We start from the raw sequence: 55,233 nt of genomic DNA, 5'->3' as shown, positions 1-55,233 counted from the left end.
AAGTACCTGGAGCTTGCTGTGCGCGCGCTGCATACCGCGTTTGAGCTAGACGCTCCGGCCCGACAGGGCGAGTGATGTAGTGCCAGGAAGGCGCGGTCTACCGCGCCTTTCCTTTTTTTGTAGGGCGCATGGTCTTTTGTGTGCGCTCGACAATACTTAGGTCGTTAGGGCTATGACTCTCGAGTCGTAGGTCGAACGCCTTTTTTTTGCAGACTGTTGTTCCTGAAATGAAATGCGTGAGGAGAAAGGTATGCTGATTCTGACTCGTCGGTGCGCAGAAAGCCTGATTATCGGTGATGGCGAAATCACCGTGACCGTGCTCGGCGTCAAAGGCAATCAAGTACGTATCGGGGTTAATGCTCCGAAAGAGGTAGCGGTCCACCGCGAGGAAATCTACCTGCGGATCAAGAAAGAGAAGGACGAAGAACCAAGCCTTTAATTTTTATCGTTTTTTATGTTTGCAAACGGGGAGGAACGTGGTTAATATACGCCCCGTGTTGCGGAGAGCTGGCCGAGTGGCCGAAGGCGCTCCCCTGCTAAGGGAGTACACCTCAAAAGGGTGTCGGGGGTTCGAATCCCCCGTTCTCCGCCATTATTTGCTTAGTACGTTGCAATCTGGTTTTTTCGGTAAGTTGTTGAAAATTAACGAAAAAATAGCTTTACATAGAGATTGAACGGCCTATAATGCGCGGCAACAAATGCACTCGTAGCTCAGCTGGATAGAGTACTCGGCTACGAACCGAGCGGTCACAGGTTCGAATCCTGTCGAGTGCACCATTTAAGAGTTAGTTGCAGTAATGCGGTTAACTTGGCTTCAACCAGTTGTGATCTGGTCTAAAAACACAATCTGCACTCGTAGCTCAGCTGGATAGAGTACTCGGCTACGAACCGAGCGGTCACAGGTTCGAATCCTGTCGAGTGCACCATACAAACAAAAAGCCCGCCTAGTGCGGGCTTTTTGCCGTCTGGGGTTTGTGTCGGACTTTATCTTTTTCTCCTTCCTTGTGTGTTTTCCCTTCGCGCCGTGGCGTCGCAGTTCTAAGATGCAGCCAATACTCAGCTTTGGCTCGCAAGCGCTTGTTCTTTCCAGTTTTTTGACATTTAAGATGGTCGGTCGGTGTATCATTGCGCCCGTCAGCCCCGCCGGGGCTTGTGGAATACCTCCATGGACTTACCCAGTAGTTACTCAGTACCCCGCTTTACCAATCATGAATTGACTGATTGATCCTTCCGGCGTGCCCCGCTGCTGGGAGTGGAGTTCGCCTATGACCGAAGTAGAAGTAAAGAAAACACAAGAAAGCCTGCAAGATCGCTTGGCTCAAGTCATTGAGCTGTTGCAGCGCCAGCGCGTGGTCGAAGACCTTACGCATCGCCAGGAAGGTCCAAACCACGACCGCGTCGAAAACCTGGTTCACCGGCAAAACCTCGTCGAATTGCAGCGCAAGCTCGATGATCTGCACTCCGCCGACGTTGCCTACATTCTCGAAGCCTTGCCGCTCGATGATCGACTGACCCTCTGGCAGTTGGTCAAGGCCGACCGCGACGGCGACATCCTGCTCGAAGTATCCGATTCTGTTCGTGAAACCCTGATCGCCGACATGGACGATCACGAGCTCCTGGCTGCGGCCAGGGAAATGGACGCCGACGAACTGGCTGACCTGGCCCCTGAGCTGCCCCGTGATGTTGTCCATGAGCTGATGGAGGCACTCGACGGCCAACAGCGTGAGCGCGTGCGCTCCGCGTTGTCCTATGACGAGGACCAGGTCGGCGCGCTGATGGACTTCGAGATGGTCACCATCCGAGAGGATGTCAGCCTTGAAGTGGTGTTGCGTTACCTGCGTCGTTTGAAAGAGCTGCCGAGTCATACCGACAAACTGTTCGTGGTTGACTACGAAGGCATTCTCAAGGGCGTGCTGCCGATCAAGCGGCTGCTGGTCAATGATCCTGAAAAAAGGGTTGCTGACCTGATGGCCAGCGATACCGTCAGTTTTCATCCGGACGAAGACGCCTACGACGCGGCGCAGGCTTTTGAGCGCTACGACTTGATCTCGGCGCCCGTGGTCGACAAGAACGGCAAGCTGATCGGCCGTCTGACCATCGACGAAATCGTCGACCTTATTCGTGAAGAGAGTGAAACCGAAGTCCTCAACATGGCGGGTTTGCGTGAAGAGGAAGATATTTTTGCGTCGGTCTGGCGTTCGCTGCATAACCGCTGGGCCTGGCTGGCGGTGAACCTGATCACGGCATTTATAGCCTCTCGTGTGATTGGGCTTTTTGAGGGGTCTATCGAAAAACTGGTGGCTTTGGCTGCGTTGATGCCGATTGTGGCAGGTATTGGCGGTAACTCCGGTAATCAGACCATTACTATGATCGTGCGCGCCATGGCGCTGGATCAGGTGAGTACCGCCAACTCTTCGCGCCTGCTGCGCAAGGAGCTGGCAGTGGGTCTGATCAACGGCCTGGTGTGGGGTGGTGTGATTGGTCTGGTGGCTTACTTGCTCTATGGCAGCTGGTCGCTGGGGGTGGTGATGACCGCCGCTATGACGCTCAACTTGCTCCTGGCAGCGCTAATGGGTGTGCTGATCCCCATGACCCTGGCGCGCCTCGGCCGAGATCCAGCCATGGGCGCCAGCGTGATGATCACCGCCATGACCGACAGTGGCGGCTTCTTTATCTTCCTGGGTCTGGCGACGATCTTCCTGCTCTGATCCCTTCCGACGGCGGGGGCAAATTTGCCCCCCAGCCTCGCATTACCTTTCTAAATTCCAGGCAAAAAAAAGCCAGCACATGGCTGGCCTCGGCTTTCAGTTGCAGATCAATTGGCTTCTGCGGCCGCCTCTACGTCGTGCGCGATAAGCGAGACGAGGGCATTTTGCTGGCGATGGGAGAGCTGACGAAAACGCTGCAGCAGTTCGCGTTCATGCAGTGACAGCTCAGGACTATCTAGGCGCATGCTCAACTCGTCACCTAGCGCACCTTCCTGAATAAGGCTCTGTTCCAGGCGCGCGATGATTTCGGAGTTCATGCTGCGGTGATGATTGCGAGCCACCTCGGCAATGCGTTCCCGCATTCCGTCTGGCAGACGTACGACGAACTTGTCAGCCGTACGGCTGGAATAAATTGCCTGTTTCAATGGGCGCATATATTTAACCGGTTAGTTCAGGGGAGCGGTTTTTGGAATTGGCCGCAAGCGATGAGAGTTAAGACAAGACTCACGACCAAAGTTCAACCCGAATTGCAAAGAGGCCGCATCATGCCTCAGATTTGCCAGTTCCTTGGCGTCAATTCTGTGACAAATATTGAACTGCCTAAAGGCTTTATGCCAGCACTGATTTGCATTTTTGCGGACTGGTTGGAAAACTTTTCTGCGAGAGGGGCGCTTGACGATCTTCCCGTAGAACGGGCCGCAACGGGGCATTCGGGCGGCACATCGTATAGCAAAGTGGCCTTTTGCCCCTGCGTTTAAGACTAGTGGCAATTTGCCGATTTACTAGGGCGAGGCGACATAAGGTAGGACGAGGGGGGAGGGGTCAGCGCAAAACCGGGTCGAATTTGATGCGGCGACCCATAACAAGGGTCAGCAGTAGAATGCAGGCGCAGACACCGCTCGCAATCAGTGCGTTGAGTTGAGTGTCCTGGGACTCGGCACCCAAGCCGTAGATGCCAGTGACAGTGGTCAGGCACAGAAAAAGCCAGGCAGTTTTGGTCATGAGCGGTTACCTTAAAAAACCCAGTGTTCGGAGGCCGGGGCGGCCTGAGTGCCTTGAGTCAAGCGTACCGGGGATTGCGCGTTCGGCGTCATGACTGCCAGCTGCGGGCGTTGTTGCAAGTGGTGCGGAACAGCCTGGCTGATCTGTGCTGGGTCATTATCGCCCGCCGACTGAAAATGGAATGTGACCAGCGTAGCCAGAGCGATGGCGTTAAGGGTTAACAAAAGGGCACTGTTCATGATCATGTTCTCCGCTTAACGCCGTGGCTGAAGGGGTGGTATGGGAGAAGTATTGCAGGTGTCGTGCCAATCTATTAATTCAATAAAATCAATGGTTTAGGTCTTGATAAAGATGTCAAAGGCTTGCAATTTGCAATGCTGGCATTTTGGGGGAGTGCATTTTGCACGATTAGCCTGAGTGCCCGTATTTGCGGGTCGAAACCGCGACCTCCGGGGCGCGGATCCTCCTACACTCAAAAAGCCCACGGACGACATGACAAAACCTAACTCGGCCGTTAACATGCACGCCGTCCGTCGCAATGCCCTTGGCCCGACGGCTGTCATTTGTCCCAGTAGCTCAATTGGATAGAGCATCCCCCTCCTAAGGGGAAGGTTGGCCGTTCGAACCGGCCCTGGGACACCAGTTCCAAAGCCCCGCACAGACTATTCTGGGCGGGGCTTTTTTGTGCGTGCTCGGTCTTTTCAAACAACAATCGAACCTTGCCGCCGATCAATGTTCACAGCAGGTGCTGTCGGGTATTTTTCGCGATGGTGTACCTCTTACGACGCCCCGTGTCGTCTGAGCTGTTCAAGCAAATTAATCCCCGGAAACAGCTCATACCGCCTGTCCGGAACCGGCCACCCAGGACTATCATGCCGATAGCCCTGTCTCTCACTGCAAGGAGCCGCTCGGAACGCCGATGCGTCAGATCTGGAAATCTTTTCGAGCCCTTTATTTCGCGTCCTTGATGATGCTGATCGGCTCTGGCCTGCTCAGTACCTACCTGGCCTTGCGTCTGGCGGCCGACCATGTCGACAGCCTATGGGTGGGTGCGCTGATGGCGGCCAACTACTTTGGCCTGGTTTTGGGCGGCAAGATCGGGCACCGCTTGATTGCGAGAGTCGGGCACATCCGTGCCTATGCCACCTGCGCCGGTATCGTCGGCGCGGCGGTGCTGGGCCATGGCCTGATCGACTGGTTGCCGGCCTGGATCGTGCTGCGGATGATCGTCGGCCTCGGAATGATGTGCCAGTACATGGTCATCGAGAGCTGGCTCAATGAGCAGGCGGATGCCAAGCAGAGGGGCGTGGTATTCAGCGGCTATATGATCGCGTCCTACCTTGGGCTGGTGCTGGGTCAATTGATCCTGGTCATGCATCCCCAGCTTGGCCTTGAGTTGCTGATGCTGGTGGCGCTGTGCTTTGCCCTGTGCCTGGTGCCGGTGGCCATGACTCGACGTATTCACCCGGCGGCCTTACACCCCGCGCCGATGGAGCCGCGTTTCTTTATCAAGCGCGTGCCCCAGTCGCTGAGTACAGTGTTGGGTGCGGGGTTGATTGTCGGTTCGTTTTACGGTTTGGCGCCGCTTTATGCGTCCCAGCAGGGGCTCACGACGGAGCAAGTCGGCCTGTTCATGGGTAGCTGCATTTTTGCCGGGCTGCTGGTGCAGTGGCCTCTGGGCTGGTTGTCGGATCGTTATGATAGGGCGCTGTTGATTCGTTGTTTTGCCTTGTGCCTGGCGGTAGCGGCCTTGCCGCTGGCGATCATGACTCAGGTGCCGCTGGAAGTGCTGTTTGTCGCGGGCTTCCTGTGTTCGCTGGTGCAGTTCTGTCTGTACCCGCTGGCGGTGGCGTTTTCCAATGACCATGTGGAAGGCGACCGTCGAGTATCGCTGACTGCCATGCTGCTGGTGACTTATGGCGTTGGTGCGAGTATCGGGCCGTTGCTGGCAGGCGTGATCATGAAGATGTTCGGCAGCCAAATGCTGTATGCCTTCTTCAGCCTGTGTGCGTTGATCCTGGTATGGCGCATCCGGCCGAAGGCGGTGACCAATTTGCATCAGGTGGAGGATGCCCCCCTGCATCACGTGGCGATGCCCGACAGCATGTCGAGTTCGCCGCTGGTGGCCGCGCTTGATCCACGGGTCGATGAGCAAGTGGTGCAGGAGCAGATGCAGAATGTCCCTGATCCTGAGCCTGAGCCGGAAACTGATCCCCAGCCGCCAGTAGATGAGCCAGCCTTTGTCGGGCCGCCGGAACCTCTGGGGCCGGAAGAGCATCCGCATGACTTGAGCAGGGCGCGCCCCTGAAAGTAAAAACGGGCAGATCCCCAAAGGATCTGCCCGTTTTTTTTACCGCGATCTTTAATGATTAAAAATCGTCGTCCTTGTCGAAGCGCCGCGCTTCTCGCTGCAGTTGATACACAAAACGTTCGACTTGGCGCTGCACCAGGCCACTCATATTGTGGAAGCGCACGCCGGCAAAGGTGGTGTTTATCTTCTCTTCGAAGTGCAGGTAACGCAGCTCGACCGAAGTGGTCATGCTGCCAAACGGCAGGGCGGCGATAAAGCGGTCGTAGACCTGGCCCAGTTGCAAGCGTTCGGAGATGTCGCCTTCAAAGCGCAGTTTGCAGCCGGTGGCGGAGATATCGAGCAATTTGCCGTTGACCGGCGCCTTGAGTTTTTCGCCGCCGAGCTCGATGTTCACCAGTTGTGCCAGCTTCAGCGCGGCGCGAAATGCATTGCGGCGTTGATGGTAGACCACCTCGTCCGGCAGGCTGCCGGTGTAGATACGGTGGCCATCTTTTTCGCTGATTTTGAGGTTGCCGGTGCTTTCCCAGGCGACGCGCACGCCGTCGTGGAAGCCTTCGATACGGAAGGGTTCGCCGTTTTCGAGGTGGCGTTCGCCATCACGGGGGATCATTTCGTCCAGCGCCAGCGTGCTGCTGTCACGGTTAACGTCCACCAGATAGCTCTGGAAGCGCTGGCTGCGCTCATGGAAGGTGATGATCAGCGGGTCATGGCTGTCTTGCAGCATCCGCAAGGTGCCTGCGATTTCCAGAGGCGTGGTGAGCACCTTGGGTGGCTGCGGCGCATCTTCCGCATTAAGGGCGTTGAACACGGTTCTTCCATCTCCAGACAAAATACGACTACACGCAAGAACCGGCATTTTGCCAGCATGTGGCGCGCCTTGGATAGGGCGCACAGTAAACTGGCGTCAGGCTTGGCTGCGGGTGCTTGGCTTGACCAGGCGCGAGGTTGATCCCTGGGCGTTATACAGTGCCGGCGGCTCTCCGCCGTGGAGTATGCGCAACTGGTTGGCAGTCGTGGCTTGCTGAAGCTGGATCGACTGACCGTTAAGCAGGTTGGCTTCCTGGCACTGGGCGAGCAATTGGTTGAGTTCTTTGCTCTGGCTCAGGAGCTGATCGCCGACCGAGGAGTGGCTGGCCAGTTGCGCCAAGCCGTCGTGGTCTGCCGGCAGGCCAAGGCTGATCAGGATCTGGCTGCGTTTTTTGCCGTGCTGTTCCAAGAGGACAATCAGCGACTGTTTGCGCGCCAGAATTTCTTCCAGCAACGGCATATCCCGGCCGTAAAGGGCCAGTGATTCCTCTCTTAGCAGCTCCAGCAATTGTTGCGTCGGCGCTAGATCATCAATGATCAGTTGCAGCAAATGTTCGTCGTGATGCATGGCTGGCCTTGGGTTTTAAGCGTCCAAAAGCCCTGCGCAGGCCTTTGCCTAGCGCTCGGCTTCGAAATTAAGCAGCTTGCTGGCTACACGGTTGCTGTCGACTTTATAGCTGCCATCGGCGATTGCCTGTTTCAATTCGGCCACACGGGCTTTATTGACCACGGGTTGATCGCGCAGCGAGTCAGTGACCTTCTGCAACTGTTGAGCCTCATTGCTCAGGTGTACGGATTCCCCGCTCTGGCTGGCCTGTTCTGCCTTGACGGGCAGCGCCGGGGCCTTGGCTTCTACGCTGTCCTTGGTGCTGGTGGTGCGCGTAGTGCCTGACGTCGTCGGGGCGTTATTCAAACGGCTGAAATCGATGACCATGATAAAAAAACCTCTGGGTATTTGGACGCTTGCCATGTTTTCGGCCATACCCGGACAAACTTTAGGCGCGAATGACAATAAATCTCCGCACGGGACTTCTCGTGCACAGTGTAGGAAAACCCAGCGTCCTGTACCAGTAATCTATAAAGCGACCTCGACTTGCCCTGGGGCTGTCACCCGCGCCTTGATCACGCGGTTGGAGTTGAGGTTCTTGACTCGAATCTGTTCGCTCATGCCGCCGTTGGACAGTGCTTCGCCAGGCATTTTCACATTCAATCCCCCGCTGCTCGCGGAAATCACCACCTGATCGCCCTTGCGAATGACCTCGGCCTGTTCCAGATGCACCAGCGTAATCACCTGATCGGTGACCACTGGTCGGGTCAATTTCTGCCCGATGGCCTGGTCCACTGATGTGAGATAGCCCTGGTTGATCAGGCTGATGTCGCGTTCACGCAGCACAACGTCTTCAAAACCAATGATGCCGGTGCGTTTCAGCGGTCGGGCCACCACCACTACATCGCGGAATAGCTTGACCTGTGCCGGCACAAACACCGTCCAGGGCGAGGCGCCATCGCAGCGCACCCGCACCGTCACGCGGCCGATAGGCTGAGCAGGGCTTTCCAGGGTCGCTGTCAATTCCTTGTCGCACATAGGCATGCGCAGGCGCGGGTCCAACTGGTTGACCTGGATTTCATAACGCCCCGGTGTCTGGGTGGTCGCCAGATAATCTTCTACAGTGAACTCAAGAAAGCCCTGAGTGACGCCGATAAGTAGATCAGGCAAGGTGACGTTATCTGCGCGGGCCGTGGCGCCGAGGCAGAAAGCAAGCAATGCCACCGAGGCGCAGAGCAATCTGCGGTACTGTGGGAATCGAAGGCGTCGGGAAACTGTCGTTTTAATATCCATGGCCAATAAATAGCAAAGCTCGTGCCGTTTAGTGTTGGGTGCGCGTCGCACCTTCAAGGTTTTAGCGTAGGAGTCTGGGCATGGCAGGAGTAATGGATTCAGTAAACCAGCGCACACAGCTGGTAGGGCAGAATCGCCTGGAGTTGTTGCTTTTTCGCCTGGATGGCAAACAGCTGTACGGCATCAATGTGTTCAAGGTGCGGGAAGTGCTGCAATGTCCCAAGCTGACGATCATGCCCAAGTCCAGCCCTGTGGTGTGTGGCGTAGCCAACATCCGTGGCGCGACCATCCCGATTCTTGACCTGGCCCTGGCCACCGGTTCGGCTGGCCTGCAGGACCGCGAGAGCCCGTTCGTAATCATCACCGAGTACAACACCAAGACCCAGGGTTTCCTGGTTCGCTCGGTGGAGCGCATCGTCAACATGAACTGGGAAGAGATTCATCCGCCGCCCAAGGGCACTGGCCGCGACCACTACCTCACGGCGGTGACGCGGGTCGATAATCAGTTGGTGGAAATCATCGACGTGGAGAAGATCCTCGCCGAAGTTGCGCCGACCTCGGAATCGATTTCCGTGGGCGTGGTGGATGCCGAAACGGCGCATAAGGCGGTCTCGCTGCGTGTGCTCACGGTGGATGACTCCTCGGTGGCACGCAAGCAGGTGACCCGTTGCCTGCAAACCGTCGGCGTGGAAGTGGTGGCGCTTAATGATGGTCGCCAGGCGCTGGATTACCTGCGCAAGCTGGTGGATGAAGGCAAGAAACCGGAAGAAGAATTCTTGATGATGATCTCCGACATCGAGATGCCGGAAATGGACGGCTACACCCTCACGGCTGAGATACGCAGCGATCCACGCATGCAAAAATTGCATATCATCCTGCATACTTCGTTGTCGGGCGTATTCAATCAGGCGATGGTCAAGAAGGTCGGTGCCGATGACTTCCTGGCCAAATTCCGTCCTGATGACCTGGCATCCCGGGTAGTCGACCGGATCAAGGCAGCAGATCACAGCTAAGGGCTTGTTGCCCTGGCGGTCTTACGATTTTAGAGGCGGTATCAGTGTCTACGGGTAATTTGGATTTTGAACAGTTCCGGGTCTTCCTGGAAAAAGCCTGTGGCATATTGCTCGGTGAAAACAAGCAATACCTGGTATCCAGCCGTCTTAACAAACTGATGGAGCAGCAGGGCATCAAGTCCCTGGGCGAGTTGGTTCAACGGATCCAGGGGCAGCCGCGCAGTGGTCTCAAAGAAATGGTGGTCGATGCCATGACCACCAACGAAACCCTTTGGTTTCGTGATACGTACCCCTTTGAAGTGCTCAAGAGCAAAGTGCTGCCGGAGGCTATCAAGGCCAGCCCGGGCCAGCGTCTGCGCATCTGGTCGGCAGCCTGCTCCTCGGGGCAGGAACCGTACTCTATCTCGATGTCCATTGATGAGTTCGAGCGGACAAACATGGGTCAGTTGAAGGCCGGGGCACAAATTGTTGCCACTGACCTGTCCGGCACCATGCTCACTAATTGCAAGACCGGCGAGTACGACAGCCTGGCTCTGGGACGTGGGTTGTCCCAGGAACGCCTGCAACGTTACTTCGACCCGAAAGGGGCGGGGCGTTGGGCGATCAAGGCGCCAATCAAGAGCCGCGTTGAGTTCCGCTCGTTCAACCTGCTTGATAGCTACGCCAGCCTCGGCAAGTTCGACATGGTGTTTTGCCGCAACGTGCTGATCTACTTTTCGGCCGAAGTGAAGAAAGACATCCTCTTGCGCATCCACGGCACCCTCAAGCGTGGCGGTTACTTGTTCCTCGGTGCTTCCGAGGCGCTCAATGGCCTGCCGGATCATTTCCAGATGGTGCAGTGCAGCCCTGGGATCATCTACCAGGCCAAGTAATAAAGCGTACGCGGTCAAGAATGTGGGAGGGGGCTTGCCCCCGATAACGGTGGTTCAGTTGATGCATCTATCACTGATACACCGCTATCGGGGGCAAGCCCCCTCCCACATTTTTTTTGTGCGGCAATCCTCAGGATAGCGGCAAGCCGGATTGCCGCTTTACTGGCGCTACGCGGAGACCCGTTGCCGCTTTTCTGGCATTGCCGCCGGCAATATTCCCGTAAACCCTTGATTCATGGGCTTTTCAGAAACTGGCATGCGCTTTGCTACAACCCAGTTAACGAACAGCAGGTCAGCCTAAAGGTTTCCGCCATGAGCATCAGCTTCGATAAAGCGCTCGGTATCCACGAAAAAGCCCTGGGCTTCCGCGCCCAGCGTGCTGAAGTCCTGGCCAACAACATTGCCAACGCCGATACCCCGAACTACAAGGCTCGGGACCTGGACTTCTCCGCCGTGCTTGCCGCACAGCAGGACAAGGCCAAGAACGGCACCTTCGCCTTGAACATGACCAACAACCGTCATATCGAAGCACAAGGCCTGAGCAGTGGTGACGAGTCGCTGCTGTATCGCACGCCGATGCAGCCGTCGATCGACCAGAACACCGTCGACGCCCAGCTGGAGCAATCGGCCTACGCCGAGAACTCGGTGAACTTCCAAGCCAGCTTTACGCTGCTCAACAGCAAATTCAAAGGGCTGATGTCGGCCCTTCGTGGAGAGTAAGCCATGTCCCTGTCCAGTGTTTTCAATATTGCCGGTAGTGGCATGAGCGCCCAGACCACGCGTCTCAACACCGTCGCCAGTAACATCGCCAACGCCGAGACTGTGTCTTCGAGCATTGACCAGACCTACCGTGCGCGTCACCCGGTCTTCGCCACCATGTTCCAGGGCGGCCAGAACGGCGGCAGCGATTCGTTGTTCCAGGAGCAGGGCGCAGCAGGCTCTGGCGTGCAGGTGCTCGGCGTGGTCGAAGACCAGAGCAACCTCGAAGCCCGCTATGAGCCGAACCACCCGGCTGCGAACGAAAAAGGCTACGTGTACTACCCGAACGTCAACGTGGTCGAGGAAATGGCCGACATGATTTCCGCCAGCCGATCGTTCCAGACCAATGCGGAAATGATGAACACCGCCAAAACCATGATGCAGAAGGTCCTGACCCTGGGTCAGTGATAAGGGGCGCCAAATAATGGCCATCGTTGATACGTCTACTAATTCGGCAGTCCAGGACCTTTTCAATTCCAAGGTCAGCACTGCAACAAACAATGTCGCGAGTACGGCTGCTGCTGCTACCGGCAATCAGTCGTTGGGTAAAGATGCATTCCTGCAGCTGCTCGTCACCCAGCTGAAAAACCAGGACCCGCTGTCGCCTCAGGACAACGGTGCATTTGTGGCCCAACTGGCCCAGTTCAGCAGCCTGGAAGGCATCAACACCCTCAACGACTCGGTGAATGCAATCTCCAGCAACTTCAGCTCCTCCCAGGCGCTGCAGGCTTCGTCGCTGGTTGGGCGTTCGATCATCACCCAGACCGACAAGGCCCTGGTGGATACGAGCAAGAGCATGAACGGTTCGGTAGCTGTGACTGCAGCCACCGGCAACGTCGCCATCAAGATCACAGACAAAGATGGCAACTTGGTGCGCACCATTGATATGGGTGCCCAGAGCGCCGGCACTGCGAGCTTCATCTGGGATGGCAAGAACGATGCGGGTGAGGTGGCTCCAGCGGGCACCTACACCTTCGCGGCCACGACCAAGAATGACGCGGGCGATTCAGTGGCCCTGGCCACTTCGTTGCCGGCAACGGTGACCAGCGTGACTTTGAGCAAGACCGGTGGCGAGATGCTGCTGAACCTTGCGGGTGGCATGGGCAGCGTCAAGCTGTCGCAAATTCAGACTATCGGTACATAGAGCCGGCTAACTACGGCAGAGGGAGAGAAACATGTCTTTTAATATCGGCCTTAGCGGCCTCTATGCGGCCAACAAACAATTGGACGTGACTGGCAACAACATCGCCAACGTCGCGACCACTGGCTTCAAGTCGTCCCGTGCGGAATTCGCCGACATCTACGCCGCGTCCAAATTGGGCACCGGCCAGAACAGCATCGGCAATGGTGTGAACCTGGCGGCGGTGTCCCAGCAGTTCACCCAAGGTGACGTCAACAACAGCGGCGGCGTGCTGGACATGGCGATCCAGGGCGGTGGCTTCTTCGTGCAGAAGGGCAGCGACGGTTCGCTGGAATACACCCGTAGTGGTGCGTTCCGTGCCGACAAAGACGGCTATATCACCAACAACACCGGCACCTCGCGCCTGCAAGGCTACGCAGCGGATGAAGACGGCAAGATCATCAAGGGTGGCTTGACCGACCTGCAACTGAACTTGTCTTACCTGCCGCCGAAGGCGTCCACCAAAGTGGATTCCACCAGTAACCTGAACTCGTCGGAGCCGGTGATCAATCAGACCGACAAGCCGTTCAACCCAAGCGACACCACCACCTTTACCACTCAGTACAGCACCACCTTGTACGACTCCCAAGGCAACTCGCACGCCATGGTGCAGTACATGGTGAAAACCGACGCCAACGAATGGAATGCCTACACGTTGATCGATGGTCGTAACCTGGATGGTTCCAAGCCGACAACGACCGGCACCACTGCACCTGTGCCATCGACCATCACTTTTGATGGTGCCGGTAAGCTTAAAGATGTTGTTACCGGTGGCGTGAGCAGCAAGACATTGACGCTCACTGGCTGGGTTCCAGGATCGGTGACCGATGGCAATTGGACGCCAAACGAAGCGACCGCCGGGCCAATTGCCGTGAATATGGGCAATATCACCCAGTACAACTCTGCCAGCTACCGCAACCCACCGACTACCGACGGCTACGCCACCGGCCAGATCACCGGCCTGAAAATCGACGGCAACGGCGTCATGTTCGCCACGTTCAGCAATCAGCAGAGCAAGGCCATTGGCCAGATCTCCCTGGCCAGCTTCAACAACGAACAGGGCCTGCAGCCTGCGGGCAGTACCGCTTGGAGAGAGACCTTCTCCTCGGGCCAGCCGGGTTACGACACCCCGCAATCCGGGACCCTGGGTTCGATTGTGGCCAACTCCCTGGAGAACTCCAACGTCAACCTGACCAACGAGCTGGTAGACCTGATCAAGGCCCAGAGCAACTATCAGGCGAACGCCAAGACCATCTCCACCCAGAGCACCATCATGCAGACCATCATTCAGATGACCTGATGCGGTAATGCTCCACAAGAAGCCCCTCGTGAGAGGGGCTTTTTTGTGGATGTAAGAAAAGTGTGTTTGAAACGGTCCCCACGCGTGAGAGCGATCAAACCGCAGGCAAAAGAAAACCCCCGACCAGCCCAGAGGGTTGATCGGGGGTTTCGAGTAAGCGCTGTTGGGCGCTTACCTGCTCAGCTTATTGGCAAGCTTCGCAATCCGGCTCATCAATCGCGCAGGCCTTTGGCACGGGTGCCGGACCGGCTGGAGCCGCGAGTACCGAGTCATCACCATGGTTGCCGCTGGATACAGCGTTCAGCTTACCGGTGTTGATGGTCGACTTCTCGGTGCTGGTTGCGGCCAGGGCACGGAGGTAGTAAGTGGTTTTCAGGCCACGGTACCAAGCCATGCGGTAGGTCACGTCCAGCTTCTTGCCCGAAGCGCCAGCGATGTACAGGTTCAGGGACTGAGCCTGGTCGATCCACTTCTGACGACGGCTGGCGGCGTCAACGATCCACTTGGTGTCCACTTCGAAGGCGGTCGCATAGAGCTCTTTGAGTTCTTGCGGGATGCGCTCGATCTGCTGCACGGAACCGTCGTAGTACTTCAGGTCGTTGATCATGACCGAGTCCCACAGGTCGCGAGCCTTGAGGTCGCGAACCAGGTACGGGTTGATCACGGTGAATTCGCCCGACAGGTTCGATTTCACATACAGGTTCTGGTAGGTCGGTTCGATCGACTGGGACACGCCGGTGATGTTGGCGATGGTCGCGGTCGGTGCGATGGCCATGATGTTGGAGTTACGAATACCTTTTTGCACGCGGGCACGTACCGGCGCCCAGTCCAGGGATTCTTCCAGGTCAACATCAATGTACTTCTGGCCACGTTGCTCGATCAGGATCTGTTGCGAGTCCAGCGGCAGGATGCCTTTGGACCACAGCGAACCCTGGAACGTCTCGTAGGCACCGCGCTCGTCGGCCAGGTCGCAGGAAGCCTGGATCGCGTAGTAGCTGACCGCTTCCATGGACTTGTCGGCGAACTCGACCGCTGCATCCGAACCGTAAGGGATGTGCTGCAGGTACAGCGCGTCCTGGAAGCCCATGATGCCCAGGCCAACCGGGCGGTGCTTGAAGTTGGAGTTCTGCGCCTGTGGCACCGAGTAGTAGTTGATGTCGATTACGTTATCGAGCATGCGAACTGCGGTGTTGACGGTGCGCTCCAGCTTGGCAGTGTCCAGCTTGCCGTTGACGATGTGGTTCGGCAGATTGATCGAACCCAGGTTGCAAACGGCGATCTCGTCCTTGTTGGTGTTCAAGGTGATCTCGGTGCACAGGTTCGAGCTGTGAACCACGCCCACGTGCTGCTGCGGGCTGCGCAGGTTGCATGGGTCCTTGAAGGTCAGCCATGGGTGGCCGGTTTCGAACAGCATGGACAGCATCTTGCGCCACAGGTCTTTGGCCTGGATGGTCTTGAACAGCTTGATCTTGCCTGGGTACTGGGACAGGGCTTCGTAATACTCGTAGCGTTCTTCGAAAGCCTTGCCGGTCAGGTCGTGCAGGTCCGGCACTTCGGATGGCGAGAACAGGGTCCACGGGCCGTCATCGAAGACACGCTTCATGAACAGGTCAGGGATCCAGTTGGCGGTGTTCATGTCGTGGGTACGACGACGATCATCACCTGTGTTCTTGCGCAGCTCGATGAACTCTTCAATGTCCATGTGCCAGGTTTCCAGGTAGGCACACACAGCGCCTTTGCGCTTGCCGCCCTGGTTGACCGCTACCGCGGTGTCGTTCACGACTTTCAGGAACGGTACGACGCCCTGGGACTTGCCGTTGGTGCCCTTGATGTACGAACCCAAGGCCCGCACCGGAGTCCAGTCGTTGCCCAGGCCGCCTGCGAATTTGGACAACATGGCGTTGTCGTGGATCGCGTGGTAGATACCCGACAGGTCATCCGGCACGGTGGTCAGGTAGCAGCTCGACAGCTGTGGACGCAGGGTGCCGGCGTTGAACAGCGTCGGGGTCGACGACATGTAGTCGAAGGACGACAGCAGGTTGTAGAACTCGATCGCACGGTCTTCTTTGTGCTTCTCTTCAATCGCCAGGCCCATGGCCACGCGCATGAAGAACACTTGCGGCAGTTCGAAGCGGATACCGTCCTTGTGGATGAAGTAACGGTCGTACAGGGTTTGCAGGCCCAGGTAAGTGAACTGCTGGTCGCGCTCGTGATTGATCGCCTTGCCGAGTTTTTCCAGGTCGAAAGTGGCCAGGATTGGGTTCAGCAATTCGAACTCGATACCCTTGGCGACGTAGGCAGGCAGGGCCTTGGCATACAGGTCGGCCATTTCGTGGTGGGTGGCGCTGTCGGCCACGCCCAGGAAGCCCAGGCCTTCGGCACGCAGGGTGTCCATCAGCAGGCGCGCGGTCACGAACGAGTAGTTCGGCTCGCGTTCAACCAAGGTACGGGCGGTCATCACCAGGGCGGTGTTGACGTCGGTCAGGGCCACGCCGTCGTACAGGTTCTTCAGGGTTTCGCGCTGGATCAGGTCACCGTCGACTTCTTCCAGGCCTTCGCAGGCCTCGGTGATGATGGTGTTCAGGCGGCCCAGGTCCAGCGGTGCAAACGTACCGTCGGCCAGGGTGATGCGGATCGACGGGTGAGCTTGTACGGCGGCTTCTTCGGCCGGGGAGCGCACGGCGCGCTCTTTGGAGCGGGCGTCACGGTAGATCACGTAGTCGCGCGCAACTTTTTGCTCGCCGGCACGCATCAGGGCCAGTTCGACCTGGTCCTGGATTTCTTCGATGTGGATAGTGCCGCCCGACGGCATACGACGTTTGAAGGTCGCGGTGACTTGTTCGGTCAGGCGGGCAACGGTGTCGTGGATGCGCGACGAAGCGGCAGCGGTGCCGCCTTCAACTGCAAGAAACGCTTTGGTGATGGCGACGGTGATTTTGTCATCGGTGTAAGGAACGACAGTGCCGTTACGCTTGATCACGCGCAGTTGCCCTGGTGCAGTGGCGGACAGATCCATATTCGAATCTGCTGCCAGCGGCACGGAGCCCTGCGGGTTCTCGCGAGTTGTGTCGGTTTGCATGGGGGGTTGTCTCCACATTCTATATTTATTTGGGCACCATCACGGTGCCCACCGTTCCGTCCTGAAGCACTTACAGCAGGCGTTGGCCTGGCATAACAACTTCGGGACAGGAGGAAGGGGGGCTGTTCGCGCCGCTTCCATGCCGAAGTCTTCGGTTCGGGGCTTTAATGCCCTTGGCCGTATTCCTGGTGGGTGACAGTTGCCAGGTTCAAGCACTGCAACACCCGTACCGTTTTCTGCTATTGGAGCTTGAAAACGGCTGCCATCCGCTTGAGCGGTTTGGGCTTTCAAAAAATGCTTGGGTTCGACCAAACAGGAGCAAGAAAGGGCTTGAGTTTCTTGTCTGACTTGTGTTGGGTCTTTTTGCTCAAAACCCTACATGTAGGGTTTTTTTAGCGCCGAGGTACAAGATAATGCGTTTTGGGGGGCTTAGCAACGCACGACCTGTGGATAACGCTGTGGGTAAAATGTGTATGAAACGTGGAACGCCCGTGTAGGCCGCAGTACTGCTGGATTCGGCCGTTTGTCACCGAATATTCCAATATAAAAACAGCCGGTTGGATTTTTGAGGGCGCGAACCCTACCACAAAAAAACGCGATCACCGAATGGATTTACCGGCTTGTGTTCCAGGGTTGGGGCATGGCTACAATCGGCCTTCAATAGAGGCAGTATTGTGCTTCCCGTACATGACAATAATTAGAATCGAGGTAGCGCATGGAGCAAGAAGCCTGGCAAATCCTGATCGTCGAGGACGACGAGCGATTGGCCGAATTGACCCGTGAGTACCTGGAAAGCAACGGCCTGCGTGTTTCGGTTGAAGGCGATGGCGCCCAGGCCGCAGCGCGTATCATCGCCGAGCAACCAGACCTGGTGATCCTCGACCTGATGCTGCCCGGCGAAGATGGCCTGAGCATCTGCCGCAAGGTGCGCGAGCGCTACGAGGGTGTGATCCTCATGCTCACCGCGCGCACTGATGACATGGACCAGGTGCTGGGCCTGGACATGGGCGCCGACGACTACGTATGCAAACCCGTGCGCCCCCGGCTGTTGCTGGCGCGTATCCAGGCGCTGCTGCGGCGCAGTGAGCCCGCCGAATCCGCAACGGTAGAAAACCAGCGCCGCCTGGAATTCGGCCCGTTGGTGGTAGATAACGCCCTGCGCGAAGCCTGGCTGCACGACGGCAGTATCGAACTGACCAGCGCTGAATTTGACCTGCTGTGGCTGCTGGTGGCGAATGCCGGGCGCATCCTGTCCCGCGAAGAAATCTTTATCGCCCTGCGCGGTATCGGCTATGACGGCCAAGACCGGTCCATCGATGTACGCATCTCACGAATTCGCCCGAAAATCGGCGACGATCCGATCCATCCGCGTCTGATCAAGACCATTCGTAGCAAAGGCTACTTATTCGTCCCTGAAGCCGCCGCCGATATGTCGCTGTGAACTCGATCTTCCTGCGTATCTACGGCGGCATGTGCGCGGCGCTGATCCTGGTGGCGCTGTTGGGCGTACTGGCCTTGCACCTGCTTAACGAGGTGCGCAGCGGCCAATACCGCGAGCGCCTCGCCCATGGCACCTTTGCCTTGATGGGCGACAACCTGCAACCCATGAGCGCTATCGAACGCCAACGTGCCTTGGCGGTGTGGGAGCGCTTGCTGGGGATCCCCCTGGAACTGCGCAGCCTCACCGACGCGCAGTTGGACCTCAGCCAGCGCAACAGCCTGCAACGCGGCCAGGTTTTGGTGCAGCAGACCGGCCCTCACGCCGCCCGTGTTCTGCGCCTGGTCAGCGATAAAGAGCAATGGGTGCTGACGGGCGAGGTGCAGCAGATCAGCGAACAACTGGCCCGTGCGACCATTTACCTGCTGGCTGACGAATTGGTGCGCTTCCCCGTGGCCGAGCAGCCACAAAGGTTGGCGGATATAAAAGAAGCCAAGGGCTTTGGGTTCGAAATGCACCTGATGACCCTCGACCAGGCCGATATGGACGACGACCAGCGCCGCCGCGTGTCGGAGGGCGATACGGTAATGGCCCTGGGCAAGGGTGGCGACTCGATCCGCGTGTTCTCTGGCATCGTCGGTACGCCCTGGGTGCTGGAACTCGGTCCGCTGTATCAAATGAACCCGTACCCGGTGCAGTGGCTGGTCCTGATTGCTTTGATTGGCCTGACCTTGATCGGCTTGATCGTCTATCTGCTGGTGCGTCAGCTTGAGCGCCGGCTGCGTGGCCTGGAGGCGGCCGCGACACGCATTGCCAAGGGCAATCTGGAAGTACGCGTGCCGGCCCGGGGAGCGGACTCGGTGGGTCGCCTCGCCGCGGCCTTCAATGGCATGGCCGAGCACTTGCAGCAATTGCTGGCGATCCAGCGCGAACTGGTACGTGCGGTGTCCCACGAACTGCGCACGCCGGTAGCGCGCCTGCGCTTCGGATTGGAGATGATCGGCGACGCTGCTACCCCAGAGGCCCGGCGCAAGTACCTGGAAGGCATGGACAGCGATATCCAGGACCTCGATGGCCTGGTGGATGAAATGCTCACCTACGCAAGGCTGGAGCAGGGCGCACCCGAGCTGAGTTTTCAGCGAGTGGACCTTGATGCGTTGCTTGATCAGGTGATTGGCGAATTATCGCCACTGCGCCCACAGGTGACTGTGGCGCGGGGTATCTGCTTGTCATCGGCCCACTGGGATAACGCCTGGGTCGACGCCGAACCCCGCTATTTACACCGTGCCCTGCAAAATCTGGTGAGCAATGCCATGCGCCACGCGCAGAGCCAAGTGCTGATCAGTTATCAGGTGGGTCAGGTGCGCTGTCGAATCGATGTAGAGGACGATGGCCCCGGTGTGCCGGAAAACGCCTGGGAGCGTATTTTTACGCCCTTCCTACGACTCGACGACAGCCGCACCCGAGCGTCCGGGGGCCATGGCCTGGGCTTGTCGATTGTACGGCGGATCATCTATTGGCACGGCGGGCGCGCATTGATCAGCAAGAGCAACAACCTGGGTGGGGCGTGTTTCAGTTTGAGTTGGCCGAGGGGGCAGGATAAACCCTGACCTATCAGGCGCTGATGCACACCAGGCTCAAGAGCTGCCCATCATTCACCGCAAACTGCCCAACCAACTCCTTGCCATGGCACCACTCATCCGACAAGTCAGTCAGCAACCGCAGCTTTATATGCCCGGCCTCGGTCCACTCCACCACCTCGGCATGCTCAAAATAGAAGCGCTTGTGCACAATCGGGTAAAGCGCCTTGAACAGGCTCTCTTTGACCGAAAACGTCAGCGTCACCAGCAGGGCAATCTGCTCTCGCGCCACACCGCCCATACGCTGCAGTTCGTCGGCTGTCAGAATTTCCCCGGCCAGACGCTCTGCGCGCTCCAGCGTGAGTACATTTTCCAGGTCCATCCCCAACCCGCGCCATTGCGCCTTGTACCCGACAATCGCCGCGGCATGCCCGGTGCTGTGTGTGATCGAGCCACTGATGTGCGCGGGCCAGACCGGTGCACGGTCTTCGCCGATAGCCGGGATGCAGTCAAGCTGATCGAGGTGTCGCAGAGCGGCGCGGGCGCACAGGCGACCGGCCAGAAACTCGGCTTGGCGCTTGGCCACTGAGCGCTGGATGCTCGCCGGTGCCGGCACTGCGCAGCGTTGGAAATCACCGGCTGCCAACAATGCCGGGTCGAAGTGAGTGCCGAGAAACACTGTTCCCGGTAATGGTTCGGGCAGTGGCCAATGGGCGTCGAGTGGTGTGCAGCAAGCGGGCAGAAGATTCATGGGCGGTATTTTGCCGAGTTGAGGCGCCAGAGGATAGCCCGCTGCGGCGCACCGCCTGTTCAGGGGGAGTTCAGGGGCTTTTGCGTAGGCTGACCTCAACAGCCAAACGCGTATGAGGTAACACCATGACTGCGATCAAAAAGCTGATGTTGGCGTTGACCATGCTCAGTGCCACCGCAGGGGTCCAGGCCTCTGATGGTGACTTTGCCGCATTCGGCCGCGAGAAAACCAAGAAAACCAGCACCTTGATTCAACGTGTCAGTTTCGAAGACGCGAGCAGTCAGCCTACGCCTTGGGGCCAGTCCCTGGGCCTTGCTACCCCACAGCCAGCCTACCGCACCGGTTACGCGCATCTGAGTGGCCAGTTCAATGGCATTAAACTGCGCCCGCAAGACCTGCAGGGCCGCTATGATGTCCCCCTGTCGGACAGTTGATTTGCTTTGGAGAGCCTTATGAAATTGCTGGTGGTGGAAGATGAGGCGCTGCTGCGTCATCACCTGTTTACCCGCCTGACCGACAGCGGCCACGTGGTCGAAGCTGTGGCCAACGCCGAAGAGGCGCTTTACCAGGTCGGTCAATTCAACCATGACCTGGCGATTATCGACCTGGGCCTGCCCGGCATGGGCGGCCTGGACCTGATCCGCCAACTGCGCAGCCAGGCCAAAACGTTTCCGATCCTAATCCTCACCGCGCGCGGCAACTGGCAGGACAAGGTCGAAGGCCTGGCCGCCGGTGCTGACGACTACGTCGTCAAACCATTCCAGTTCGAAGAGTTGGAGGCGCGCATGAACGCCTTGCTGCGCCGCTCCAGCGGGTTCACCCAATCGACTATCGTTGCCGGGCCCTTGCTGCTGGACCTCAACCGCAAGCAAGCGTCCCTCGACGAACAGCCACTGGCGCTGACCGCCTACGAATACCGCATCCTTGAATACCTGATGCGCCATCACCAGCAAGTTGTCGCCAAAGACCGCTTGATGGAACAGCTTTACCCCGACGACGACGAGCGCGATCCAAACGTCATTGAAGTCTTGGTCGGCCGCCTGCGCCGCAAGCTGGAAGGCCCCACAGGGTTCAAACCGATCGACACCGTGCGTGGCCTGGGCTACCTGTTCAATGAGCGCTGCCGTTGATCCGCTCGTTACGTGTGCGTTTGATGCTGGCGGCAGCGACCCTGGCCGTGTTGTTCATGCTGGGCTTGTTGCCGGCCATGCAGGGCGCTTTCAGTCTGGCGTTGCAGGACTCCATCGAACAGCGCCTGGCGTCGGACGTGACGACGCTGATCTCCGCCGCGCGGGTCGAAAACAACCGCCTGCTGATGCCTGCGCAGTTGCCGGACGAACGTTTCAACCTGACCGATAGCCGTCTGCTCGGCTATATCTACGACCGCGAAGGCCACTTGGTGTGGCGCTCGCGGGCTACCCGGGAAGAAAACATCAACTACAAGCCGCGCTATGACGGGCGAGGCAATGAATTCGCGAGGATTCGCGAAGCGGACGGCCAGGAGTTCTTCGTCTATGACGTGGAGGTCAAGCTGCTCGGCGGCAAGAGCGCGGCGTTCAGTATCGTCGCCCTGCAACCGGTGCGCGAATACCAACTGACCCTCGAAGGCCTGCGCGAAAACCTCTACTTGGGCTTCGGCGCGGCGTTGCTGGTGCTGCTGACGTTGCTGTGGCTGGGCCTGACCTGGGGCCTCCAAGCCCTGCGGCGGCTGAGTCAGGAGCTTGACCAGATCGAAGGCGGCACCCGCGAAAGCCTGTCCGAACAACACCCACGTGAATTGCTGCGCCTTACCGGCTCCCTCAACCGCTTGCTGCACAGTGAGCGTGAACAACGTACGCGATACCGCGACTCCCTCGATGACTTGGCTCACAGCCTGAAAACCCCGCTCGCCGTGTTGCAAGGCGTGAGTGAAGACATGGCCAAGCGCCCGGAAGACCGCGATCAGGCCTGGGTGCTGCAATCGCAGATCGAACGCATGAGCCAGCAGATCAGCTACCAGTTGCAGCGCGCCAGTTTGCGCAAAAGCGGCCTGGTGCGCCATCAAGTGCGCCTGGAACCGGTGCTGCAAAGCCTGTGCGATACCTTGGGCAAGGTCTACCGCGACAAGGGCGTCAGGGTGTCCTTTGAACTGCCGCACGCCTGCGATGTGCCGATCGAGAAGGGCGCCTTGCTCGAATTGCTCGGCAACCTGCTGGAAAACGCCTATCGGCTGTGCCTGAGTGAAGTGCGCGTTAGTCTGGTCGAGAACCTCGAAGGCATTGAGTTGTGCATAGAAGATGACGGACCAGGCGTGCCGCCAGATCAGCGCGCGCGGATTTTGCAACGGGGCGAGCGGCTGGACCGCCAGCATCCGGGGCAGGGGATTGGGTTGGCGGTGGTCAAGGACATCATAGAAAGCTACGGCGCGCGACTGACGCTTGGGGATTCACCACTGGGTGGCGCGGCGTTCAAGATCCACTTTCCATCTGTGTGATCTTCACTGGCTGGGCTGGCCCTATCGGCAAGCCCTCTCCCGCATTTTGAATTTATTCAAGCATCAAACTTTGTAAAGGCAGTCAAAGGTGGGAGGGGGCTTGCCCCCGATGAGGCCCTCACACACAACGCCTCTCTAACTCTCCCGTGCGCGATAGGCCCCCGGCGTTAACCCTGTCCACTTCTTGAACGCCCGATGAAATGCCGACGGTTCGGAAAATCCCAACTGCTCGGCAATCTCCTGCAACGACAAATCCGCCCGTCCCAGATGGTAGATGGCGATGTCCCGCCGCAACTCATCTTTGAGCGCCTGAAAGCTGGTGCCTTCTTCGCGCAAATGCCTGCGAAGGGTTTGTGGGCTGATGTGCAAGTGCTGAGCGACGGCTTCCAGATCCGGCCACGGCGTGCGATCGCGGCTCAGTAGGCGTCGCAACTGACTGCTCAAGCTATCGCCTTCATCCGGGCGTGACAGCAGGTCAGCGGGAGAGCGCTCCAGAAAGTGCTTGAGGGTGCGCTCATCCTGCAGCAGCGGCATGTTCAGGTAGCGGGCAGGGAACACCAGGCTACTGTTCGGCGAACCGAACACCCGGTCGCAGGGGAACAGCAGGTCATATTCGCTGGAGTGGGCCGGCATCGGGTAGCTGAACGTGGCCTGGTGCAGTCGGATGCGCTGGCCGATCAGCCAACTGCCCAGGCGGTGCCAGATCACCAGCAGGCATTCGCTGAGGAAGTGATCCGGGTCCCACAGTTGGGAGTCATCCAGGCTCAGGCGGGCCATTTCGCCTTCCCGTGTGAGCTGCCAACGCGGGCCTTGTGGGAATAGGCTATAAAATAATAAGCCGCGTTCCAGGGCTTTCTCCAGCGTGCGGCAGTGGATCAACGCATGGCACATCATGGCGAAAGTGCCACGTTTGCTCGGACCGTCGGCAAAGCCCAGGTATTCGTCGTCCAACGCCAGCCAAAGCATCTGGAGCAACCGGGTAAATTGCTCCGGCGCAATGCGGGCGCGAGGTTCAGTCAACTGCTCGGGGGTGATGCCCAACTGTTGCAGCAGGCCCGAATAATCGTAACCGGCCCGACGCGCTCCGCCCAGGGCGGCCCGTGCGTAGTGACTGGCGATGGTGCGTTCACGCATGCGGGGCCCTCGTCCATGGAATGGCGGATGGTAGTCAGCACCTGGCAAGGCGACAAGGCGGATATCCGCCAAATTGTAGGACGCGATTGGGTGCGGTGGCGGAAATTCGCCAACCGATTTGGCGCCTGGCGAGGCGTCTGAAAACGATCAGCCCTGATGCCTAAAGGCCTTTAGGGCTTTTGAGCAAAGTGGCACGGCGTTTGCGATAAGGATTACAGCGCAGGCCTGGACCTACAGGCTTCGCAAACAACAAATCCCTCCAGTGCAGGAGGGTTCGCAATTCAAGTGTCGTGGGCAATGGCGGATATTTGCCACACGGGACGATTGAGGAATTTTGCAATGACGACTCGTCAGCCAATCTACAAATCCCTGTATTTCCAGGTGATCGTTGCAATCGTTATCGGTATTTTGCTCGGTCACTTCTACCCGCAAACCGGTGTGGCCCTTAAGCCACTGGGTGACGGGTTTATCAAACTGATCAAAATGGTCATCGCCCCGATCATCTTCTGCACCGTTGTCAGCGGCATCGCTGGCATGCAAAGCATGAAATCGGTCGGCAAAACCGGCGGCTACGCGCTGCTGTACTTCGAAATCGTTTCCACCGTCGCCCTGCTGATCGGCCTGATCGTGGTGAACGTTGTGCAACCGGGCGCCGGCATGCACATCGACGTAGCGACCCTGGACGCTTCCAAAGTCGCTGCCTATGTGACTGCTGGCGCAGACCAGAGCATCGTTGGCTTCCTGCTTAACGTCATCCCGAACACCATCGTCGGCGCCTTCGCCAACGGCGATATCCTGCAAGTGCTGATGTTCTCGGTGATCTTCGGTTTTGCCCTGCATCGCCTGGGTGCCTACGGCAAGCCGGTGCTGGACTTCATCGATCGCTTCGCCCACGTGATGTTCAACATCATCAACATGATCATGAAGCTCGCGCCACTTGGTGCCCTGGGCGCCATGGCGTTCACCATCGGTGCCTACGGTGTAGGTTCCCTGGTGCAGTTGGGCCAACTGATGATCTGCTTCTACATCACTTGCCTGTTGTTCGTGCTGGTGGTGCTGGGCGGTATCTGCCGCGCTCACGGTTTCAGCGTCATCAAGCTGATCCGCTACATCCGTGAAGAGCTGCTGATCGTATTGGGTACTTCCTCCTCCGAGTCCGCACTGCCACGCATGCTGATCAAGATGGAGCGTCTGGGTGCCAAGAAATCCGTAGTAGGTCTGGTAATCCCGACTGGCTACTCCTTCAACCTTGACGGTACTTCGATCTACCTGACCATGGCTGCCGTGTTCATCGCTCAAGCGACTGACACCCACATGGACATCACCCACCAGATCACTCTGCTGCTGGTGCTGCTGCTGTCCTCCAAAGGCGCTGCTGGCGTGACCGGTAGTGGCTTCATCGTTTTGGCTGCAACCTTGTCGGCTGTAGGCCACCTGCCGGTTGCTGGCTTGGCGCTGATCCTGGGTATCGACCGCTTCATGTCCGAAGCCCGCGCACTGACCAACCTGGTCGGTAACGCCGTTGCCACCATCGTTGTGGCTAAGTGGGTCAAGGAACTGGACACCGACAAGCTGCAAAGCGAGCTGGCGTCTGGCGGTACCGGTATCTCCGAAACCCGCGAAATCGATGACCTGGGCGTGGCCGAAGGCCCTGCACCTGTCGTCAAGTAAGCCGCTGAAGGCGTGAGCCCACGCTAGCAGCTATACGCAAACGCCCCGACTGGTTCGGGGCGTTTGCGTTTCTGCTCGGCCACTTTTGAATCGCTTTGCTTTACAGTAAATGAATACTTCATCAACAACGCTGGCGGGAGACTGAATGGACAGTGTGGATTTGAATGTCCTGCGCAGCGTGCTGGAATGGCGCCGCGCTGGACAGCGAGTGGTGTTGTACAGCGTGGTCCAGACTTGGGGCAGTGCACCGCGTCCGCCGGGGGCAATGCTAGCCCTGCGGGGCGACGGCGTGGTGATTGGCTCGGTTTCCGGTGGTTGCATCGAGGATGACTTGATCGCGCGGTTGCAGGACGGCCGCTTGCCTCATGACGGCCCGCCGGTGCAGATGGTGACCTACGGCGTTACACGCGACGAAGCTGCGCGTTTTGGGTTGCCGTGCGGCGGCACGCTGCGCTTGACCGAGGAGAGGGTGGATGACTGGGGCTGGGTAGAGAAGTTACTGGCGCGCTGCGAGGATCATCAGATTGTTGCTCGGGAGCTAAACCTTGCTACCGGCGAAGTGACCCTGAGCGGCGCGAGCAAGACTGATGTGGTGAGTTTCGACGGTGAATGCTTGCGCGCCATCTATGGACCACGCTGGCGCCTGCTGCTGATCGGCGCCGGGCAACTGTCGCGCTATGTGGCGGAAATGGCGCGTTTGCTGGATTTCGAAGTGCTGATCTGCGACCCGCGCGAAGAGTTCGTGTATGGCTGGGAAGAGCAACATGGCCGCTTTGTGCCGGGTATGCCTGATGAGGCAGTGTTGAATATCCAGACCGACGAACGCACGGCGATTGTCTGCCTCACACACGACCCGCGCCTGGATGACATGGCGTTGCTGACGGCGTTGAATTCCAATGCCTTCTATATCGGCGCGTTAGGTTCAAGGGTCAATACCCAGAAGCGCCGTGAAAACCTCGCCGCACTGGGTTTGTCGGCGGAGGCGATTGCCCGCTTACATGGGCCGATTGGTTTGCATATCGGCAGCCATACGCCGGCGGAAATCGCGCTGTCGCTGATGGCGGAAATTGTCGCAATCAAGAACGGCGTGGCGCCTATGCAGAAAAAGCCTTTGCCGGTGGTAGCTGAGTGACCGTGACGGCGATTGTGCTGGCGGCAGGGCAGGGCAGCCGCTTCCGCGCAGAAGCTGGGGCCGACCAGGATAAATTGCTGGCGCTCTGTGTAGGTCGCGATGGCGTGACGCGACCGGTGATCGAGCAGGTGCTGTTGAATCTGCCGGAAGACGTAGTGGAGCGCTGGGTGGTGACCTCGCCAGATCGTTCGGAGGTCATTCGGTTGGCGAAGGTGTATGGCTGCAAGGTCTTGCTGCTGCAGTCGGCTGGCATGGGCGACAGTATTGCCGCAGCTGTCGCGGCCAGTGCTTCGGCGCAGGGTTGGCTGGTGGTACTGGGGGATATGCCGTTTATTCAAGCGTCGACGATCGAGCGCGTGATAGACGGCCTGGATAGCATCAATGTGCCGGTACATGCCGGTCAGTATGGCCACCCGGTTGCCTTTGCCCGTGCATTTGGGCCCGCCTTGATGGCGCTGAGTGGCGATCGTGGTGCCAAAGCGTTATTTGTACAGGCTGTTTTGAAGGAGGTGCGGGTGGAGGATCCCGGTGTGTTGTGGGATGTGGATGTGCCCGCGTTGTTGCATTACCGCTGACCGGCAGACAAAAAAAAGCCCCGCCTGGTCACTCAGGCGGGGCTTTTTAGTGGCTGATGGAATCAGACGAGGGGTTTAGGCTCGTGCTCTTCTTCCAGGGCCTTGTGCTCTACCACGGCTTCAGCAACCGGAGCAGGCGCTTCGACAGCTTCGACTACAGCCGGAGCGGCGGCAGCAGCAGCAGCGGCGGCTGCCTCAGCTTCCTTGCGGCGACGACGCACTTCACGTGGATCGTTCGGCGCACGGCCGTTTTCGCTCAAGGCGCTGGCAGGAGCAGCTTCAACCACGGGTGCTTCAACTTCAGCAACAACCGGGGCTTCAACAGCCACTGGTGCAGGCTCGGCAACCACGACTTCAACCACCGGCGCTGGCGCTTCTTCTACAACAGGCGCTGGCGCGGGAGCTTCAACCGGGGCGGCAGGTTCGGCAGTCCATTGGAAGGCGGTCTGTTCTTCGCGAACTTCACGCACCGCTGGGGCAGCCTCTTCGACAGCCGGAGCTTCAACTACGGCTTCAACCACTGGCTGAGGTTCAACAACCGGCGCAGGTTCAATGGCGACCGCTTCGGTTTCTGGCTGGGCGTCGCGAACCGGGGCTACTTCCACTTCCGGAACCACTGGGGCTTCGATCGGGGTAGTTGCCTCAACAGCGGGGGCCTCAACGACCGGTGCTTCAACCGCTGGGGTCTCGGCAACTGGTGTTTCTACAGCAGCGGTTTCTTCAACGGCTGCAGTAGCGCGTTCAGCTTGCTCGTGAGCCTGGGCTTCAGCAGGAGCGCTGATGACCGAGCTGGCAACGGCAGCAGTAACGGCCAGGCCGGCAGCCAGTTCGGCACCCGTCGGTTCGTTAGCTTCGTTGGTTGCGCCCTCAGCGTTCTCGCCGGTCTCTTCCGAGCCTTCGATTACGTTGCCGTTGGCATCACGCTGGCGCTCGCGACGGTTGCTGCGACGACGCTGACCACGGGAGCGGCGGCGAGGGCGATCGCCTTCGGCGTTGTCCTGACCATCTTCCTGCAGTTGCTCTTCGCCGGTCAGTACTTCTTCCTCTTCGCTGGCGGAAGCAGCTTGCTCGGCGCGTGGTTGACGCTCTTCACGCGGAGGGCGCGGCTGGCGCTCTTCACGGGGGGCGCGTTCTTCACGCGGCTGGCGGGCCGGGCGCTCTTCGGTAGTCGCAGCAGCGGCAGCAGCAACGGCTGGCGCAGCGTCCAGCGGCTCACGCAGTTCACGTACGCGTTCCTCACGCTCGCCACGTGGCTTGCGATCTTCACGCGGAGCACGTGGGGTGCGAGGTGCGCGCTCTTCACGCGGTGCGCGTTCTTCACGGGCTACGGCTGGTGTTTCTTCACGGGCTTCACGAGGCGCACGCTCTTCACGTGGCGCGCGTTCTTCACGCGGTGCACGTTCTTCGCGCGGCTTGCGCTCTTCGTCACGGCGACCGTTGCGGTTGCGGCTCTGCTGACGGCCGTTGCGACGTTCTTCGTTACGTGCCGGGCGCTCGGAGGCTGGTTTTTCAACTACAACCGGGGCCACAGGCTCTTCTTTGGTAGCGAACAGGCTGACCAGCGATTTCACCAGGCCTTTGAACAGGCTCGGCTCAGGCATGGCGGCTGGTGCAGCAACTGGTGCGGCAGCTTCAACCGGCACTGGTGCGTTGGCACGGGCTGGCGCGGTTTTCACGGCAGCTTCCTGGCGAACCAGAGTGCGGGTCGCGGCGGCTGGCTGGACTTCTTCCACTTCGGCAGCGGCAGCAGCGATTTCGTAGCTGGACTGGCCGCTGTGGGCTTCCGGGCTGTCGTCACGCAGGCGCTGTACTTCGAAGTGCGGCGTTTCGAGGTGATCGTTCGGCAGGATGACGATACGGGCACGGGTGCGCAGTTCAATCTTGGTGATCGAGTTGCGTTTTTCGTTCAGCAGGAAAGCGGCGACCGGGATCGGCACTTGCGCGCGGACTTCGGCGGTGCGGTCTTTCAGGGCTTCTTCTTCGATCAGGCGCAGGATCGCCAGGGACAGCGATTCAACGTCACGGATGATGCCGGTGCCGTTGCAACGCGGGCAGACGATGCCGCTGCTCTCGCCCAGGGATGGACGCAGGCGCTGACGGGACATTTCCAGCAGGCCGAAGCGCGAGATGCGGCCGACTTGCACGCGGGCACGGTCAGCTTCCAGGCATTCGCGGACTTTCTCTTCCACGGCGCGCTGGTTCTTGGCTGGGGTCATGTCGATGAAGTCGATCACGATCAGGCCGCCGATGTCACGCAGGCGCAGTTGGCGGGCGATTTCTTCAGCCGCTTCCAGGTTGGTCTGCAGGGCGGTTTCTTCGATGTCGCTACCCTTCGTGGCGCGCGCCGAGTTGATGTCGATGGACACCAGTGCTTCGGTCGGGTCGATCACGATGGAGCCACCGGAAGGCAGTTCTACGACGCGCTGGAAAGCGGTCTCGATCTGGCTTTCGATCTGGAAGCGGTTGAACAGCGGAACGCTGTCTTCGTACAGCTTGATCTTGCTGGCGTACTGCGGCATCACCTGGCGGATGAAGGTCAGGGCTTCGTCCTGGGCTTCAACGCTGTCGATCAGCACTTCGCCGATGTCCTGGCGCAGGTAGTCGCGGATGGCGCGGATGATCACGTTGCTTTCCTGATAGATCAGGAACGGCGCGGAACGATCCAGGGACGCTTCTTTGATAGCGGTCCACAGTTGCAGCAGGTAGTCGAGGTCCCACTGCATTTCTTCGCTGCTGCGGCCCAGGCCGGCAGTGCGCACGATCAGACCCATGTCGGCCGGTGCGATCAGGCCGTTCAGCGCTTCACGCAGTTCGTTGCGTTCTTCGCCTTCGATGCGGCGGGAAATGCCGCCGGCACGTGGGTTGTTCGGCATCAGCACCAGGTAACGGCCGGCCAAGGAGATGAAGGTGGTCAGGGCGGCGCCCTTGTTGCCACGTTCTTCTTTTTCGACCTGGACGATGACTTCCTGGCCTTCGCTCAGGACGTCCTTGATGTTCACGCGGCCTTCGGGGGCTTTCTTGAAGTATTCGCGGGAGATTTCTTTGAGGGGCAGGAAGCCGTGGCGCTCGGAGCCGAAATCGACAAAGGCAGCCTCAAGGCTTGGTTCGATGCGAGTAATACGGCCTTTATAGATGTTGGCCTTCTTTTGCTCGCGTGCACCGGATTCGATGTCCAGGTCGTAGAGGCGTTGGCCATCTACCAGTGCAACACGCAACTCTTCGGGTTGAGTTGCGTTAATCAGCATTCTTTTCATGTTGTACCGTCGGTTTCCGGGCTGCCGGAAACGGCGTTCGGCACACACGACTTCTCACGGTCGGTGTCAGGTGCGTCAAGAGTGGTTGGCCACTCCAGTGTCCAGCAAAATCGGCCAATTGGGCCGGTATCGCGACGGACGCGTCCTGCTTGTTAGCGGTGGTGACAAAGGCACCACTTCAACAAAAGCTAAGGTCAGGAGGAGGAATCAACCGGCGACTGTGGACGAGATGAAGCGTCTAAATATAAGCCTAGTGCTACACGGTCCGACGGTTGTGCATCTCCACCCTACACGTATCCCTGATAATTCGGGTGCTGCCGCGCGCAGAATCCGCAGCGGGTTGGCATTTACCGTGTACTCCAATGGGGAGTTCACGCTCATGGCTAAACAAGACTGAATGTGGGCGACTGCGCTCTCACTCAGCTCTTAACAGGCGTTGTTTCCGAAGCATTCGCCGTGGTCTGGCACAAGACTGACTGCACTTTGTGAACTGGCCGTAAATATCGGCGCAGAATGCGAGTATTCACTCTGCTTTCTGCACTCGCTTCAGGCCTCATGTCACCTGCGCTTGTTACAATCTCGAACCTTCCAGGGTGGCGAAAGCCCCGTAGGACGGCCTCGCGTCCTGATGAATTGCGATGGTCAGGGCCGGCAGCTTGCCGCAAGTCCTCTGTCCAGGCCGCTTTTGGCGGCGTTCGCGACTATAGCAGCAATGATTAAGTGCTTCAATTCCATAAAAAATTGTTATCATCGCCGCCATGACGACTACCGCCCCCCAGACCCCCAGCGTCCAGCTGCTTGAGGTCTCGCCGGAATATGCCGGCCAACGCATCGACAACTTTCTCCTGGCCAGGCTCAAAGGCGTGCCCAAGACCTTGATTTACCGCATCTTGCGTAAAGGCGAGGTGCGCGTGAACAAGGGGCGTATCAAGCCCGAGTACAAGCTGCAGGCGGGCGATATCGTCCGTGTGCCGCCAGTGCGCGTGCCTGAGCGGGACGAGCCTGTTCCCCTCGCTCAAGGGCTGCTGCAGCGCCTTGAGGCGTCGATTGTCTTTGAAGACAACAAACTAATCGTGATCAACAAGCCCTGTGGCATTGCTGTGCATGGTGGCAGCGGCCTAACGTTTGGGGTGATCGAAGCCTTTCGCCAGTTGCGCCCGGATGCCAAGGAGCTGGAACTGGTCCATCGCCTGGATCGCGATACTTCCGGCCTGTTGATGATCGCCAAGAAGCGCAGCATGTTGCGGCACCTGCACACCGCCCTGCGGGGTGATGGCGTGGACAAGCGCTACATGGCGTTGGTGCGTGGCAACTGGGCCAGCTCAATCAAAAGCGTTCGCGCGCCGCTTCAGAAGAGCAATCTGCGCTCCGGCGAGCGCATGGTCGAAGTGGACGAGGAGGGTAAAGAAGCCCTGACCCTGTTCAAGGTGCTGCGCCGCTTCGGTGACTTCGCCACCCTGGTCGAGGCCAAACCGGTCACTGGGCGTACCCACCAGATTCGCGTGCATACCTTGCATGCGGGCCATTGCATTGCCGGTGATACCAAGTACGGCGACGAAGACTTTTCCAAGGAGATTAGAGACTTGGGCGGTAAACGCCTGTTTCTCCATGCCTACATGCTGACTGTGCCGCTGCCTGATGGTGGCGAGCTGAAGTTGCAGGCGCCTGTCGATGAGATGTGGGCCAAGACCGTGGAGCGTTTGAGTGTCGCACCTTGATTACAAGTTGCTGATTTTTGATTGGGATGGGACGCTGGCCAACTCCATTGGTCGCATTGTCGAGTCGATGCACATGGCGTCCACCCGTTCAGGCTTTGCGTTATGCAGCGATCAGGCGGTCAAGGGCATTATTGGTCTGGGGCTGCCTGAAGCCATCCGTACCCTGTATCCCGAAATCAGTGACGCTGAACTGATAGCGTTTCGCGAGCATTACGCCGATCACTACATTGCGCTGGAGGCAGAGCCTTCGCCGCTGTTTGAGGGCGTTGTGCAATCGCTGGCGGCGTTCCGGGCGCAGGGTTACCACTTGGCAGTTGCTACCGGCAAGGCTCGTCGCGGGCTGGATCGGGTGCTCAAGGCTCATGGTTGGGAAGATTACTTCGACATCACCCGTGCTGCGGATGAAACCGCCAGCAAACCTCACCCTCTGATGCTGGAGCAGATCCTTGCCCATTGCGGCATGTCGCCGCGTGAGGCGCTGATGGTGGGTGATGCTTCCTTCGATCTGATGATGGCGCGTAACGCCGGCATGGACAGCGTTGCAGTCAGCTATGGTGCCCAGTCCGCTGAGGCGTTACAGCAATACGAGCCTAGGGTCACGATTGATCATTTTTCTGAATTGCAGGCCTGGCTCGGTCGGGCTCAATAAGTCTTTGCTGGGGTTGATGGCATGAGTGATGAGTGGAAAGCGCCTGAAAAGGCTGAAAGCGGTGACGACAAGAGTTGGAAGCTGCTGGAGAAGACGCTCCTGGCCAGCGTCCAGGAGCAGCGTCGTGCGCGGCGCTGGGGGATTTTCTTCAAGCTGCTGACCTTTACTTATCTGTTGCTCATGCTGGCGCTGTTCAGCCCGCTGATGGATATGGAAAAGAGCGCAACCCGTGGCGCGAACTACACCGCGCTGATCGAGGTGCGCGGTGTAATTGCCGACAAGGAGCCGGCAAGCGCCGATAACATCGTCGGCAGCCTGCGTGCTGCGTTCGAAGATCCCAAGGTCAAAGGGGTGATACTGCGCATCAACAGCCCGGGCGGCAGCCCGGTGCAATCGGGTTATGTGTATGACGAGATTCGCCGCCTGCGTGGCCTGCACCCGGATGTCAAACTGTACGCCGTGATTTCCGATCTGGGTGCTTCGGGTGCTTATTACATCGCCAGTGCCGCTGATCAGATCTATGCCGACAAGGCCAGTCTTGTGGGCTCCATTGGTGTGACGGCGGCCGGTTATGGGTTTGTTGGCACTATGGAGAAGCTGGGTGTTGAGCGCCGCACCTACACCTCGGGCGAGCACAAAGCGTTTCTGGATCCGTTCCAGCCGCAAAAGCCCGATGAAACCCAATTCTGGCAGAGCGTGCTGGATACCACTCATCGCCAGTTCATCGCCAGCGTGAAGCAGGGGCGCGGGGATCGTCTAAAGGATAAAGATCATCCCGAGCTGTTCTCGGGGCTGGTGTGGTCCGGTGAGCAGGCGTTGCCGCTGGGTTTGATCGATGGTCTGGGCAGTGCCAGTTCGGTGGCGCGGGATGTGATTGGCGAGAAGGAGTTGGTGGATTTCACGGTTGAGGAATCGCCGTTTGATCGCTTCTCCAAGAAGCTCGGTGCCAGCGTGGCTGAGAAGCTGGCGCTGTACATGGGCTTCCAGGGGCCGACGCTGCGCTAATATCTCAAGTCTGTCGTAGGTCAAAATGTAGAAGGGGCGGTGCGACGATTTGACTTGCCCCCGATAGCGGTGGATCAGTCAACCCAAGGTTGGCTGATACGCTTCTAGCGGGGGAAAACCCTCTCCCGTATTTGGTTTGCGGTGTTCTTAAGGGACTTGCACGCCTTCGCTGAGTAGCATATCTACCAAGCGAATCAGCGGTAAGCCGACAAGGCTGGTCGCATCTGGCCCGTCGGTGCTTTGGAACAAACTCACGCCCAGTCCTTCCGCCTTGAAGCTGCCCGCGCAGTCATACGGTTGTTCGACACGCAGGTAGCGCTCGATGCGCGCTGCATCCAGCTCGCGCATGTGCACGGTAAAGGGCACGCAGTCGACCTGGCAGCGCCCCGTCTCGCTGTTCAGCAGGGCCAGGCCGGTGAGGAAGCTGACACGCTTGCCGCTGGCGGCCAATAACTGCTCACGCGCATTTTCGAAAGTGTGAGGCTTGCCGATGATGCGGCCTTCCAGTGCGGCGACCTGGTCTGAACCGATGATCAGGTGTCCTGGGTGGCTGGCGGCGAGGGCGCGCGCCTTTGCTTCGGCCAGGCGCTTGACCAGCTCGATGGCGGACTCATTTGCAGCATGGCTTTCGTCGATATCCGGCGAGCTGCAGATGAATGGCAGGTGCAGGCGACTGAGCAATTCCCGGCGATAAACCGAGCTGGAAGCGAGTAATAAAGGCAGCATGTACGACTCCTCAAGGCAGTCGCCGATTCTAGCGGGGCGACCGGCTGACGCACAGGGCTGAATTTCCTTTGACATGGCTGGGTGCATCCCTATAATGCTGCGCCTATGTTGAATGACCCGATTCCACCTCACGTTGACCCGCGCAAATTGGCTGATCGTGGCACTTCCCTTCAAGGTGAATTGCTGCTGGCCGATTTGGAGAGACTCTGCGACCCGCTTTCCGACACTGTCGGTACGGTGCAGGCCAAATTCGTTTTTGAACGAGATGAACGTAAATCTGTGGTAATCCACAGCTTTATCGACACCGAGGTCAAAATGGTTTGCCAGCGTTGTCTTGAGCTGGTCACCCTGCCGATCCACAGCGAGTGCAGTTATGCCGTGGTAAAGGAGGGTGCGAATACCCAGTCGTTGCCGAAAGGTTATGACGTGCTGGAACTGGGCGAAGATCCTTTGGATCTGCATGCACTGATCGAGGAAGAGCTTCTGCTCGCCTTGCCCATTGTGCCTGCTCATCATCCGGAAGAATGCCAGCAGCCGGAGGGTCTCGATGACGAGGCCGAGCCGAGCGAGGACGAGGTAACGCGGTCCAACCCGTTCAGTGTATTGGCGCAGTTAAAGCGTGACCCAAACGTTTAGGAGTTAATCAATTATGGCTGTTCAGCAGAACAAAAAATCCCGTTCCGCCCGTGACATGCGTCGTTCGCACGATGCCCTGACGGCGAGCACTCTGTCTGTAGAAAAAACCACCGGTGAAATTCACCTGCGTCACCACGTATCGCCAGAAGGCGTATACCGTGGCCGTAAAGTGATCGATAAGGGCGCTGACGAGTAATCACTTGTCTGCTCAAGTCATCGCGATTGACGCAATGGGCGGGGACTTCGGTCCCCGCAGCATTGTTCAGGCCTGTATTGCCAGCCTGATTGCTACGCCCTCGCTGCACCTGACCCTCGTCGGTCAACCCTCACTCCTTGAAGAATTGATCGCCAGCCATCCGGTTGTGGATCGCGCGCGCCTGACGATTACGCCGGCCAGCGAAACCATCAGCATGGATGACAAGCCTGCTTCGGCCCTGCGCGGCAAGCCTGACTCTTCAATGCGAGTGGCCTTGGAGTTATTGCGTGATGGCAAGGTGCAAGCCTGTGTCAGTGCAGGTAACACCGGGGCGTTGATGGCACTGTCACGGTATGTGCTCAAGACGCTGCCTGGCATAGACCGGCCCGCTATGGTCGCGGCGATTCCAACGCAGGAAGGCTACTGCCAACTGCTGGACTTAGGTGCGAACGTGGATTGCAGTGCCGAGCACTTGTTCCAGTTCGCCGTGATGGGCTCGGTGGCCGCAGAAGCGCTTGGTATAGCCCGGCCGCGTGTGGCCTTGCTGAATATCGGCACTGAAGACATCAAGGGCAATCAGCAGGTCAAGCTTGCCGCCAGTCTGTTGCAGGGCGCGCGGGGCTTGAATTACATCGGTTTTGTCGAGGGTGACGGTGTTTACCGCGGCGAAGCGGATGTGGTGGTCTGCGATGGGTTTGTCGGCAATATCCTGCTTAAATCCAGCGAAGGCCTGGCGACCATGATCGCTGTGCGCATTGAGGCGTTGTTCAGGCGTAATCTGGTATCGCGCATCGTAGGTGCTCTGGCGCTACCGTTGATGCGGCGTCTGCAGGCCGACCTGGCTCCGGCGCGGCACAATGGTGCGAGCTTTCTGGGGTTGCAGGGGATTGTGGTGAAGAGTCACGGTTCAGCCGGTGTTGAAGGCTTTCAAAGTGCTATTGCGCGGGCCTTGATCGAGATTCAGGAAAACCTGCCGCAACGCTTGCACGGCCGTCTTGAGGATCTGTTGCCTTAGGCGAATTGGCTCGGGAGTGCTTAAATGTGACCGGCCAGTTCAATTGACCATCCAATCTGTCAGTTTCGCGCGCTCCCATAGTCGGCGCGCGCATTTTTGACGACCAGATCATTAGGGGCTTGTTACATGTCTACATCCCTCGCATTCGTCTTTCCAGGGCAGGGTTCGCAGTCCCTCGGCATGTTGGCCGAGCTGGGCGCGCAATACCCGCTGATCCTGGATACCTTCAAGGAAGCTTCCGAGGCCCTGGGTTACGACCTGTGGGCGCTGACCCAGCAGGGGCCGGAAGAGCAGCTCAATCAAACCGATAAAACGCAACCGGCCATCCTGACCGCTTCGATCGCCTTGTGGCGCCTGTGGCTGGCCGAAGGTGGCGCGCGCCCGGCATTCGTCGCCGGTCACAGCTTGGGCGAATACAGCGCCTTGGTTGCTGCGGGCAGCCTGACCCTCGCCGAAGCGGTCAAGCTGGTCGAGCGTCGTGGTCAACTGATGCAGGAAGCCGTTCCGGCCGGGCAGGGCGGCATGGCCGCTATTCTGGGTCTGGACGACGCCGTGGTGATCGAAGCCTGCGCCGAAGCGGCCCAGGGCGAAGTGGTCAGCGCAGTGAATTTCAACTCCCCTGGCCAGGTGGTGATCGCCGGTGCCAAGGCGGCAGTCGAGCGCGCCATCGAAGGCTGCAAGGCGCGTGGCGCCAAGCGTGCGCTGCCGTTGCCGGTGAGCGTGCCGTCCCACTGCGAGCTGATGCGCCCGGCGGCCGAGCGTTTTGCCGAGTCCATCGCAGCCATCAACTGGCAGGCACCGCAAATTCCCCTGGTGCAGAACGTCAGCGCGGCCGTGGCGGTCGACCTCGACACGCTCAAGCGGGACCTGCTGGAGCAACTCTACAAGCCTGTGCGCTGGGTCGAGTCGGTCCAAACCCTGGCCGCCAACGGCGCCACCGAGCTGGTCGAGTGCGGCCCAGGCAAAGTCCTGGCTGGTCTGAACAAGCGTTGCGCCGACGGCGTGTCGACTGCCAACCTCAATACCCCGGATGCCTTCGCTGCCGCTCGTGCGGCGCTGGCCTGATCCCCGAACTTAGGAGAAGCCTGCATGAGTCTGCAAGGTAAAGTTGCACTGGTTACCGGCGCGAGCCGTGGCATTGGCCAGGCTATCGCCCTGGAACTGGGCCGTCAGGGTGCCGTTGTGATCGGCACCGCCACTTCCGCTTCGGGCGCCGAGCGTATCGCCGCGACCCTGAAGGAAAATGGCGTTCAAGGCACTGGCCTTGAGCTGAACGTGACCAGCGATGAGTCTGTGGCTGCTGTATTGGCCGAGATCACTGCACAGTTCGGCGCACCGGCTATTCTGGTGAACAATGCCGGTATCACGCGCGACAATCTGATGATGCGTATGAAAGACGACGAGTGGTACGACGTGGTCGATACCAACCTGAACAGTCTGTTTCGCCTGTCCAAGGGCGTTTTGCGCGGCATGACCAAGGCTCGTTGGGGTCGAATTATCAATATTGGCTCCGTAGTGGGTGCCATGGGCAACGCAGGCCAAGTAAACTACGCAGCTGCCAAGGCTGGTCTGGAAGGTTTCAGTCGTGCTTTGGCACGTGAGGTCGGCTCGCGGTCGATTACGGTCAACTCGGTGGCCCCAGGGTTCATTGACACCGATATGACCCGCGAACTGCCGGAAGCACAGCGTGAAGGCTTGCTGACGCAGATTCCGCTGGGCCGTCTGGGCCAGGCTCAAGAGATCGCGAATGTGGTCACTTTCCTGGCATCCGACGGTGCGGCATACGTGACTGGGGCTACAATCCCGGTGAACGGCGGGATGTACATGAGTTAAATTGTGACGGATCGCTTCAAAAAAATGTCATACGAGCTGTCTAAAATCCGTTATAAAGCTGCAACTTAATTTATAGGCAGGTGGCGGACCGGGTACAGGGTGAAGCTTTCAGTTGAAAAGCTGAAAAGGCTTTCTATACACTTACCCACTGGCCAGCTGCCTGAATTTGTCCATTAGGAGTTAAACAAGGTATGAGCACCATCGAAGAGCGCGTCAAGAAAATCGTTGCCGAGCAACTGGGCGTCAAAGAAGAAGAAGTGACCAACACTGCTTCCTTCGTAGAAGACCTGGGTGCCGATTCCCTTGACACCGTTGAGCTGGTGATGGCTCTGGAAGAGGAATTCGAGACCGAAATCCCGGACGAAGAAGCTGAAAAAATCACTACTGTTCAAGCTGCTATCGACTACGTTACTGCCCACCAGGCGTAATAGTTTGTAGTCGTCGCTTGCTGTTAGGGAAAACCGCACTGCTGTAACGGCGTGCGGTTTTTTCTTTAGCGGTGATGAAAAAGTAAGCTCTGAAGCAAAGTGTCGTCATTAGAAAAAGGAGAGTGCTGTGTCGCGTAGACGCGTCGTAGTCACCGGTATGGGTATGTTGTCGCCACTGGGTACGGATGTGCCGAGCAGTTGGCAGGGCATTCTGGCTGGCCGCAGTGGTATTGGTCTGATCGAACACACGGACCTTTCTGCCTATTCCACCCGTTTTGGCGGCTCGGTAAAGGGGTTCAATGTCGAGGAATACCTCTCGATCAAAGAGTCCCGCAAACTCGACCTGTTCATTCAATACGGCCTGGCAGCCGGTTTTCAGGCAGTGCGTAACGCCGGCCTGGAAGTCACTGATGCCAACCGTGAACGCATCGGCGTGGCGATGGGGTCTGGTATTGGTGGTCTGACCAATATCGAAGAAACCAGCCGCACGTTGCACGATACTGGCCCTCGTCGAATTTCACCGTTCTTCGTGCCTGGCTCGATCATCAATATGATTTCCGGCTTCCTGTCCATCCACCTGGGTGCACAGGGACCGAACTACGCCATCGCTACTGCGTGCACCACCGGCACGCATTGCATCGGCATGGCAGCGCGCAACATTGCCTACGACGAAGCCGACGTGATGATCGCCGGCGGTGCCGAAATGGCAGCCTGCGGCCTGGGTATGGGCGGCTTTGGCGCGTCCCGTGCGCTGTCGACCCGCAATGACGAGCCGACCCGCGCCAGCCGCCCATGGGACAAGGGTCGTGACGGCTTCGTACTGTCCGATGGTGCCGGTGCCCTGGTGCTGGAGGAGTTGGAGCACGCTAAGGCGCGCGGAGCCACCATCTATGCCGAGCTGATCGGCTTTGGCATGAGCGGCGACGCCTACCACATGACCTCGCCACCGTCTGACGGTGCCGGCGCTGCGCGCTGCATCACCAACGCATTGCGTGATGCGAAGGTCAATGTCGATCAGGTGCAGTACATCAACGCCCATGGCACTTCGACCCCGACCGGTGACTTGGCGGAAGCTGAGGCCATCAAGTCGGTGTTCGGCGAGCACGCGTACAAGCTGGCTGTCAGCTCCACCAAGTCCATGACCGGTCACCTGCTGGGTGCGGCGGGCGCGGTCGAGGCGATCTTCAGCGTGATGGCCATCAAGGATCAGGTCGCTCCGCCGACCATCAACCTGGATGAGCCGGATGAAGGCTGCGACCTGAACTTCGTACCGCACGAGCCGCAACAGATGCCGATCGACGTTGCGATCTCCAACTCGTTCGGGTTTGGTGGCACCAACGGTTCCCTGGTGTTCCGCCGGTACGCCGAGTGATGCACAGCTGGGTCGACGGTCAGCCAGCGGACAACGTGCCCCTGAAAGATCGCGGCCTGGCGTATGGCGATGGCCTGTTCGAGACCGTCGCCGTCAAGGCCGGGCAGCCCCTGCTACTCGACCGCCACCTGCAGCGCCTTGATGAGGGCTGCAGGCGCTTTGCGTTCGTGGTCGATCTCGGGTTGATCCGCAACGAAGTGCTTGCCTATGCCGCCGCCCTCGGTGACGGTGTCCTCAAGCTGATCCTTACCCGTGGCGACAGCCTGCGCGGTTACGGCACCAATCCCGACGCACCTGTGCGCCGTATCCTGCAGGGCAGTCCGCCCACCACCTATCCCCACGCCCATGGAACCGACGGCATTCGCCTGTTTCCGTGCGCTACCCGTTTGGCCGAGCAGCCCTTGCTGGCCGGGCTGAAGCACCTTAACCGCCTGGAGCAGGTGATCGCGCGTGCCGAATGGCAAGATGTCGAACATGCCGAAGGTTTGATGCTGGATATGTCCGGTCGCGTCATTGAGGGCGTATTCAGCAATCTGTTTCTCGTGCGTAACGGCTTGTTACTAACCGCCGATCTGAAGCGTTGCGGTGTCGCGGGCGTGATGCGTGCCGAGATCCTGGACCAGGCACAATCGCTGGGCATCCCGGTGGCCGTGGCCGACATCACTGTCGAGCAACTGCGGCAGGCCGACGAAGTCTTTGTCTGTAACAGCGTGTATGGCATTTGGCCGGTGCGCGGCTGTGCTGCGATGAGCTGGCCGGTTGGGCCGCTCACCCGTAAACTGCAGGGCATTGTTCGCGCGCTATTGGATATCTGAGTTGATACGAAAACTGGTTGTACTGCTGCTGATCGGTCTGTTCTCGGCGGCTTTGCTGTTGGGGGTCTGCGCCTGGAAATACGACGCTGCCTTGAAGCAGCCGCTGAATCTGACCCAAGAGCAGTTGCTCGATGTGCCGGCAGGGGCGACTCCGACCGGCACCTTCAATCGACTGGAAGCCGACGGCGTGATCGATGGAGCCTTCTGGCTGCGTCTGTATTGGCGCTTTAACCTCGACGGCCAACCGCTGCATAGCGGCGAATACCGCATGACGCCCGGCATGACTGCCGAAGGCCTGATTGGCCTCTGGCAGCGTGGCGACGTGGTGCAATACAGTCTGACACTGGTGGAAGGCTGGAACTTCCGCCAAGTGCGTTCGGCCCTGGCCAAGCATGAAAAGATCGTACAGAGCCTCTCCGGCCTGAGTGACAGCGAAGTGATGGAGAAACTTGGTCACCCTGGGGTGTTTCCCGAAGGGCGATTCTTCCCGGATACGTATCGATTCGTGCGCGGCATGACCGACGTCGAATTCCTTAAAAAAGCTTACAACCGCCTGGACGACGTACTGGCCCAGGAGTGGAGCAAGCGCGCCCCCGATGTGCCGTACACCGACCCTTATCAAGCGCTGATCATGGCGTCTCTGGTGGAAAAAGAGACCGGTGTGCCGGAGGAGCGTGGCCAGATTGCCGGTGTGTTCGTCCGCCGTCTGAAGATCGGCATGCTGCTGCAGACCGACCCTACGGTGATCTACGGCCTGGGTGAGCGTTACAACGGCAAGTTGACGCGCGCTCACCTCAAGGAATCCAACCCTTACAACACCTACATGATTGCCGGGCTGCCGCCGACGCCAATCGCCATGGTCGGTCGCGAGGCTATCCATGCCGCATTGAACCCGGTGCCTGGCAGCAGCCTGTATTTCGTCGCCCGTGGCGATGGCAGTCATATTTTCTCCGATGACCTGGGTGCGCATAATGCCGCCGTGCGTGAGTTCCAGCTCAAACGCCGTGCCGATTACCGCTCCAGTCCGGCACCGGTGGTAAAACCGCCGGAAGATGCAACGCCGCCAACGGAAGCGCCCGCCGAGCCCGTGCTGGACACCACCGCGCCGCAAAGCCCGCAATGACTCTGACTAAGGACTGCCTGTGACTGGCTTGTTTATTACCCTGGAAGGCCCGGAAGGCGCCGGCAAAAGCACCAACCGCGATTACTTGGCAAAGCGCTTGCGTGCCGAAGGCATCGAGGTGGTGTTGACCCGTGAGCCCGGCGGTACGCCTTTGGCCGAGCGCATCCGTGAAGTGTTGCTGGCCCCAGGCGAAGAACAGATGAACCCGGACACCGAGCTGCTACTAGTGTTCGCTGCCCGGGCACAACATCTGGCCGAGGTGATTCGCCCGGCCCTGGCCCGCGGTGCCGTGGTGATTTGCGACCGGTTTACCGATTCCACCTACGCCTACCAGGGCGGCGGCCGCGGCTTGTCATTGGCGCGCATCGCTACCCTGGAAACGTTCGTGCAAGGTGATTTGCGTCCTGACCTGACCCTATTGTTCGACTTGCCCGTAGAAGTGGGCATGGCTCGCGCCAGTGCTCGTGGTCGTCTCGATCGCTTCGAACTCGAAGGCCAGGCGTTCTTCGATGCTGTGCGCAGCGCGTTTCTCAAACGTGCTCAGGTCGAACCTGCTCGCTATCACCTGCTTGACGCATCCCAGCCGTTGGCCAATGTGCAGCAGGCCATCGACGGCTTGTTGCCAACACTGTTGGAGCGCGCCCGTGGCTGAAGCCTACCCGTGGCAGGACAGTCTCTGGCAGCAGTTAGCCGGCCGCGCCCAGCACGCCCATGCCTACTTGTTGCATGGGCCAATCGGTATTGGTAAACGGGCCCTTGCCGAGCGCCTGATGGCCAGCCTGCTGTGCCAGCGTCCGGTCAACTTGGAGGCTTGTGGCGAGTGCAAATCCTGCCTGTTGCTTAAGGCTGGTAGTCATCCGGACAATTACCTGCTGGAGCCCGAGGAAGCCGACAAGGCGATCAAGGTCGACCAAGTGCGTGATCTCGTCAGCTTCGTGGTGCAAACCGCGCAGATGGGCGGGCGCAAGGTGGTGCTGATCGAGCCGGTAGAAGCGATGAACATCAACGCCGCCAACGCCCTGCTCAAAAGCCTGGAAGAACCCTCCGGCGATACTGTGCTGTTGCTCGTGAGCCACCAGTCAAGCCGCCTGTTGCCGACCATCCGCAGCCGCTGCGTGCAGCAGGCCTGTCCGCTGCCAAGCGAGGCGATAAGCCTGCAATGGCTGGCGCAGGCACTGCCAGACTGCTCCGCCGATGAACGTGTCGAACTACTGACCCTGGCCGCCGGTTCGCCCTTGGCGGCAGTGAAGCTGCAAGCCCAAGGCGTGCGTGACCAGCGCGCGCTGGTGGTGGATGGGGTTAAAAAACTCCTCAAGCAGGAACTGTCTGCGACACAACTGGCCGAAAGCGCCTGGAAAGACATTCCCCTGTTGCTGCTGTTCGACTGGTTCTGCGACTGGTCGAGCCTGATCCTGCGGTATCAGTTGACCCAGGATGAAAATGGCCTGGGCCTGCAGGACATGCGCAAGGTGGTGCAGTATCTCGCGCAGAAAAGCGCCCAGGACAAGGTGCTGTCCATCCAGGACTGGATCCTCGCCCAGCGCCAGAAAGTGCTCGGCAAGGCCAACCTCAACCGTGTGCTGTTGCTTGAAGCGCTGCTGGTGCAGTGGGTGGGCTTGCTCGGCCGCCGTTAATTTCCGTGGCCGACGGATGTATCGTCGGCCAGACACTTTCCGTGACTCAAGTTGTAACTTCCTATGCTCGTAGATTCCCACTGCCACCTTGATCGTCTTGACCTCGCCCAGCACGGCGGCTCCCTCGATGCCGCCCTGGAAGCGGCTCGCCAGCGCGGAGTCGGGCATTTCCTGTGCATCGGCGTCAGCGCCGACAACGCCTCCGACGTCAAAGCCTTGGCTGATCGTTATGCCGACGTGGATTGCTCAGTGGGTATCCACCCGCTGGACCTCAAGCCTGGCGAGGCCCCGGCCCTCGACTGGCTGCTGGGCGAACTCAACCATCCGCGTGTAGTGGCCATCGGCGAGACCGGCCTGGATTACCACTACGAACCCGAAGCTGCCGAGTTGCAGCAGGCATCCTTTCGCCTGCATCTGCATGCCGCCCAGCAGACGGGCAAACCGGTGATTGTCCATACCCGCGGCGCCCGTGCCGACACGCTCACCTTGCTGCGCGAAGCCGCGTTGCCCCAGGCCGGCGTATTGCACTGCTTCACTGAAGACTGGGACATGGCCAAGGCGGCGTTGGACCTGGGTTTCTATATCTCCCTGTCGGGCATCGTCACTTTTCGCAATGCCGACGCGTTGCGTGACGTGGCCCGCCAAGTCCCGGCCGATCGCCTGTTGGTGGAAACGGACTCGCCGTACCTGGCGCCCATCCCCCATCGCGGCAAGCCGAACCTGCCGGAATACGTGCGTGATGTGGCGGATTACCTGGCGATGCTGCGGGGTGAGTCCTACGAGCGTTTTGCGCAACAGACTACCGAGAACTTCAAGCGCCTGTTTCCATTGGCTCACGTCGCTTCGTAGATCCAGGGTCAAATCGCGGGCAAAAAAAACCCGGGTTCTGGGGGGTGAATCCGGGTTAAGACCATTAGGAGTAAAGCAAGGGCACACAGTCCGTCGGTACCCAGGTCGGCGCTTCACTTGGGGGAGATGTCACGCCGACAGTTCAAGTATTGATCAGTATCTGATTCAGTCCAGTCGCGACTGATCGTTTTTTAAACAGATTTGGAATACACGCGCTTCGCTTGAGTTCTCATTAGGCCGGTGCACGGGTGCAGTTGTTGCGTATTATTTCTGACTGATAGCCATGAAATCGTTGGCAGTCTGAAAGTAAAGTGCATGGCGGGTTCACATAGACGTTGCCCAACGACCGTTCAGTCGGGATAATCCCTCGCACTGGGTAAATCGTATCGCCATGTAATCTTGGTCATGCGCAACCCTCCCTATTCCGACCTTTGCAGACCTCTTCCTCATGCACAAAGAACCCCGTAAGGTCCGTGAGTTTCGCCGCCGTGAGCAGGAAATTCTCGACACCGCACTCAAATTGTTCCTCGAACAAGGCGAAGACAGCGTCACCGTCGAGATGATCGCGGATGCCGTGGGTATCGGCAAAGGCACGATCTACAAGCACTTCAAGTCCAAGGCGGAGATCTACCTGCGCCTGATGCTCGACTACGAGCGCGACTTGAACGAGCTGCTGCATTCGGCCGATGTCGATAAAGACAAGGAAGCGCTGTCCCGCGCCTACTTCGAGTTCCGTATGCGTGATCCGCAGCGCTATCGCCTGTTCGACCGCCTGGAGGAGAAGGTCGTCAAGGGCCATCAGGTGCCAGAGATGGTCGAAGAGCTGCACAAGATCCGCGCCTCGAACTTCGAACGCCTGACCCTGTTGATCAAGGGCCGTATCAGTGAAGGCAAGCTTGAAGACGTACCTCCTTATTTCCACTATTGCGCGGCTTGGGCCTTGGTGCACGGCGCCGTGGCGCTGTACCACTCGCCATTCTGGAGCAATGTGCTGGAAGACCAGGAAGGTTTCTTCCAGTTCCTGATGGACATTGGCGTACGCATGGGCAACAAGCGCAAGCATAGCGCCGAGCCAGCAGCCGTAGAGTCTTCGCCCGTTGAGACGCCGGCGTCGTAATCTTTACTGCCAGGCGTAGTACCCCAGGAATATACTCAGGCAAGGACCTTGCTAAAAGCTGATTTATCAGTCAGTTTTTAGCGCGCCCGAATCATCCTCTGCCGGAGTGATCCATGATCGTTGATCGTCAAGGCAGGCGTTTTCGCAATTTGCGGATCAGCCTGACTTCAGCCTGCAACTACGCGTGTACCTACTGCGTGCCCAACGGCAAGCGGCTGGTGGCTGCCCAAGACGAACTCTCGGCCGAGGCCATGGCTCGTGGTGTGGCTTACCTGATCGAAGCGGCGGGCATCGACCGACTGCGCATCACGGGTGGCGAGCCGCTGGTCAGCCCCAAGCTGGAAGCCTTCATGAGCGCAGTCGGTGGCATGGGTCTCAGCGATATCAGCTTGACCACCAACGGCCAGTTGCTGGCGCGCAAACTGCCGCTGTTGGTGGATGCCGGCATTCGGCGTATCAACGTCTCTCTCGATACCTTGGATGCGGACGCCTTCCGCAGCATCGCCCGTGGTGGCGATTTGGCCACCGTGCTCGATGGCATGGACCAGGCGCGCGCCGCCGGAATCAAGATCAAGGTCAACATGGTGCCGTTGCGCGGCCAGAACCTCGACCAAGTGATGCCGTTGCTCGACTACTGCCTGGAGCGTGGTTACGAGCTGCGCTTTATCGAGTTGATGCGCATGGGCCACCTGGCCAAGGATTCCAACGCGTTCCTGCAGCAATTCGTCAGCCTGCAGCAACTGCTCAGCCTGATCGGCGAGCATCACGAATACCTGCAAGCCAACGCGCCGGTGGACGCAACCGCAGTTCGCTACGAGGTGCCGGGCAAAGGCTACTTTGGCGTGATCGCCAACGAGAGCGTTCCATTCTGCCGTACCTGCTCACGGTTGCGTCTTTCGTCCACCGGTTGGCTGCATGGCTGCTTGTCTTCCAGCAACCGCCACTATGTCGGCGACCTGCTCGACAAACCGCGCCACCAGGCACTGCCGGCGCTGCAAGGCTTGCTGATGAAAGCCCTGGGCGACAAACAGGAAGTGGCATTCTCCGGCGGCGCGACGATCATGAAGATCATCGGCGGCTAACGCTATCCCAAGGTTACCCATCACCCAATATGGGAGTTGCCTTCAAGCTGGCGCAGAACCTGCATCTCACGTCCATTCGCCGGTTTTCCGTCACCGGCTTCTGGAGGATTAGGATGCGTAATCTGGTTTTGTTGCTGGCGTCATTGACGCTGAGTGGTTGCATGACCGTCAGCGATATGGCCGAAGGCACCCGCTATCAGATGAGCGACGCCGGGTTGCTTGACCACAGCGACACCCGCCGTACCGCCTCGGTTCGCATACAGCCGGACTCCTTTGTTTTCATCGCGCAGGGGGCCTTCGTGCCGCCGGGCAGCGCCTATCCGCGACCGAACGTGGTGGCCGAAGAAGCCTTCAACGGATTCGTCGAATACTTCCCCATGGTGCGCCGCGCCCGTCAGCCCGAAGGTTTGGAACAGGCGATGGCCGAAGCTCGTGCGGCAGGCGCCCATTACCTGCTGTACTGCCGATTCGCCAAGGCAGATGACCGTATCGGCAACGCCGACGAATGGGCCGATCAAGAGGCCTTGGACCGGGTAGGGCTAGACAGTGGCGTAATCCAGATCATGTTGATCGAGACCAGTACCCAGTATTTGATTGATACTGCACGCATTCGCAGTCGTGGCGGTTTACTGACGTTCCACGACAATCGGCCACAAGACTTGATTGCCCGCCCGCTGGCGCAGTACGCCCGCGGCCTGCTGGGTATGAGCGATCAGTAAGGCCAGATCAAAAAAAGGGAGAACCCCATGACCGATTCCGCCAAGGCCAACGACCTGTTGGCCCAACTGCCCAAAGGCAAGGGACCGGCGCCGGTGCACCTGTGGAACCCGGACTTCTGCGGCAACATCGACATGCGCATCGCCCGCGATGGCACCTGGTTCTACCAAGGCACGCCTATTGGGCGAAAGCCGATGGTCAAGTTGTTCTCCAATATCATTCGCCGCGATGGCGATGATTATTTCCTGATTACTCCCATGGAAAAAGTCGGCATCACCGTCGATGATGCGCCCTTTGTCGCGTTGACCCTGGAGGTTGAAGGGCAGGGTGAAAGCCAGTTGCTGCGCTTCACCACCAACGTCGATGAGCAGATCGAAGCCGATATCGAACACCCGCTACGGGTGGTCATCGACCCCGTCACCCAGGAACCTGCGCCCTATCTACGGGTGCGTACCAACCTCGAAGCGCTGGTGCACCGCAACGTGTTCTATCAATTGGTCGAGCTTGCTGTAAGCCGCCCGATCAACGGTCAGAACTGGCTGGGCGTGTGGAGCGGTGGCGAGTTTTTCCCGATCGGCGTGGAACCTTGAGGCCGGTTTTTTCACCTTCTTGAAATAATAAGCTTGCTGCTAACGGGCGCTTTCGGTTATCAATTTGTACATGATTAGACATGTTCGATTTGATAAGAAAAAACGCGTCGTCGACGAGCTCATCCGCCGTATCGAGGGTGGGGTGATGGCCGACGGTTTCCTGCTGCCAGGCGAGCACCAACTAGCGGAAGAATTTGCGGTCAGCCGCGGCACCCTGCGCGAAGCCCTGGCCGAACTCAAGCGGCGCAATTACATTGCGACCCAGAGCGGCGTCGGCTCCATCGTCACATTTGACGGCATGGTGCTCGATCAAAACAGCGGGTGGGCCCAGGCCTTGGCGGACAATGGCGCCTTGGTGACCACCGATGTCCTGCGCCTGGAAGCGGTGACGCGCCCCGACCTGTTCAGCCGGTTCGGCACCGATCAATTTATCGCCCTCGACCGCCGCCGGCGCACCACCGATGGTACCGCCGTGTCCCTTGAACGTTCGTTGATGCCCGCGTCCGGTGGCCTGGAAAGCCTGCCCCGCGTCGGCCTGATCGACAATTCCCTGACCATCACCCTGGCGGCCTACGGCTATGTCGGCGCCGAAGGTGACCAGTGGATCGGCGCCGAACCCCTCAGCGATGAAGACGCCCAACTGCTCGGTCGCCCGGCGGGGACCGTATTCCTCAAGGCATCGCGCACCACCTATGACCGGCGCGAGCGTTTCATGGAGCACGTCGAAAGCTTGCTTGACCCTCTGCACTTTCGCCTGCACCTGCAATTTGGATCGTCGAAATGACCTCGAATAACCGCGCCGTTGGCGCTTTCTACGGTCTCGCGCTGGGCGATGCCCTGGGCATGCCTACTCAGTCCCTCAGCCGCGAGCAGGTGCGACAGCGCTTCGGTGCTATCACCACCTTGGAAGATGCCGGTGCCGACCAACCTATCGCGCCGAACATGCCCGCCGGTTCCATTACCGATGACACCGAACAGGCCATTCTGGTCGGCGAGTTGCTGGTTGAAGGCCAAGGCAAGATTGAGCCCACCGTGCTCGCCCAGCGCCTGATCGACTGGGAAGCGGTGATGCGTGCCAAGGGTTCCCAGGACCTGCTCGGCCCGTCGACCAAGCGTGCCATCGACATGATCCTTGCCGGTCATACCCCGGAAGAGTCCGGCCGCTACGGCACCACCAACGGTGCCGCCATGCGCATCACGCCGGTGGGAATCGCCGCCGATGTCAGCGACCCGGCAGCGTTTATCCTGGCGGTCATCCAGGCGTGCCAGGTCACCCACAACACCACCTTGGGCATCTCCAGTGCAGCGGCGGTGGCGGCGGTGGTGTCAGCCGGTATCAACGGTGCGGACCTCGGCGAAGCGTTGAATATTGGCGCCCAGATCGCCCGACAGGCGGAAGGCCACGGTCATTGGATTGCTGGCGGGCGTATCTCCACCCGTATCAGTTGGGCGCGCACTCTGAGTGTCGGCAGCGGCGACAAAGCGTTGTTTGCTGAACTGCTCTACGAATTGATCGGCACCTCAGTCGCCTCCCAGGAGTCGGTGGTGGTGTCGTTTGCCCTCGCCCAGCAAGTGGCAGTGGGGGATATGAACGCCTTCGAGGCTTTGTGCCTGGCCGCCAGCCTTGGCGGTGACACCGACACCATCGCGGCGATTCTGGGTGCAATGCTCGGCGCCTGTTTAGGCATGCAGTGCTGGCCTGCGGCAATGATTGAACAGATCAAGGCCGTTAATGGGTTGGACTTGCAGCCGTTGGTTGAAGATCTGTTGAAAATGCGCTGAGTCAGGACAGTTGGGAAGACCGATTCACCTTGCACACCTGCCACAACCACAACAATACCGGCACCAGGAGCACCCCCCTCATGAGCAGCACCTCTTCCGGCCAAAGCGCCGGACAATTGGAAACACGCGGCATCGAACCGGTCCCCGAAGGCGAGTGCAATGGCCATCCGCTGCAACTGTTCTGGGTGTGGTTCGCCGCCAACATCAGCATCCTCGGCTTGCCGCTCGGCGCGACGCTGGTGGCGTTCCGTGGCCTGGCAATCTGGCAGGCGATCATCGTGGCGATCCTCGGCGCAGCAGGCTCCTTCGCGGTGGTGGGCATCATCTCCATCGCTGGCCGTCGTGGTAGGGCTCCCAGCCTGACCCTGTCCCGCGCTATCTTCGGCGTGCGCGGCAATATCGGCCCAACGCTGGTGTCGCTGATGTCGCGCCTGGGCTGGGAAACCGTCAACACCACTACCGCCGCCTTTGTGCTGCTGTCGTTGTGCTCGATCCTGTTCGGGTCGCCGGTCGAGGCCAAAAGCGCGCCGATGCTGACCCTGATCTTCATTGCCATCTTCGTGTTGCTGACCCTGTCCGTTTCCGGCCTGGGCCATGCCACCCTGCTGGTCATTCAGAAGTGGGCCACGTACGTGTTTGGTGCGTTGAATATCCTGGTCGGCGGCTTCCTCTGCGCCACCATCGACTGGAGCGCCGTGTTCAACGCTACACCCGCACCGCTGAGCGCAATGATCATCGGCATAGGCACCATGGCCGCCGGCACCGGTATCGGTTGGGCCAACGCCGGTGCCGACATGTCGCGCTACCAGCACCGCAGCGTCAAGGCCGTGCGTCTGGTGGCATCCGCCGCGTTTGGTGCGGGCATTCCGCTGGTACTGCTCATCACCCTCGGCGGCTTGCTGTCGGTGGGCAACAACGACCTGGCCTCGGCCACCGACCCGATCATCGCGATCCGCGACATGCTGCCTACCTGGATGGCCGTGCCGTACCTGATCACCGCGTTCGGCGGTTTGCTGCTGTCCAATAACCTGTCGGTATACTCGGCCGGTCTCACCACCTTGACCCTCGGCTTGAAGGTCAAGCGCGTGCACGCAGTGATCGTCGACATCGTCGCGATCTTCGCCGGTTCGATTTACTTCATGTTGATTGCCGACAGTTTCTACGGTCCGTTCATCACCTTCATCTCGTTGCTGGCGGTGCCGATTACCGCGTGGGTCGGGATCTTTGTGGTCGACCTGATCCACCGTCACTACTACAGCCCCAAGGATCTGCTGGACGTCAGCCCCAGCAGCGCCTACTGGTATCGCGGCGGTGTGGAGTGGCGTGCGCTCGGCGCGTGGGCCGTGGCGATTGTGCTGGGCTTCAGCTTCACCACCATCGGTACCACCGCCGAAAATATCTGGTTCGCCGGGCCGCTGTCCGACTCCTGGCTGGGCCACAACGGCCTGGGCTGGATCGTCACCTTTCTGGTGGCCGGCGGGATTTATGCCGTACTGGGCGGCGCGGCTGACCGTCGCCCAGCGTTAGTAGAGAGCCCCAATGTCTAGATTGCTGCACACCGGCCAGGTCGTTGTTGACCTGGTCATGGCCCTCGATACCTTGCCCGCCACCGGCGGCGACGTGCTCGCCAAGTCCGCCGGTTTCGAAGCCGGCGGCGGCTTCAATGTGATGGCGGCGGCACGACGCAATGGGTTGCCGGTGGTTTACCTAGGGCGCCACGGCAACGGCCGTTTTGGCGACCTGGCCCGCGCGGCGATGCAGGCCGAGGGCGTGGAAATGGCCCAGGCGGCAAGTGAGGGCAAGGACACCGGGTTGTGTGTCTCGCTGACCGAGGCCACCACCGAGCGTACCTTCATCTCCCATATCGGCGCTGAAGGTGACTTGACTGCCGATGACCTGGCTCGCGTCGTTCCCCAGGCTGATGATTATGTATACGTCAGCGGCTACAGCCTGCTGCTGGAAGGCAAAGCGCAGGCGTTGCTCGATTGGTTACTGGCGTTACCCCGCGCGATCACCGTGGTGTTCGACCCGGGCCCGCTGGTCAAGGCGCCCGATTCTGCACTGATGATTGCCTTGCTGCCACGTATCGACATCTGGACCAGCAATGGCCCGGAAGCCTTGGCGTTTACCAGTGCGAAAACACTGGCGGACGCACTGCTGGACCTCAATCGGCATCTGCCTGATGGCGCGCTGCTGGTGGTGCGTGATGGGCCGAATGGCTGTTGGGTCAGTCGTCACGGACATGCCGACCATGTGCCAGGCTTTAAGGTGAGGGCAGTGGATAGCAATGGCGCGGGTGATGCGCATGCGGGGGTGTTTATCGCAGGTTTGGCTGCGGGTTTGACACCGTGTGAGGCAGCGCGTCGGGCGAATGCGGCGGCGGCGCTGGCGGTGACCCGTTGGGGCCCGGCCACCTCGCCCGGCACCGACGAAGTTGACGCTTTGCTCACTCACTGAGCGCGGAGCAGACATGTGGAAGGGGGCGTGCTCCCGATTGCAGTGCATCAGCCCATGAACAGGTGGCTGACATACTGCTATCGGGAGCACGCCCCCTCGCACATTTGGTTGGTGTGGAGGCTACTGACCGGCGTCCAGTTTGCGCGCCTCATCCACTCCAGATGCCGTCAGCTTGATCGGCAAGTTCAGCGAGTATTCACCGGCGTCGTCGGTGGTCACATGCCCATCCTTGATAAACCCGCGGTCCTGTAGGAACGCCAACACACTGGCGACCTCCTTTTCGCCGCGGTAGTTATCCAGCACCTCCTTGCCCAAACCTTGTGGGTGGGCGTGCAGCAGGCGGGTGAGGACTTCTTTTTCAAGGTTTCTATCGACGTTCATGCGTACCTCTTCACTGGGAAATGATCGGGTGTTCATCTTGCGGTCGAGTGCTTAAGGCGCAGGTTGTTTCGGCGCGCCGGGCAGGTTCGAGTCGTCGCCTTTGTTGATCTTCGGCTCATTGATCGACGGGCCCATTTTACCGTTGCCGACTGCGGCAGGTGCCTGGCGCTCGGTGTCGTGGCCCTTGGTATGCGGGTCGGCGCCGTTGGCGTTATCAATGACTGCGCCACCATTGGTATCCAGGCCGGTGCCCATGGATTTTTGCGATTCAGTGGTGGCGTCAGGCGTAGGATCGGTCGGGCCGGTGGTCGAGCTGGCAGCGACGGCGCTCAGCGATGCGGCGGACAGCAGGCCGGTGAGGGCGAAGGCAGCAAACTTGGAAGGCTTCATGAGGATATCTCCATAGAATTAATGTCCTTACCCTCTATTGGTCAGTTGCCGTTTGTTGATGGTGCCTTGATGGCGACGAACGGTATCAGCGCGCCTGTAAGATTTTGTGTGGCGCGGCCCCTCACCACTCCCGCCGCGCCACCCCCGGCTTTGTCGTGTGCGTGCGGGTGCTTGCAGCAGCGCAGGCCGGCGTAACTGCACGGCCCATGAAAATGCGCTGCAATCAGTCATCAAAGCGCCTTAGTATGTCGGCTTTGAAATTGCCCAAGGCTTGCCCATGACCATCGAGATTCGCCCCGCCGTGCCCAGCGATGCTGCGCAGATCCTGACGTTCATCACCGAACTCGCCGAGTACGAGAAAGCCCGGCATGAAGTGATCGCCAGCGTGGTGGATATCCAGCGCAGCCTGTTCAGCGAGGGCGCCACCGCCCATGGCCTGATCTGCTTGCGCGATGGCTTGCCGATTGGTTTTGCGGTGTTCTTTTTCAGCTATTCCACTTGGCTGGGCAGCAACTGCTTGTACCTGGAAGACCTCTATATCAACCCCGAGCAGCGCGGTGGCGGGGCGGGTAAGAAGTTGCTGCGCCACCTGGCCAAGATCGCGTTTGATAACGGCTGCGCGCGCTTCGAGTGGAGCGTGCTGGACTGGAACGAGCCGGCGATTGCCTTCTATAAATCCATCGGCGCCCAGCCTCAGGAAGAGTGGGTGCGCTATCGCATGGAAGGTGATGCATTACGAGATTTTGCCCTGGGCTGATTGTCATCCTGCCTACAAAACCGGCCAATCCAGGGCCGGTTTTTTTATGTCTAAGCTCACAATATGGGATGCAAATTTATATATTGAGATGTTTCTGGGTCTGGGTTTATAGTCGGCGGCATCAGCACTCACTACCAAAAATAAAACAGGTGAAGCGATGCAGGCACAACCGTTGTCACTCCCCGCCGTGCCCGAGCCCACTTACGGCGAGCGGCTCAAAGGCAAGGTGGTGATCATTACCGGCGCCGCCCAAGGCATTGGCGAAGCGATCGTCGCGTGTTTTCAGGCCCAGCAGGCGCGCCTGGTTATCGCCGATATTCAGGGTGAAAAAGTCGAGAAGGTGGCCGCCCATTGGCGCGAACGCGGTGCGCAGATTTACGCGCAAGCCGTCGACATCACTTCAAAAGAGCAATGGCAGGCGCTGGTCAATGTGGCCATTGAGCGCTTTGGTCGCGTGGATGTGCTGGTCAACTGTGCTGGCGTCAATGTGTTCTGCGACCCGCTGGAGATGACCGACGAAGATTGGCGCCGCTGCTTCGCCATTGACCTCGACGGCGCCTGGTTTGGCTGCCGCACGGTGCTACCGCACATGATTGAGCAGGGCGTCGGCAACATCATCAATATCGCCTCCACCCATTCCAGCCACATCATTCCTGGTTGCTTCCCGTACCCCGTCGCCAAGCATGGCTTGCTCGGCCTCACCCGCGCCCTCGGTATCGAATACGCGCCCAAGGGCATTCGCGTTAACGCTATCGCGCCGGGCTATATCGAAACCCAACTCAACGTCGACTACTGGAACGGTTTTTCCGACCCCCACGCCGAGCGCCAGCGCGCCTTTGACCTGCACCCGCCCAAACGCATCGGCCAGCCGGTGGAGGTGGCGATGACTGCGCTGTTTTTGGCCACCGACGAGGCGCCCTTTATCAATGCTACCTGCCTGATGATCGATGGCGGGCGGTCTGTGATGTATCACGACTAGAACTTTTACCGCTCAATAACAATAAAAGGTGTCGTTCATGAAAAAAGCCCTACGCGTCCTTGCCGCCGCCGTTGCTTTAAGCAGCCTCAGCAGCCTCGCATCC

The 55,233-nt window shown here is 59.2% G+C and carries 57 protein-coding genes and 4 tRNA genes (1 of these 61 only partly in view); 47 read left to right on the top strand and 14 right to left on the bottom strand.

From position 1 onward, the window contains the following. The 6 genes from AOA61_RS13920 to mgtE form a co-directional block, all read left to right on the top strand. A protein-coding gene (locus AOA61_RS13920; RefSeq protein WP_032886761.1) for an aspartate kinase crosses the window boundary here: on the top strand, positions 1-75 show its 3' end. 1,167 nt of this gene lie to the left of the window's left edge; 75 of the gene's 1,242 nt are visible here — the last part of the coding sequence; its start codon lies beyond the left edge, outside the window; its stop codon occupies positions 73-75. A gap of 175 nt (positions 76-250) precedes the next feature. Then, positions 251-439, top strand: a complete 189-nt coding sequence (csrA, locus tag AOA61_RS13915) for a carbon storage regulator CsrA (RefSeq protein WP_003175645.1) — start codon at positions 251-253, stop codon at positions 437-439. 62 nt (positions 440-501) lie between these two features. Beyond that, positions 502-592, top strand: a tRNA-Ser gene (locus AOA61_RS13910). Positions 593-700: 108 nt separating this feature from the next. After that, positions 701-777, top strand: a tRNA-Arg gene (locus AOA61_RS13905). A 72-nt stretch (positions 778-849) separates the two neighbouring features. After that, positions 850-926: transfer RNA gene (locus tag AOA61_RS13900), tRNA-Arg, on the top strand. Between the two features lie 339 nt (positions 927-1,265). After that, on the top strand, positions 1,266-2,708 hold the full coding sequence (gene mgtE, locus AOA61_RS13895; RefSeq protein WP_032886762.1) for a magnesium transporter: 1,443 nt from the start codon (positions 1,266-1,268) through the stop codon (positions 2,706-2,708). 107 nt (positions 2,709-2,815) lie between these two features. Here mgtE and AOA61_RS13890 read toward each other — a convergent pair whose 3' ends face one another. The 3 genes from AOA61_RS13890 to AOA61_RS13875 form a co-directional block, all read right to left on the bottom strand. After that, positions 2,816-3,142 carry an Arc family DNA-binding protein gene (locus AOA61_RS13890; protein WP_003175643.1) on the bottom strand — a complete coding sequence of 109 codons (327 nt, stop codon included), beginning with the start codon at positions 3,140-3,142 and terminating at the stop codon, positions 2,816-2,818. 388 nt (positions 3,143-3,530) lie between these two features. After that, positions 3,531-3,710 carry a PA3371 family protein gene (locus tag AOA61_RS13880; RefSeq protein ID WP_032886763.1) on the bottom strand — a complete coding sequence of 60 codons (180 nt, stop codon included), beginning with the start codon at positions 3,708-3,710 and terminating at the stop codon, positions 3,531-3,533. Between the two features lie 11 nt (positions 3,711-3,721). After that, on the bottom strand, positions 3,722-3,949 hold the full coding sequence (locus AOA61_RS13875) for a hypothetical protein (protein ID WP_032886764.1): 228 nt from the start codon (positions 3,947-3,949) through the stop codon (positions 3,722-3,724). A gap of 326 nt (positions 3,950-4,275) precedes the next feature. Between AOA61_RS13875 and AOA61_RS13870 the strand changes: the two genes are divergently transcribed. Then, positions 4,276-4,352, top strand: a tRNA-Arg gene (locus AOA61_RS13870). Positions 4,353-4,629: 277 nt separating this feature from the next. Continuing rightward, positions 4,630-6,018, top strand: coding sequence for an MFS transporter (locus AOA61_RS13865; protein ID WP_095185681.1), 1,389 nt, complete (start codon positions 4,630-4,632; stop codon positions 6,016-6,018). Between the two features lie 61 nt (positions 6,019-6,079). Here AOA61_RS13865 and AOA61_RS13860 read toward each other — a convergent pair whose 3' ends face one another. From AOA61_RS13860 to flgA, 4 genes are all read right to left on the bottom strand, one after another. Then, a complete protein-coding gene (locus AOA61_RS13860) occupies positions 6,080-6,829 on the bottom strand; it encodes a flagellar brake protein (protein ID WP_032886767.1) in 750 nt (249 codons plus the stop codon). Positions 6,830-6,925: 96 nt separating this feature from the next. Continuing rightward, on the bottom strand, positions 6,926-7,396 hold the full coding sequence (locus AOA61_RS13855) for a flagella synthesis protein FlgN (RefSeq protein ID WP_032886768.1): 471 nt from the start codon (positions 7,394-7,396) through the stop codon (positions 6,926-6,928). Between the two features lie 48 nt (positions 7,397-7,444). Continuing rightward, positions 7,445-7,762 carry a flagellar biosynthesis anti-sigma factor FlgM gene (gene flgM, locus AOA61_RS13850; RefSeq protein WP_032886769.1) on the bottom strand — a complete coding sequence of 106 codons (318 nt, stop codon included), beginning with the start codon at positions 7,760-7,762 and terminating at the stop codon, positions 7,445-7,447. Between the two features lie 141 nt (positions 7,763-7,903). Then, the gene (gene flgA, locus AOA61_RS13845; protein WP_099601981.1) at positions 7,904-8,668 is read right to left on the bottom strand and encodes a flagellar basal body P-ring formation chaperone FlgA; all 765 of its coding nucleotides are present in this window, start codon (positions 8,666-8,668) and stop codon (positions 7,904-7,906) included. Positions 8,669-8,748: 80 nt separating this feature from the next. On the opposite strand from flgA, the gene AOA61_RS13840 reads away from it, so the two are divergent. From AOA61_RS13840 to flgE, 6 genes are all read left to right on the top strand, one after another. Continuing rightward, entirely contained in the window at positions 8,749-9,681 is a 933-nt protein-coding gene (locus tag AOA61_RS13840) for a chemotaxis protein CheV (RefSeq protein WP_095185679.1), read from the top strand. Between the two features lie 44 nt (positions 9,682-9,725). Beyond that, positions 9,726-10,553 (top strand): protein-glutamate O-methyltransferase CheR, encoded by an 828-nt coding sequence (cheR, locus tag AOA61_RS13835; protein ID WP_032886774.1) that lies wholly within the window; start codon positions 9,726-9,728, stop codon positions 10,551-10,553. 312 nt (positions 10,554-10,865) lie between these two features. Further along, positions 10,866-11,273: a flagellar basal body rod protein FlgB gene (gene flgB / locus AOA61_RS13830; RefSeq protein WP_099601980.1), complete on the top strand. Its 408-nt coding sequence runs from the start codon at positions 10,866-10,868 to the stop codon at positions 11,271-11,273. A gap of 3 nt (positions 11,274-11,276) precedes the next feature. Further along, entirely contained in the window at positions 11,277-11,720 is a 444-nt protein-coding gene (gene flgC, locus AOA61_RS13825; protein WP_032886776.1) for a flagellar basal body rod protein FlgC, read from the top strand. Positions 11,721-11,736: 16 nt separating this feature from the next. Next, the gene (gene flgD, locus AOA61_RS13820; protein ID WP_032886778.1) at positions 11,737-12,456 is read left to right on the top strand and encodes a flagellar hook assembly protein FlgD; all 720 of its coding nucleotides are present in this window, start codon (positions 11,737-11,739) and stop codon (positions 12,454-12,456) included. A gap of 31 nt (positions 12,457-12,487) precedes the next feature. Next, positions 12,488-13,792 carry a flagellar hook protein FlgE gene (gene flgE / locus AOA61_RS13815; protein WP_032886780.1) on the top strand — a complete coding sequence of 435 codons (1,305 nt, stop codon included), beginning with the start codon at positions 12,488-12,490 and terminating at the stop codon, positions 13,790-13,792. A gap of 184 nt (positions 13,793-13,976) precedes the next feature. On the opposite strand, the gene AOA61_RS13810 is transcribed toward flgE, so the two are convergent. After that, positions 13,977-16,871, bottom strand: a complete 2,895-nt coding sequence (locus AOA61_RS13810) for a ribonucleoside-diphosphate reductase subunit alpha (RefSeq protein WP_032886782.1) — start codon at positions 16,869-16,871, stop codon at positions 13,977-13,979. Between the two features lie 715 nt (positions 16,872-17,586). On the opposite strand from AOA61_RS13810, the gene AOA61_RS13805 reads away from it, so the two are divergent. Together AOA61_RS13805 and AOA61_RS13800 are read left to right on the top strand one after the other, a co-directional pair. Further along, positions 17,587-18,312: a response regulator gene (locus AOA61_RS13805; RefSeq protein WP_032886784.1), complete on the top strand. Its 726-nt coding sequence runs from the start codon at positions 17,587-17,589 to the stop codon at positions 18,310-18,312. Next, positions 18,309-19,919: an ATP-binding protein gene (locus AOA61_RS13800; RefSeq protein ID WP_099601979.1), complete on the top strand. Its 1,611-nt coding sequence runs from the start codon at positions 18,309-18,311 to the stop codon at positions 19,917-19,919. The genes AOA61_RS13805 and AOA61_RS13800 overlap by 4 nt, the downstream gene beginning before the upstream one ends. 4 nt (positions 19,920-19,923) lie before the next feature. Here the strand turns inward: AOA61_RS13800 and AOA61_RS13795 are convergent, their stop codons facing one another. After that, positions 19,924-20,640 (bottom strand): 4'-phosphopantetheinyl transferase, encoded by a 717-nt coding sequence (locus AOA61_RS13795; RefSeq protein WP_099601978.1) that lies wholly within the window; start codon positions 20,638-20,640, stop codon positions 19,924-19,926. Between the two features lie 125 nt (positions 20,641-20,765). On the opposite strand from AOA61_RS13795, the gene AOA61_RS13790 reads away from it, so the two are divergent. From AOA61_RS13790 to AOA61_RS13780, 3 genes are read left to right on the top strand one after another with little or no spacing between them, the layout of a single operon-like run. Beyond that, a complete protein-coding gene (locus AOA61_RS13790) occupies positions 20,766-21,074 on the top strand; it encodes a hypothetical protein (protein ID WP_032886787.1) in 309 nt (102 codons plus the stop codon). A gap of 18 nt (positions 21,075-21,092) precedes the next feature. Further along, complete coding sequence (locus tag AOA61_RS13785) at positions 21,093-21,770, top strand: response regulator (protein WP_032886788.1); 678 nt, start codon at positions 21,093-21,095, stop codon at positions 21,768-21,770. Further along, positions 21,767-23,113, top strand: coding sequence for an ATP-binding protein (locus AOA61_RS13780; protein WP_032886789.1), 1,347 nt, complete (start codon positions 21,767-21,769; stop codon positions 23,111-23,113). The genes AOA61_RS13785 and AOA61_RS13780 overlap by 4 nt, the downstream gene beginning before the upstream one ends. A 135-nt stretch (positions 23,114-23,248) precedes the next feature. Here the strand turns inward: AOA61_RS13780 and AOA61_RS13775 are convergent, their stop codons facing one another. After that, on the bottom strand, positions 23,249-24,247 hold the full coding sequence (locus tag AOA61_RS13775; protein ID WP_032886790.1) for an AraC family transcriptional regulator: 999 nt from the start codon (positions 24,245-24,247) through the stop codon (positions 23,249-23,251). Between the two features lie 339 nt (positions 24,248-24,586). On the opposite strand from AOA61_RS13775, the gene AOA61_RS13770 reads away from it, so the two are divergent. The 3 genes from AOA61_RS13770 to AOA61_RS13760 all read left to right on the top strand — a co-directional run bounded on the left by AOA61_RS13770 (position 24,587) and on the right by AOA61_RS13760 (position 27,625). Then, the gene (locus AOA61_RS13770; protein ID WP_032886791.1) at positions 24,587-25,918 is read left to right on the top strand and encodes a dicarboxylate/amino acid:cation symporter; all 1,332 of its coding nucleotides are present in this window, start codon (positions 24,587-24,589) and stop codon (positions 25,916-25,918) included. A gap of 145 nt (positions 25,919-26,063) precedes the next feature. After that, on the top strand, positions 26,064-27,050 hold the full coding sequence (locus AOA61_RS13765) for an XdhC family protein (RefSeq protein ID WP_099601977.1): 987 nt from the start codon (positions 26,064-26,066) through the stop codon (positions 27,048-27,050). Then, positions 27,047-27,625 carry an NTP transferase domain-containing protein gene (locus AOA61_RS13760; RefSeq protein ID WP_099601976.1) on the top strand — a complete coding sequence of 193 codons (579 nt, stop codon included), beginning with the start codon at positions 27,047-27,049 and terminating at the stop codon, positions 27,623-27,625. The genes AOA61_RS13765 and AOA61_RS13760 overlap by 4 nt, the downstream gene beginning before the upstream one ends. Before the next feature lie 62 nt (positions 27,626-27,687). Here AOA61_RS13760 and rne read toward each other — a convergent pair whose 3' ends face one another. Next, positions 27,688-30,870 carry a ribonuclease E gene (gene rne / locus AOA61_RS13755; protein WP_206199212.1) on the bottom strand — a complete coding sequence of 1,061 codons (3,183 nt, stop codon included), beginning with the start codon at positions 30,868-30,870 and terminating at the stop codon, positions 27,688-27,690. Positions 30,871-31,637: 767 nt separating this feature from the next. Between rne and rluC the strand changes: the two genes are divergently transcribed. The 3 genes from rluC to AOA61_RS13735 are packed head-to-tail and all read left to right on the top strand — an operon-like array spanning position 31,638 to position 34,251. Continuing rightward, on the top strand, positions 31,638-32,597 hold the full coding sequence (rluC, locus tag AOA61_RS13745) for a 23S rRNA pseudouridine(955/2504/2580) synthase RluC (protein WP_032886795.1): 960 nt from the start codon (positions 31,638-31,640) through the stop codon (positions 32,595-32,597). Further along, entirely contained in the window at positions 32,584-33,246 is a 663-nt protein-coding gene (locus AOA61_RS13740; RefSeq protein WP_099601974.1) for an HAD-IA family hydrolase, read from the top strand. The genes rluC and AOA61_RS13740 overlap by 14 nt, the downstream gene beginning before the upstream one ends. Before the next feature lie 21 nt (positions 33,247-33,267). After that, complete coding sequence (locus AOA61_RS13735; protein ID WP_099601973.1) at positions 33,268-34,251, top strand: S49 family peptidase; 984 nt, start codon at positions 33,268-33,270, stop codon at positions 34,249-34,251. A 147-nt stretch (positions 34,252-34,398) separates the two neighbouring features. Here the strand turns inward: AOA61_RS13735 and AOA61_RS13730 are convergent, their stop codons facing one another. After that, positions 34,399-34,977 carry a nucleoside triphosphate pyrophosphatase gene (locus tag AOA61_RS13730; protein WP_095185669.1) on the bottom strand — a complete coding sequence of 193 codons (579 nt, stop codon included), beginning with the start codon at positions 34,975-34,977 and terminating at the stop codon, positions 34,399-34,401. Positions 34,978-35,082: 105 nt separating this feature from the next. Here AOA61_RS13730 and AOA61_RS13725 point away from each other — a divergent pair, with 105 nt between their 5' ends. The 20 genes from AOA61_RS13725 (at position 35,083) to AOA61_RS13630 (ending at position 52,623) form a co-directional block, all read left to right on the top strand. Beyond that, positions 35,083-35,613, top strand: a complete 531-nt coding sequence (locus AOA61_RS13725; RefSeq protein ID WP_032886799.1) for a YceD family protein — start codon at positions 35,083-35,085, stop codon at positions 35,611-35,613. Between the two features lie 13 nt (positions 35,614-35,626). Continuing rightward, entirely contained in the window at positions 35,627-35,809 is a 183-nt protein-coding gene (gene rpmF / locus AOA61_RS13720) for a 50S ribosomal protein L32 (protein WP_008152339.1), read from the top strand. Positions 35,810-35,813: 4 nt separating this feature from the next. Further along, positions 35,814-36,824: a phosphate acyltransferase PlsX gene (plsX, locus tag AOA61_RS13715; RefSeq protein WP_099601972.1), complete on the top strand. Its 1,011-nt coding sequence runs from the start codon at positions 35,814-35,816 to the stop codon at positions 36,822-36,824. A 126-nt stretch (positions 36,825-36,950) separates the two neighbouring features. After that, on the top strand, positions 36,951-37,889 hold the full coding sequence (gene fabD / locus AOA61_RS13710; RefSeq protein WP_032886801.1) for an ACP S-malonyltransferase: 939 nt from the start codon (positions 36,951-36,953) through the stop codon (positions 37,887-37,889). 24 nt (positions 37,890-37,913) lie between these two features. Beyond that, complete coding sequence (gene fabG / locus AOA61_RS13705) at positions 37,914-38,657, top strand: 3-oxoacyl-ACP reductase FabG (RefSeq protein WP_032886802.1); 744 nt, start codon at positions 37,914-37,916, stop codon at positions 38,655-38,657. Positions 38,658-38,848: 191 nt separating this feature from the next. After that, positions 38,849-39,085 (top strand): acyl carrier protein, encoded by a 237-nt coding sequence (gene acpP / locus AOA61_RS13700; RefSeq protein ID WP_010566559.1) that lies wholly within the window; start codon positions 38,849-38,851, stop codon positions 39,083-39,085. A 127-nt stretch (positions 39,086-39,212) separates the two neighbouring features. After that, positions 39,213-40,457: a beta-ketoacyl-ACP synthase II gene (fabF, locus tag AOA61_RS13695; protein ID WP_032886804.1), complete on the top strand. Its 1,245-nt coding sequence runs from the start codon at positions 39,213-39,215 to the stop codon at positions 40,455-40,457. Beyond that, positions 40,457-41,272 (top strand): aminodeoxychorismate lyase, encoded by an 816-nt coding sequence (gene pabC / locus AOA61_RS13690; protein ID WP_099601971.1) that lies wholly within the window; start codon positions 40,457-40,459, stop codon positions 41,270-41,272. Before fabF ends, pabC begins: the two co-directional genes overlap by 1 nt. 1 nt (position 41,273) lies before the next feature. Continuing rightward, positions 41,274-42,395: an endolytic transglycosylase MltG gene (mltG, locus tag AOA61_RS13685; protein ID WP_095185666.1), complete on the top strand. Its 1,122-nt coding sequence runs from the start codon at positions 41,274-41,276 to the stop codon at positions 42,393-42,395. Between the two features lie 19 nt (positions 42,396-42,414). Beyond that, positions 42,415-43,047, top strand: a complete 633-nt coding sequence (gene tmk / locus AOA61_RS13680) for a dTMP kinase (protein WP_099601970.1) — start codon at positions 42,415-42,417, stop codon at positions 43,045-43,047. Beyond that, positions 43,040-44,029, top strand: coding sequence for a DNA polymerase III subunit delta' (locus tag AOA61_RS13675; protein WP_032886809.1), 990 nt, complete (start codon positions 43,040-43,042; stop codon positions 44,027-44,029). Before tmk ends, AOA61_RS13675 begins: the two co-directional genes overlap by 8 nt. Positions 44,030-44,092: 63 nt before the next feature. Further along, complete coding sequence (locus tag AOA61_RS13670) at positions 44,093-44,878, top strand: TatD family hydrolase (RefSeq protein ID WP_099601969.1); 786 nt, start codon at positions 44,093-44,095, stop codon at positions 44,876-44,878. A 448-nt stretch (positions 44,879-45,326) separates the two neighbouring features. Then, complete coding sequence (locus AOA61_RS13665) at positions 45,327-45,995, top strand: TetR/AcrR family transcriptional regulator (RefSeq protein WP_095185662.1); 669 nt, start codon at positions 45,327-45,329, stop codon at positions 45,993-45,995. Positions 45,996-46,108: 113 nt separating this feature from the next. Beyond that, positions 46,109-47,077: a GTP 3',8-cyclase MoaA gene (locus AOA61_RS13660; RefSeq protein WP_095185661.1), complete on the top strand. Its 969-nt coding sequence runs from the start codon at positions 46,109-46,111 to the stop codon at positions 47,075-47,077. Between the two features lie 113 nt (positions 47,078-47,190). After that, on the top strand, positions 47,191-47,796 hold the full coding sequence (locus tag AOA61_RS13655) for a DUF4823 domain-containing protein (protein ID WP_032886814.1): 606 nt from the start codon (positions 47,191-47,193) through the stop codon (positions 47,794-47,796). 27 nt (positions 47,797-47,823) lie between these two features. Then, entirely contained in the window at positions 47,824-48,384 is a 561-nt protein-coding gene (locus tag AOA61_RS13650; RefSeq protein ID WP_099601968.1) for a DUF1285 domain-containing protein, read from the top strand. Between the two features lie 70 nt (positions 48,385-48,454). Further along, complete coding sequence (locus AOA61_RS13645) at positions 48,455-49,168, top strand: GntR family transcriptional regulator (protein ID WP_032886816.1); 714 nt, start codon at positions 48,455-48,457, stop codon at positions 49,166-49,168. Further along, entirely contained in the window at positions 49,165-50,166 is a 1,002-nt protein-coding gene (locus tag AOA61_RS13640; protein WP_099601967.1) for an ADP-ribosylglycohydrolase family protein, read from the top strand. The genes AOA61_RS13645 and AOA61_RS13640 overlap by 4 nt, the downstream gene beginning before the upstream one ends. 80 nt (positions 50,167-50,246) lie before the next feature. Beyond that, positions 50,247-51,713, top strand: coding sequence for a cytosine permease (locus AOA61_RS13635; RefSeq protein ID WP_099601966.1), 1,467 nt, complete (start codon positions 50,247-50,249; stop codon positions 51,711-51,713). Next, positions 51,706-52,623, top strand: a complete 918-nt coding sequence (locus AOA61_RS13630; protein WP_099601965.1) for a PfkB family carbohydrate kinase — start codon at positions 51,706-51,708, stop codon at positions 52,621-52,623. The genes AOA61_RS13635 and AOA61_RS13630 overlap by 8 nt, the downstream gene beginning before the upstream one ends. A gap of 120 nt (positions 52,624-52,743) precedes the next feature. Here AOA61_RS13630 and AOA61_RS13625 read toward each other — a convergent pair whose 3' ends face one another. Beyond that, complete coding sequence (locus AOA61_RS13625) at positions 52,744-53,004, bottom strand: hypothetical protein (protein ID WP_032886820.1); 261 nt, start codon at positions 53,002-53,004, stop codon at positions 52,744-52,746. A gap of 51 nt (positions 53,005-53,055) precedes the next feature. Continuing rightward, on the bottom strand, positions 53,056-53,394 hold the full coding sequence (locus AOA61_RS13620; RefSeq protein ID WP_032886822.1) for a hypothetical protein: 339 nt from the start codon (positions 53,392-53,394) through the stop codon (positions 53,056-53,058). A gap of 277 nt (positions 53,395-53,671) precedes the next feature. Here AOA61_RS13620 and AOA61_RS13615 point away from each other — a divergent pair, with 277 nt between their 5' ends. Both AOA61_RS13615 and AOA61_RS13610 read left to right on the top strand, forming a co-directional pair. Then, complete coding sequence (locus AOA61_RS13615; protein WP_032886823.1) at positions 53,672-54,151, top strand: GNAT family N-acetyltransferase; 480 nt, start codon at positions 53,672-53,674, stop codon at positions 54,149-54,151. Between the two features lie 157 nt (positions 54,152-54,308). Continuing rightward, positions 54,309-55,130: an SDR family oxidoreductase gene (locus tag AOA61_RS13610; RefSeq protein WP_032886824.1), complete on the top strand. Its 822-nt coding sequence runs from the start codon at positions 54,309-54,311 to the stop codon at positions 55,128-55,130. Positions 55,131-55,233: the final 103 nt, after the last annotated feature.

The sequence above is a fragment of the Pseudomonas sp. 2995-1 genome (genome assembly GCF_002742505.1).
GTDB classification, from domain to species: Bacteria; Pseudomonadota; Gammaproteobacteria; order Pseudomonadales; family Pseudomonadaceae; genus Aquipseudomonas; species Aquipseudomonas sivasensis.
The sequence above is the reverse complement of the archived record's forward strand: the minus strand, read 5'-3'. Positions and strand labels throughout refer to the sequence as shown.

What these genes read in the sequence shown, in the direction of transcription:
- AOA61_RS13730 (WP_095185669.1), bottom strand. Translation starts at nt 34,977, where the DNA reads ATGCTGCCTTTATTACTCGCTTCCAGCTCGGTTTATCGCCGGGAATTG.
- fabD (WP_032886801.1), top strand. Translation starts at nt 36,951, where the DNA reads ATGTCTACATCCCTCGCATTCGTCTTTCCAGGGCAGGGTTCGCAGTCC.
- flgM (WP_032886769.1), bottom strand. Translation starts at nt 7,762, where the DNA reads ATGGTCATCGATTTCAGCCGTTTGAATAACGCCCCGACGACGTCAGGC.
- pabC (WP_099601971.1), top strand. Translation starts at nt 40,457, where the DNA reads ATGCACAGCTGGGTCGACGGTCAGCCAGCGGACAACGTGCCCCTGAAA.
- AOA61_RS13805 (WP_032886784.1), top strand. Translation starts at nt 17,587, where the DNA reads ATGGAGCAAGAAGCCTGGCAAATCCTGATCGTCGAGGACGACGAGCGA.
- AOA61_RS13640 (WP_099601967.1), top strand. Translation starts at nt 49,165, where the DNA reads ATGACCTCGAATAACCGCGCCGTTGGCGCTTTCTACGGTCTCGCGCTG.
- AOA61_RS13610 (WP_032886824.1), top strand. Translation starts at nt 54,309, where the DNA reads ATGCAGGCACAACCGTTGTCACTCCCCGCCGTGCCCGAGCCCACTTAC.
- flgE (WP_032886780.1), top strand. Translation starts at nt 12,488, where the DNA reads ATGTCTTTTAATATCGGCCTTAGCGGCCTCTATGCGGCCAACAAACAA.
- flgA (WP_099601981.1), bottom strand. Translation starts at nt 8,668, where the DNA reads ATGGATATTAAAACGACAGTTTCCCGACGCCTTCGATTCCCACAGTAC.
- AOA61_RS13875 (WP_032886764.1), bottom strand. Translation starts at nt 3,949, where the DNA reads ATGAACAGTGCCCTTTTGTTAACCCTTAACGCCATCGCTCTGGCTACG.
- AOA61_RS13635 (WP_099601966.1), top strand. Translation starts at nt 50,247, where the DNA reads ATGAGCAGCACCTCTTCCGGCCAAAGCGCCGGACAATTGGAAACACGC.
- AOA61_RS13840 (WP_095185679.1), top strand. Translation starts at nt 8,749, where the DNA reads ATGGCAGGAGTAATGGATTCAGTAAACCAGCGCACACAGCTGGTAGGG.
- AOA61_RS13795 (WP_099601978.1), bottom strand. Translation starts at nt 20,640, where the DNA reads ATGAATCTTCTGCCCGCTTGCTGCACACCACTCGACGCCCATTGGCCA.
- flgC (WP_032886776.1), top strand. Translation starts at nt 11,277, where the DNA reads ATGTCCCTGTCCAGTGTTTTCAATATTGCCGGTAGTGGCATGAGCGCC.
- AOA61_RS13765 (WP_099601977.1), top strand. Translation starts at nt 26,064, where the DNA reads ATGGACAGTGTGGATTTGAATGTCCTGCGCAGCGTGCTGGAATGGCGC.
- AOA61_RS13665 (WP_095185662.1), top strand. Translation starts at nt 45,327, where the DNA reads ATGCACAAAGAACCCCGTAAGGTCCGTGAGTTTCGCCGCCGTGAGCAG.
- AOA61_RS13770 (WP_032886791.1), top strand. Translation starts at nt 24,587, where the DNA reads ATGACGACTCGTCAGCCAATCTACAAATCCCTGTATTTCCAGGTGATC.
- AOA61_RS13775 (WP_032886790.1), bottom strand. Translation starts at nt 24,247, where the DNA reads ATGCGTGAACGCACCATCGCCAGTCACTACGCACGGGCCGCCCTGGGC.
- AOA61_RS13890 (WP_003175643.1), bottom strand. Translation starts at nt 3,142, where the DNA reads ATGCGCCCATTGAAACAGGCAATTTATTCCAGCCGTACGGCTGACAAG.
- AOA61_RS13785 (WP_032886788.1), top strand. Translation starts at nt 21,093, where the DNA reads ATGAAATTGCTGGTGGTGGAAGATGAGGCGCTGCTGCGTCATCACCTG.
- acpP (WP_010566559.1), top strand. Translation starts at nt 38,849, where the DNA reads ATGAGCACCATCGAAGAGCGCGTCAAGAAAATCGTTGCCGAGCAACTG.
- csrA (WP_003175645.1), top strand. Translation starts at nt 251, where the DNA reads ATGCTGATTCTGACTCGTCGGTGCGCAGAAAGCCTGATTATCGGTGAT.
- rpmF (WP_008152339.1), top strand. Translation starts at nt 35,627, where the DNA reads ATGGCTGTTCAGCAGAACAAAAAATCCCGTTCCGCCCGTGACATGCGT.
- AOA61_RS13865 (WP_095185681.1), top strand. Translation starts at nt 4,630, where the DNA reads ATGCGTCAGATCTGGAAATCTTTTCGAGCCCTTTATTTCGCGTCCTTG.
- AOA61_RS13790 (WP_032886787.1), top strand. Translation starts at nt 20,766, where the DNA reads ATGACTGCGATCAAAAAGCTGATGTTGGCGTTGACCATGCTCAGTGCC.
- AOA61_RS13615 (WP_032886823.1), top strand. Translation starts at nt 53,672, where the DNA reads ATGACCATCGAGATTCGCCCCGCCGTGCCCAGCGATGCTGCGCAGATC.
- flgB (WP_099601980.1), top strand. Translation starts at nt 10,866, where the DNA reads ATGAGCATCAGCTTCGATAAAGCGCTCGGTATCCACGAAAAAGCCCTG.
- AOA61_RS13880 (WP_032886763.1), bottom strand. Translation starts at nt 3,710, where the DNA reads ATGACCAAAACTGCCTGGCTTTTTCTGTGCCTGACCACTGTCACTGGC.
- AOA61_RS13625 (WP_032886820.1), bottom strand. Translation starts at nt 53,004, where the DNA reads ATGAACGTCGATAGAAACCTTGAAAAAGAAGTCCTCACCCGCCTGCTG.
- AOA61_RS13630 (WP_099601965.1), top strand. Translation starts at nt 51,706, where the DNA reads ATGTCTAGATTGCTGCACACCGGCCAGGTCGTTGTTGACCTGGTCATG.
- AOA61_RS13810 (WP_032886782.1), bottom strand. Translation starts at nt 16,871, where the DNA reads ATGCAAACCGACACAACTCGCGAGAACCCGCAGGGCTCCGTGCCGCTG.
- AOA61_RS13855 (WP_032886768.1), bottom strand. Translation starts at nt 7,396, where the DNA reads ATGCATCACGACGAACATTTGCTGCAACTGATCATTGATGATCTAGCG.
- flgD (WP_032886778.1), top strand. Translation starts at nt 11,737, where the DNA reads ATGGCCATCGTTGATACGTCTACTAATTCGGCAGTCCAGGACCTTTTC.
- AOA61_RS13620 (WP_032886822.1), bottom strand. Translation starts at nt 53,394, where the DNA reads ATGAAGCCTTCCAAGTTTGCTGCCTTCGCCCTCACCGGCCTGCTGTCC.
- AOA61_RS13725 (WP_032886799.1), top strand. Translation starts at nt 35,083, where the DNA reads ATGTTGAATGACCCGATTCCACCTCACGTTGACCCGCGCAAATTGGCT.
- AOA61_RS13670 (WP_099601969.1), top strand. Translation starts at nt 44,093, where the DNA reads ATGCTCGTAGATTCCCACTGCCACCTTGATCGTCTTGACCTCGCCCAG.
- mgtE (WP_032886762.1), top strand. Translation starts at nt 1,266, where the DNA reads ATGACCGAAGTAGAAGTAAAGAAAACACAAGAAAGCCTGCAAGATCGC.
- AOA61_RS13735 (WP_099601973.1), top strand. Translation starts at nt 33,268, where the DNA reads ATGAGTGATGAGTGGAAAGCGCCTGAAAAGGCTGAAAGCGGTGACGAC.
- fabG (WP_032886802.1), top strand. Translation starts at nt 37,914, where the DNA reads ATGAGTCTGCAAGGTAAAGTTGCACTGGTTACCGGCGCGAGCCGTGGC.
- AOA61_RS13655 (WP_032886814.1), top strand. Translation starts at nt 47,191, where the DNA reads ATGCGTAATCTGGTTTTGTTGCTGGCGTCATTGACGCTGAGTGGTTGC.
- AOA61_RS13650 (WP_099601968.1), top strand. Translation starts at nt 47,824, where the DNA reads ATGACCGATTCCGCCAAGGCCAACGACCTGTTGGCCCAACTGCCCAAA.
- AOA61_RS13645 (WP_032886816.1), top strand. Translation starts at nt 48,455, where the DNA reads ATGATTAGACATGTTCGATTTGATAAGAAAAAACGCGTCGTCGACGAG.
- rluC (WP_032886795.1), top strand. Translation starts at nt 31,638, where the DNA reads ATGACGACTACCGCCCCCCAGACCCCCAGCGTCCAGCTGCTTGAGGTC.
- AOA61_RS13660 (WP_095185661.1), top strand. Translation starts at nt 46,109, where the DNA reads ATGATCGTTGATCGTCAAGGCAGGCGTTTTCGCAATTTGCGGATCAGC.
- rne (WP_206199212.1), bottom strand. Translation starts at nt 30,870, where the DNA reads ATGCTGATTAACGCAACTCAACCCGAAGAGTTGCGTGTTGCACTGGTA.